Below are 57,280 nucleotides of genomic sequence, written 5' to 3' on the forward strand. Positions count from 1 at the left end.
AGCCGCTCCTGCCGATGACGCTGTTCCGGATTCCCGTCGTCAACGTCAGCGCCCTGACGGGGCTGTCGCTGAACTTCGGCTATTACGGCCTGATGTTCGCGATGAGCCTGTACTTCCAGAACGTGCGTCACGACACGCCGCTGCAGGCCGGGCTGGCCTTCCGGCCGATGACGGACCGGGTGGCGGCGGCTAACAGGGTTGTCGGCCCGCGGGCCGCGCGGGTGGGTCATCGGGCGCCCGTTCGTGACGGTGGAGCGGCGTCATCCGCAGCCGCTCCTGCCGATGACGCTGTTCCGGATTCCCGTCGTCAACGTCAGCGCCCTGACGGGGCTGTCGCTGAACTTCGGCTATTACGGCCTGATGTTCGCGATGAGCCTGTACTTCCAGAACGTGCGCCACGACACGCCGCTGCAGGCCGGGCTGGCCTTCCTGCCGATGACGGCCCTGGTGGCGGCGGCCAACATCGTGTCCGGCTCGCTGACCGCGCGATTCGGCTATCGCCTGCCGATGCTCGCCGGCCAGCTGCTGGCCGCGGCCGGTTACCTGGCGCTGATGCTGCTGCATCGCGACAGCAGCACGCTCGCGGTGTCGCTGCCGTTGCTGGCGGTCGGCGTCGGCGTCGCGCTGGCGGTGCCGTCGATCAATACCGCCTTGCTGGCCCACGTCGAGCCGGCCACGATCGGCATCGCCTCGGGCTTGCTGAATACCGCGCGCCAGGTTGGCGGCGTGTTGGGCGTGGGGCTGTTCGGGGCGCTGGCGGGAACCGCCTCGCGCGACATGGTCGGCGGGCTGCACGCGGCCGTCGCGATGGCCGCCGCGGCGAGCCTGGCGAGCGTCGCGCTCGGCCTGTTCGGGCTGAAGGCAGCGGCACGGCCGGCGGTCTGCACCGAATCGGCCTGAGGCCGGAGCCGCGCTCGCAGTAAACTGGCGGTTTTCCTCCCTTCGGAATCCTGTCATGCAGATGCTCGTCGACGCCGACGCCTGCCCGGTCGTCGTCAAGGAGATGCTGTTTCGTGCCGCGCAGCGCCTCGAAATCAGCCTCACCCTGGTCGCCAACCAGTTCCTGCGCACGCCGCCCTCGCGCTTCATCAAGGCCCTGCAGGTGCCGGCCGGCTTCGACGTGGCCGACCAGCGCATCGTCGAGCTGGCCGCGGCCGGCGACCTGATCATCACGGCCGACATCCCGCTGGCCGCCGCCGCGCTCGACAAGGGCGCGCAGGTGCTCGACCCGCGCGGCAACTGGTTCAGCCGCGAGAACATCCAGGAGCGCCTGACCATGCGCGACGTGATGGATCAGTTGCGCAGCTCGGGCGTCGAGACGGGCGGGCCGCCGCCCTATTCCGCGCAGGACAGCAAGGCTTTCGCGCGGCAATTGGATCGCTTCCTGGCCAAGCATGGGCCGGCGCCCGGCGCGAAGGGCTGACGGCCAGCGTCTCAGGCCTTCATGATTCGTTTCACCGTCTTCGGGTGGACGTCGAACAGGGACGCCACCTCCGCCACCGATTTTTCCTGCAGCAACTCCAGCGCCAGGCGCCGCTGGGCGGAGTCGAGCGCGGGCTTCCTGCCCAGCAGGCTGCCGCGCGCACGCGCCGCCGCCATCCCGGCGCGAGTCCGCTCGCTGATCAGGTTCCTCTCGAACTGCGCCAGCGCCGCCATCATGTGAAAGACCAGCAAACCGCTGGACGACTTGGTATTGATCGATTCCGTCAGCGATTCGAACTGGATGCCGCGCTGCTCGAGATCGGCGACCAGATCGATCAGCTTGCCCAGGGATCGGCCAAGACGATCCAGGCGCCAGACCATCAGGCAATCGCCGGGCGCCAGGTTGCCCAGGGCGGTCTCGAGTCCGGGCCGCGAGAATTTGGCGCCGGATATCCCTTGGTCCATGAATATCTCGTGACAGCCGGCCTTCCGGAGCGCATCGACCTGCAACCCCAGATGCTGTTCCTCGGTTGAAACCCGGGCGTATCCGATCAGCATTCCGTGGCTCCCATAACAAGCGTCCGATGCCGGGCTTCCGGAGAAGTGGCGCGAGCAGCCTTGATTCCGGTGGAATCCCGGCGAGCAAAGGCCGGGAGATGCTTCGTATTTTCCAAAATATCCTCGTGGAAAGGATGCCAGTGATCGATGCTGAAACGGTGACTCGTCTTATATCGCTAGACGCGATTTGATCGCGACAAAGCTTCAGGCATTGTCAACTGTGTCAAGTTGTGCAAATTCTACTGGACAAAATGGTTCCTTTTTGTCCGCCCGCTTTCACGTCCCGCCCACCTTTGCCCAGCCTGCCCTCGCTCGTCCTTACAGAAGCTTTCCTCCAATTTGGAACAAAGGAACGTTTTTGTCCGCCCGCTTGCGATCGCTCCCGCCCCGCCCCTTCGCCCGTAAAGGCGTCGCGGTGTCAGGTCGAGCCGTTTCTGGCGGGAATGAACACGCTTCATCCCTGCATCGAATAACGATACGCGAAGTCGAATTGATGTCGGATCAATTTCGATAAAAATTCGCCGAGAAATACACGCATTTCATTTGCTTTATTTCGATAAATTCATCGAAAAATTTACATAAATCGAATCATTTTCTGTTGGATTTTCAATCCTGCTGCGTGATATCGGGTGAGGTGACTACGTGAATAAATCCTATCGAACCATCTGGAACGACGCGCTCGGCGCCTGGGTGGCGGCTTCCGAGCTCGATGCCGCCCGCGGCAAGCCGAGCCGGCCGGGCACGAAAAAACGCGGTGCCCTGGCCGCCCTGGCGCTGGCGAGTACCGCGGTCCTGGTGCCTTGGTCCGCCCACGCGTCGGTGTTCTATACCGACGGCGGCGTGGTCTGCAATGCGTCGACAGGCGCCCAGACCTTCACCGGGGCCGACGGTACCTCCTTGACCGCCACCCTGACCGACGGCAGCGGCTTCTTCAGCTCGGTGGCCGGCTGCGGCGCGAACGCCAACAACGTTCTCGCCGCCACCTTGTTCGGCGCGGGTACCCGCGTGAGCGGCGACTACGGCACGGCACTGGGCTTCATGAGCCAGGCGGCCGGCCTGGCCACGGCCGTCGGCGTGCAGGCGAACGCGACCGGTTCGACCTCGGTCGCGATCGGCTACAACACGGTGGCCAGCGCGCAGAACGCCGTGGCGGTGGGCGGCGTGGCGAACGGCGGCAAGACGACTGCTTCGGGGCAGTTCGCGACCGCTGTCGGCGCGGCGGCCGCGGCCACCGGGCTCGAATCCATCGCAGTCGGCACCAACTCGAGCGCCGCGAGCAACCAGGACCAGGCGGTAGGCACGGCCGCCAGCGCCCAGGGCACGGGCACCGGGCTGATCTTCCAGAAAAGCAATCCCTCCAATACCACCAGCTTCGTCGGCCTCGATCCGCTGGATCTCGCGGTCGCGCCGGGCGCCGCCACCGCCATGGGTTCCGCGGCACATGCGAAAGGCGCCTCGACATCGGCCTTCGGCGACAACGCCAATGCCCTGGTGGCAGGCGCCACGGCGCTGGGCGGCCTGACCACGGCCTCCGCCACCAATGCCACGGCAGTCGGCATGCGCAGCACCGCCAGCGCCGCGAACGCGGTGGCGATCGGCCAGAACGCGAACGCCTCGGGGGCCAACGCGCTGGTGGCCGGCAATAACGCCGCGGCATCGGGCGCGAGCGCGGTGGCGATGGGCGACGGCGCGAATGCCAATGCGGCCGGCGCGGTCGCGATCGGTCAGAGCGCGGTGGCCACCGGCGGCAAGGCCGTGTCGGTCGGCGTGGGCAATACGGCCAATGGCAACGGGGCAGTCGCGATCGGCGATCCCAATACGGCTACCGGCACCGGCGCGGTGGCGATGGGCGCGAACAACACGGCAACCGGCCAGGGAGCGGTATCGCTTGGCAATGCCAATGTCGCGACGGGCAACGGTTCGCTGGCCTTGGGCAACACCTCGACCGCGAGTGCCGCGGGTTCGGTCGCGTTCGGCTCCGGCGCGGTGGCGAACAATGCCGGCGACGTGGCGCTGGGCTCGGGCTCGGCGAGCGCGGCGCCCAATCCGACCGCGACCGGCACGGTGGGCGGCGTGACCTACAACTACGCGGGCACCACGCCCACCAGCGTGGTCAGCGTCGGGGTACAGGGCGCCGAGCGCCAGGTCACCAACGTCGCGGCGGGACGTGTCACCGGCACGAGCACCGATGCGATCAACGGCTCGCAACTGTTCGCGACCAACACCGCCATCAACAGCCTGTCGACCTCGACCTCCACCGGCCTGTCCACCGCGTCCAGTTCGCTCGTCTCGCTGTCCACCTCCACCTCGACGGGGATCGGCTCCCTGTCCACCGGTTTGTCGTCGACCAACAGCAGCGTCGTCTCCCTGTCGAGCGGCTTGTCGAGTGGCCTGTCGACCGCCACCAGTTCGATCGCCTCGCTGTCGACGTCCACCTCCACCGCGGTCAACGCGGCGAAGACGCACTACTACAGCGTCAACGACAACGGCACGCAGCAGGCGAACTTCAACAACGACGGCGCGACCGGCATCAACGCGCTGGCCGCCGGCACCAACGCCGCCGCGGCAGGGGCGAGCGCGGTGGCGGTGGGCAATGGCGCGCAAGGCGCAGGCGCGAACACCGTTGCGATTGGCCAGGGTGCGAGCGCGGGCAATGCCGGGGCCGTCGCGCTCGGCGCCGGATCGACCACCGCCGCGCCCAATCCGACGGCCAGCGGCACGGTAGGCGGCACGAGCTACAACTACGCAGGCGGGGCACCCGCCAGCGTGGTCAGCGTGGGAGCCGCAGGCGCGGAGCGCCAGATCACCAACGTCGCGGCGGGGCGCGTCACGGCAGCCAGTACCGACGCGATCAACGGCTCGCAACTGTTCGCCACCAACACCGCGATCGACAGCCTCTCGACTTCGACGGCCACCGGCATCGGCTCCTTGTCGACGGGCTTGTCGAGCACCAACAGCAATGTGGTCTCGCTGTCGACCGGGCTTTCCGGCGCCACGAGTTCGATCGCCTCCCTGTCGAGTTCGACCAGCACGAGCGTGGGATCGCTGTCCACCGGCTTGTCGACGACGAACAGCAGCGTGGCGTCGCTCTCGAGCTCCACCTCGACGGCCGTCAATGCCGCCAAGACGCATTACTACAGCGTCAACGACAACGGCACGCAGCAGGCGAACTTCAACAACGACGGCGCGACCGGCATCAACGCGCTGGCTGCCGGCACCAACGCCACCGCGGCGGGGGCAAGCGCGGTGGCGGTGGGCGATGGCGCGCAAGGCGCCGGCGCGAACGCCGTTGCGATTGGCCAAGGTGCGATCGCGAGCAATGCCGGGGCGGTTGCGCTCGGCGCCGGATCGACAACCGCCGCCTCCAATCCGACGGCCAGCGGCACGGTGGGCGGCACGAGCTACAACTATGCGGGCACCACGCCCGCCAGCGTGGTGAGCGTCGGCGCGCAGGGTACCGAGCGCCAGATCACCAACGTGGCGGCGGGACGTGTCACGGCAGCGAGCACCGACGCCATCAACGGCTCGCAACTGTTCGCCACCAACACCGCGATCGACAGCCTGTCGACTTCGACCGCGACCGGCATCGGCTCCTTGTCGACGGGCTTGTCGAGCACCAACAGCAACGTGACATCACTGTCGACCGGGCTTTCCGGGGCCACGAGTTCGATCGCCTCCCTGTCGAGTTCGACCAGCACGAGCGTGGCATCCCTGTCCACCGGCTTGACGACGACCAACAGCAATGTGGCGTCGCTGTCGACCTCCACCTCCACCGCCGTCAATGCAGCGAAGACGCACTACTACAGCGTCAACGACAACGGCACACAGCAGGCGAACTACAACAACGACGGCGCGACCGGCATCAACGCACTGGCCGCCGGCGTGAACGCGACGGCGGCGGGGGCGAGCGCGGTGGCCGTGGGCAATGGCGCGCAAGGCACCGGCGCGAACGCTGTGGCCATCGGTCAGGGGGCCATCGCGAGCAACGCGGGCGACGTGGCGCTGGGCGCCGGCGCGACCACCGCCGCCCCCAATCCGACGGCCAGCGACACGGTGGGCGGCACGAGCTACAACTACGCGGGCACGACACCGGCGAGCGTGGTGAGCGTCGGCGCGCCGGGCGCCGAACGCCAGATCACGAACGTGGCGGCGGGGCGCGTCACGGCGGCCAGCACCGATGCCATCAACGGCTCGCAACTGTTCGCCACCAACACGGCCGTGAATACCTTGTCGACGTCGACGTCCACCGGCATCGGCTCCTTGTCGACGGGCCTGTCGACCACCAACAGCAACGTCGCATCCTTGTCGACCTCGCTTTCGACCTCGGTGAACGGCGCGAAGACGCACTATTTCAGCGTCAACGACAACGGCACGCAGCAAGCGAACTTCAACAACGACGGCGCGAGCGGCATCAATGCGCTGGCCGTCGGCGTCAATGCAACGGCGGCCGGAGCCAGCGCGGTAGCCATGGGCAATGGTGCCAATGCCGGCCCGGCGAACTCGCTCGCGCTCGGCGCGAACGCGGTGGCCAGCAACGCCGGCGCCGTCGCGCTGGGCTCGGGCTCGGTGACCGCGGCCCCGCACACGGGTGCCTTCGACCTGAGCGGCGGCACCGCCGCCGCAACGGCGCCGGCCTCGGTCGTGTCGGTCGGCGCCGCGGGCGCGGAGCGGCAGATCCAGAACGTTGCCGCCGGCGTGGTGTCCGCTTCGTCCACGGATGCCGTGAACGGCTCGCAGTTGTTCTCGGTCGCCTCGGCCGGCAACGCAACCGGCTCGACCCTCGCCTCGGCGCTGGGCGGCGGCGCGACCTATACGCCGGGCGCCGGCGTATCGGCACCGAGCTACACCGTGCAGGGCAACACCTACCACAACGTCGGCGATGCGCTCGGCGGCCTCGACACCAGCCTGACCAATGTCGAGAACACCATCGGCGGCGCCGTCAACGGCGGCGGCATCAAGTACTTCCACGCGAATTCGACCCTGGCCGACAGCCTGGCGGCCGGCACCGACAGCGTGGCCATCGGGCCTCAGGCAACCTCGACCGGCACCTCGTCGCTCGCCATCGGCGCGGGCGCCCAGGCGAGCCGCGCAGGCGACGTCGCGCTGGGCGCCGGCTCGACGACCGCCGCGCCGCATACCGGCAGCTTCGACCTGACCGGCGGCACCGCCGCCGCGACGGCGCCGGTTTCAGTCGTGTCGGTCGGCGCAGCCGGGGCGGAGCGGCAGGTCCAGAACGTCGCCGCCGGCGTGGTGTCGGCTTCGTCCACGGATGCCGTGAACGGCTCGCAGTTGTTCTCGGTCGCCTCGGCCGGCAACGCCACCGGCTCGACCCTCGCCTCGGCACTCGGCGGCGGCGCGACCTATACGCCGGGCGCCGGCATCTCGGCACCGACATACACCGTGCAGGGCAACACCTACAACAACGTCGGCGACGCGCTCGGCGGGCTCGACAGCAACCTGACCAATGTCGAGAACACCGTCGGCGGAGTGATCAACGGCGGCGGCATCAAGTACTTCCACGCCAACTCCACGCTCGCCGACAGCCAGGCCACCGGCACCAACAGCATCGCGGTCGGCCCGCTGGCCGTCGCGACGGGCGCCAGCAGCCTCGCCGCCGGCAACGGTGCCCAGTCGCAAGCCGACAACTCGACGAGCCTGGGCGCGCAATCGAGCGTGACGATCGCCAACGGCGTCGCGCTCGGCGCCGGCTCCGTGTCGGATCGCACGGTGGCCTCGTCCTCGGGCTCGATCACCGCCGGCAGCGCGGCGATCCCGTTCAACACCTCCGACCGGACGCTGCTCGGCGCGGTCTCGGTGGGCAACGCGACCACCAGCACCTATCGCCAGATCATCAACGTCGCGGACGGTACGCAGGCGCAGGACGCCGTCACGCTGCGCCAGTTGAGCGGCGCGATTCAGTCGGTCGCCGTCACCTCGACGGCCTACTTCCACGCGAACTCGACCGCGCCGGATTCGCTGGCGGTGGGCAACCAGTCGATCGCGGTGGGCCCGACCACGGTGGTCAACGGCGACAACGGCGTGGGGATCGGCAACGGGGCGGTGGTCGACGCGACGGCGCCGGGCGGCGTCGCGATCGGCGAGAAGGCCGAATCGGCCCAGGCGGACGCGCTGGCGCTGGGCAGCGGCGCGACCGCCGGCGGCGCGCAGTCGATCGCGCAGGGCGCGAACGCGCTGGCCACCAGCGCCGCCGCCGTCGCGCTCGGCTCCGGCGCGCAGAGCACCGCGCTCAATGCCGTGGCGCTGGGCGCCGGCGCGCAGTCCACCTTCGCCAACAGCGTGGCCCTGGGCGCGGGATCGGTCACCACGGTGGGCGCGCTCAGCAACTACATCGGCTACGGCCTCGCCTCGCCGCAATCCTCGGTGGGCGAAGTCAACATCGGCAATCGCCAGATCACCGGCCTGGCAGCCGGCGTGGCCGGCACCGACGCCGTCAACGTCAGCCAGTTGCAGGCGGTGAACCAGCAGTTGCTCACCCTGATCAACAACAACGGCGGCTTCCCGTCCACACCGGGATCGACCACGCCGCCTTCGTCGTCGGGTTCGAACTCCTCGGCGGGCGGCAATGGCGCGGTCGCCTCCGGTGCCAGCAGCACCGCCGTGGGCAACGGCTCGACGGCTTCGGCCGCCAACTCGACGGCGATCGGCGCCGGCGCGGTATCGACCGGCACCAACTCGGCGGCGATCGGCTCGGGCAGCACCGACGAAGGGCGCTCGAACGTCGTGTCGGTGGGCGCGCCGGATTCGCCGCGGCAGGTCAGCAACGTGGCGGCAGGCACGGCGCCTACCGATGCGGTCAACGTCCAGCAGTTGAATTCGGCGGTGTCCCAGGCCAACAGCTACACGGACAGCCAGATCCAGGGCTTGCGCCGCGACGCCGACGCCGGCACGGCGGCCGCGATGGCCGTGGCCGGGCTGCCGCAACCGTCGGGACCGGGCAAGAGCATGGTGGCGATCGCGGGCAGCCTCTATCGAGGCCAGTCGGGGCAGGCGATCGGGGTCTCGACGATCTCCGAGAACAACCACTGGATCTACAAGGCCGCCGTCACGACCAACACCCGCAGCTTCTACGGCGCCGTGGTGGGCGCGGGGTATCAATGGTGATCGACAGCCGGTGATTCGACCGACATGGCGGGGCCGGCGCACACGGCCCCGCCAACCTCTCACATGAAAAGCGATCCTCATCATGAACATTCGATCGACCGCGGTTTTCCTCCTGGGCCTCGCGGCAGCCATGACCCTGGCCGGCTGCGCGGCGCCGCATCAACCGCCGCGCTTTCCCGACAGCCAATCCGCTTCGCCGGCGGGAGGCACCTTCGTCAATCTCGAGAACCTGCGCAATGTCGGCGCCGGTTTGAACAAGGACCAGGTCGTCGACCTGATCGGGCCGCCGCATTTCAATGAATGGTTCGTGGGCAACCGCGTCTGGAACTACCTGTTCGCGTTCCGGCGCGACGGCAAGACCCGCGCCTGCCAGTTCCAGGTGCAGTTCGACGAGCACATGAAGGTCGCCGGCACCTATTGGCGCGAGGCTTCGTGCGCGGATTTCCTGCGGACGTCCCCGGCCGCGACGGTCCAGCCCGACGACCAAGCCGTGACGATCGAGACCTTCTCGCTCGAAACGGATGCGCTGTTCGCGTTCGGGAAATCGGATCTCGCCTCGCTGCTGCCGGCCGGCAAGGTGGAGCTGGATCGCGTCATCGATCGCATCAGGCAACACGATGCCGTGTCGGAAATCGACGTGGTCGGGCATACCGACCGAATCGGCTCCGCCGCGTACAACCAGCAACTGTCGCGGGATCGCGCGGATACGATTCGCGGCTACATGGCGTCTCGCGGGATCGACGCGGCTCTGATACGCGCCACGGGCGTCGGCCCGGACCAGCCCGTCACCCACTGCCCCGATGGAGAGAGTGCGGCCGTGATCGCCTGCCTGCAACCCGACCGGCGCGTCTCGGTTACGGTGAAAGGCCGGCATTGAAGCATGCTGCCCGCTCGCACCGCTTCACCTCGGGCGGGTCATTGCCAAGCGGCGGCGCCGATCCGGGCCGTCTTCCGCGGAACGCTCAGGGCTCGACCGCCACCTCGCGGTCGTCGCCCATGCCGTGATAACCGCCCTCGAAGATAATGGTCACGTGGCGCGGATTGTCCGCGGCATAGACGTTGGAATAGATCGACGTCGCCACCGTGCCCGCGCCGCATTCCAGCTTCAATTCCTTGTCGGTCTGCCCGCTTCGGATATTGACGAGGCGCAGGCGCGCCATCGACAGCGGGCACGCGCTGGACGATTCGTAGATACCCAGCAGCAGGTGCTTGCCGGTGTGATGCCACATCGGGATCTCGACCGTGCCCGATACACTGGGTGTCTTGTCGGAATGGGTATCGTCGAGCGTGCCGACCTGCTGCAACGCGATCGGCAGGACGTGCTTGCCGTCGCGCCACTCGCCGGTAGCGCCGTTGTCGTTCGGCGTCAGTGAAATCGGGCAAGGGACGGGATGCGCCGGCGAGGCCGCGGGAACCTTGGGCGAATCGCCGAAGGATGCCGGTGCCACGGCTTCGCATAACAGCATGCTGCCGTCGGCCTGGCGCTTGCCCTGCAAGGGGATGGCGAGGCGATGGGCGTCGTAGTAGTAGCTGCCGTCGACCTGCGATCGACGAGGCTCGTCGTGATTCAGTTCGGTGTAGGTCTGCAGCGATAGATGGATCGGCAGGCTGCCGATCGTGCCGGTGTAGTTCCGGACTTCGTACCAACCGCCGGCATGGGCGGTGGACGCGGCCAGCGAGGCTGCGCAGAGGATGGCGTGGAGGAGATGGCGGAAGGGTTTCATCGGCTATCCGTGATTACGCACGATCGGGCGTCGTGTGGATTGTCGGTGATTTGAGCGGCAGAGTGAAACGATTCTTCATGATCGACCGGCGCCCGTTTCCGAAATAAGAGATGCACCGAGCATGATCGCCGACAGATTCTCTCCGGGGTGATGGAGGTACATTCCGTACCCGGGCACCGAGCAAAGGGAGGATCAATTGGCTAGACGAGCGATCATTTGTGCTGGCGACACGACAACGCATGGCGGCTGCGTCCTCGAGGGCGAGCCGTCCGCGACCATCCAGGGAAAACCTGTCGCCGGCGTCGGACACAAGGTAAGTTGTCCGCAATGCCAAGGTGTTTTCCCGATACGTCCTATACAACGCCGATATCCCCACAGAATCCACGGGCGAGATACCGCCGTCGAGGGAATGCGAACGGCATGCGGCGCCGTCCTGATTGCCTCGCAGTCGACCAACACGATCGACGATGACGGCGAGGCCGATGCGTACATCGATAGGCACGACAACATCGTTGCCGCTGCGGCAGCCTTCCCGTCTTCGCCTCCGACGCTGTGCAAGGCATGCATGACGACAGCGGCAAGGAACGCGATGACGATGATCGTTCGGGGATGATCATGTCACCGTGCATCGAAGCCTATTTCGCCAGACGCCGGCAACACACGGTGCCGGTGCGGCTGTATGCGCTGTTCGACGGCGTGCTCTATCAAGACCGGAACGGCACTGTCCCTGACAGAACGGCGGCGTGCCTCGCCTTGCTCGACGATACGCCCGACGAATCGGTGGCCAATGCCGGCCCCTGGCTGGTCGATTGCGAAGCGACATCCATGTCGGTGAGCACAGCGCTTTCGTCCTTGGCGGCCAGTTCGCTTGGCGTGTCCTGGCTGATCAGCGCGTATCCGATGACGGCATTGGCGGATCATCTTCGGGCGAATCTGGATGTCGAGTTGCCCGATGGTCAGCTTGCGCTGCTTCGTTTCCATGACGCTCGGCTCATGCCATCGATTGCCTCGGTGATGACTCCCGTGCAGCGACTTGCATTCTTCGTGACGGTATTCGACTGGCTCGTTGAATACGATGGCCATCTGATCGAGATAACACGCAATGCTCACCCTATCTAGCGAGCAATTCGCGGCAATGGCACGTATCGATGCGAAAAATTACATCGAACGCATCCGGCATGCACTCGTCACGGAAAACGCTCCGTTGGCTGCGGATCACACGCTGTCAGACCGGCTATGGCGCGCGTATATCGCGGCTCAGGAAATCGGCATCTCGACGGATGAAAACGTCGCGGCATTCCTTCGCCTCGAGGCGTTTTCACCTGGCTTCTATCAAAGACCGGCGACGCGACGCTGGCTAAAGCGGCCGGGCCGCCATCCAGACGAGCGTTTTCATGACTACCTGCGCGTGATCAGGTGGCATATCAATCATCCCGACTACCTCCGAGGAAATCACAATGGCCGGCATGGCAGTACCGCTCATCGAAGGCGCCGCAATGGAATTTGGGCCGCTCTTGATGCGTATTGGCGCGGCGCTGTTGGGCGGAGCAGGAACCGCTAGCCTGTCCGGCGACGCAGCGGACGACGATATCGAGGCAAGGGCATCGGCACATGCTGTCCCGCGCACGGCAGAGCGTTGCGAACGCTGTCCACCCGAGTCCGGCTTGGCTGTCAAACGCTTCCACTCGATGAACGCGGCACCGCGCGAATACCAGGGACGCGTTACCGGGCGGCCTTATAGCGTTGCCGAAGGCTGGAGCGAGGAGTGGGCGTGGCTGAATATCGACTTCGACGGCTTCGTGCCGGGTCAATGCTTGTTGCAGGAAGCGAAGGGCAACTACGATCAGTTTCTCGATGGCTCTATCCCTACGGCCTATAAATTCTTCAAGGGATTCGAATCGATGGAGGCCGCAGCGGAGAAACAGGCCAGCCTTGTTCGTGCCAAGCCGCCAACCCGCCTGATGTGGTATTTCCAGACACCTCTCACACAGAGTCGCATGATGCTCACCTTGCGGCACCTTGGCATACCGTCAATCGTCCACCCTTGAGGCAGCCCATGAACATCATCGCCAGCTTTCGCGATCCGTCACTCCTGGCAGACGACTTCGCGGGCATGCTTGCGCGAATTTCACCTATCGCCGCAAAACTTGCCAGCTACGACTCATCCCTTCGCGCAGAGAACTGGCGCCTGAAAGGAGACACGCTGGAAGAAGCGATGCTCTACCAGGTTTACGACGCCAATGGCGAGGCGACCCCCGCTGCCCTGGCGGTGCTTCGCGAGGCATTTCGCGGCGAGCACGCCTTCACCTATGCCGCCTTATGGGATGGAAACAGGGATACCAGCAAGGGCGCCTCGATTTCCTGCCACATCGCCGACAAAACCATTCCCGATAGGCTGTCGATCAATATTCGCGGGCCAGCATGGCAAGACTATCGGGCGGTTGCGGATCTCGTCGCGAAAATCGTCGAGGTTTTCGGGCCGCTGCTCGTCGACGTGTCCGATGAGAAATACGTGCTCAAGCAAGTTTTCGACGACAAACCCGGCGTCGGCTGGATGCTCTACTTGCCGCACCGAATCACCACGCAACAGGTCCCCGAAGCAAGGGCGCTCATTCCCATCCCCTCCGCCGGCCGCAAGCAAACCGGCACGATCATCGTCAGCGTCGTGGATGAAGTGTTCTCAGCCGACAATCCCGAGCATGTCGAGATCGCGAACCGCATCGAGATTCGACTCGTCGACCACGACCTGCTGCCGACCTATCTCAGCTTATAAGCGCTCTCACCGCACCCCGATCGACGACGCAAATTCTCACGCCGACACAGCCAACGCGCGAATCTCATCCCCCTCGAGCCGATATCGAACCCACTCGCTTTGCGGTTTGGCGCCAAGCGCCTTGTAGAAAACGATAGCCGGCTCGTTCCAATCCAGCACGCTCCATTCGAAGCGCCCGCAGCCCTTCTCGATCGCAATCCCCGCAAGATGCTGCAGCATCCGCTTGCCGGCGCCATGGCCTCGCGCGTCGGGCGAAATATACAGATCCTCCAGGTACAGCCCCGCTTTCGCCTGCCACGTCGAATACGAGAAGAAATACACGGCGAAGCCGATCGCCTTGCCATCGAGCTCGCAGATCAACGCCTTCGCGGGCGATTGCGGACCGAACAGCGATGTCTCGATGCTCTCGACAGTCGCCTCGACCTTGTCTTCCGCCTTTTCATAAATGGCGAGTTCGGTGATGAAGCGCAGGATGAGTGCCGCGTCGTCGACGCCGGCGGTTCGGATATTCAGCGACATGAGATCGGGTTCCAGGCAGGCAATGAAGTCACAAGCCAAGGATGGTAGTCGATACCGCCGCGTCGACTCAATGCGACGACACATAAACCGCGCCCTCGAACGGCTCGGGAATCGCGAAGCTCTCGCGCATCCGCCGCGTTTCGGCGGCCGGCGTGGCACCGAACAGCCGTTTGAATTCGCGACTGAACTGGGAGGCGCTCGTGTAGCCCACCGCGTGCCCCGCCGCTTCCGCGGTCAGGTCCTGGCGAAGCATCAGCAGGCGAGCCTGGTGCAGGCGCGTGGACTTCAGGTACTGCATCGGCGAAACCTGCGTGATCGCCTTGAAGTGGCTGTGAAAACTCGGCGTGCTCATGCCGGCCTCGCCGGCCAGTTGCGCGACGTCCAGCGGCTGCGCATAAGCGGCGTGGATCAGGCGCAGCGAACGCCCGATCCGGCCGAACTGCCCGCGCATCGCCAGCGCCTCGCGCATCGACGCGCCTTGCGCCCCGGTCAGCACCCGGAAATACAGCTCGCGCAACAGGCCCGGCCCCAGCACCGCCGCTTCGAGCGGACGATGCATCGCCTCCAGGAAACGCAGCACGGAAGCCTGCATGGCGTCGTCCATCGGCGTCGACATCATGCTTTGCGGAGCGCGCACCGGCTCGGCCGTGCCTTCGCGATCGATCTGCGCCGCCAGTTCGGCGGCCACCGTGAAATCGAGGTGCAGGTAGAGCGCGAGCAAGGGACGCTCCGGCGTCGCCTCGGTTTCCATGCTGAACGGCACCGGCACGGACACGGCCAGGTAATGCTGCTCGTCATACAGATACAACTGCTCGCCGAAGTAGCCGCGCTTGCGCCCCTGGCAGACGATCACGATGCCCGGGTCGTACAGCACCGGCGTGCGTGACAGCGCCCGGTTCGAACGCAGGATGCGCACGCTCGGCAAGGCGGTGAGGTTGTAGCCCTCGTCGGGAGCCAGGTCCCGCAGCAAGGCAACCATGCGTTTGCGGTCGCGGGCGGAAAGCTCCGTGGGTTCTGCAGGGTTGCGCGTCATGCTCATAGTTTTAGGCAATAAAAATAGCGGAATCCGGCTTATCCGGCGCCGCTTTCCAGACTAGTATGCATGCTCCTATCGACATTCGGGAGTCCCTTCGATGGCATCCAGCAAAATTCTGCTCATCACCGGCGTCAGCAGCGGATTCGGCCGCGCGCTCGCGCGGGAAGCCCTGGCGGCGGGCCACATGGTGGTCGGCACGGTCAGGAGCGACGAGGCCAGGCGCGATTTCGAGTCGCTGTCGCCGGGCGCCGCCGTCGCGCGCGTGCTCGACGTGACCGACTTCGACGCCATCGACGGCGTCGTCGCCGAGATCGAGGCGAAGGTCGGCCCGATCGACGTGCTGGTCAACAACGCCGGCTATGGACACGAAGGCGTGATGGAGGAGTCGCCGCTGTCGGACCTGCGCCGACAGTTCGACGTGAACGTGTTCGGCGCGGTGGCGATGATGAAGGCGGTGCTGCCCTTCATGCGCGAACGTCGCCATGGCCACATCGTGAACATCACCTCGATGGGCGGCTATATCACCATGCCGGGCATCACCTACTACTGCGGCAGCAAGTTCGCGCTGGAGGGCATTTCGGAGGCGCTCGGCAAGGAAGTGCACGCCTTGGGCATCGCCGTGACCGCCGTTGCGCCGGGCTCGTTCCGCACCGACTGGGCCGGCCGCTCGATGGCGCGCACGCCGCGCTCGATCGCCGACTACGACGCGATCTTCGATCCGATCCGCCAGGCGCGCGAGGAAAAGAGCGGCAAGCAGCTGGGCGACCCGGTCAAGGCCGCGCGCGCGATGCTGGTGGCGATCGACGCCGAGCAGCCGCCGGCGCATCTGCTGCTGGGCAGCGATGCACTCGGCTTGGTGCGTAGCAAGTTGTCGGCGATGGAAGATGAGATCGGTGCCTGGGAAGGCGTGACGGTCTCGACCGATGGTTGAAGACAGACGAAGCGCGCGATCCATCGCGCGCTTCGCCTTCAATCCGGCGCTGGGAGATTGAAGGGCTTGCCCGGCGTATGCACCCAGGCCGCGACGACCTTCGCTCCTGCCGGGCCGGCCGTCGTCACGTGCACGACATCGGCCGGCAGTTGGAAGGTTTCGCCGGCGCGGAATCGCCTGGGCGGCTGCCCATCGACACGCACCGTCACCTCGCCCTCGAGCACGTAGCAGAGCTCCGGCCCGCTCGCCTTGTGACGCGGCTTGCTCGCGTTGGGCGGAAACACGGCCACGCCCATTCCCATCTCGCGATCGGTGTCCGGCACGGGAACGCGTTGCAGCACGACCGTTTCTCGGGCCTCGGGAGGCGCCGCGTCGGCCGCCTGCAACATCACCAGTGCCGCGAGCATCGACACGCCGTGGCGGATATGCCTCGTCGTTGCGCTTCGCATGATTACTGCCCGGCTCTATCGAGCGCGGTCAGGATCCGGTACGCGGCGGCGACGCGGTCCTCGATCGGATAGCTGCGATTCGCGAGGATCACGATGCCCATCCGCTTGGCGGGCACGAACGCGACATAGCTCGAGAAGCCGTTGGTGGAGCCCGTCTTGTTGATCCAGACATCATCCCGCGGCGCCTCGGGCGGACGGATTTCCGTCACCTTCATGCCCTTGAAGATCATCGCCGGGCCGTTGCCGGTCAGCAGCGTCTTCAGCGCGACCGGATAGGGATACTGCTCCCAGATCAGGTCCTGCGTCATGGGCCCGGCCTGGAAGTAGCCGGTATGCGTCTGCGTCACCGCGCGTTGCAGCGACGCTTCGAGCGGGATCAGCTTCATGTTGCCCTGCATGAAGTGCAGCAGGTCGCCGGCCGTCGACTTGACGCCATAGGCCTCCCGTCCCACCACCTCCATCTTCATGCGGATCGGCTTGCCCGCGGCCGTATAACCTTGCGCGTAATCGGCCTCGCGCGCGGCCGGCACGTCGATGAAGGTGTTCTTCAGGCCCAGGCCCGGAAACAGCCGCCCTTCCATCAGGCTGGTGGAATCCTGCTGCAGGCGGTTCGCGGTCAGGATGCCCAGCGTCCCGATGCTGATGTTCGAGTAGGTGCGAAAGGTGCCCGGTGCATGAGCGGCATGCCAGTGCTTCAGGTAGCTGATCAGCTCGGCTTCGTCGTGGACGTCGTCAGGCACCTGGATGGGCAGGCCGCCGGCCGTATGCGTGCCGAGATCGAGCAGGCGCACCTTGCCGAAATCGCTGCCGCTCAGCGGCGGCAGATAGGTTTCCACCTTGTCGCTGAGCGACAGTTGCTTGTCGACCTCGGCCAGCGATGCCAGCGTGGCCGTGAAGGTCTTGGATACCGAGCCGAGCTCGAACAGCGTCGCGTTCGTGACGGGCCGGCCGCTTTCCTTCGACGCCACGCCGTAGTTGAAGACGTGCGCCTTGCCGTCCACCACCACGCCCACCGCCATGCCCGGGATCTGCTTCTCCGTCATAAGCGGACGTATGGTCTCGTCCACCACGGCCTGGACGCGATCGGCGGCCGCGAAGGCCGTGTCGGCGATACCGAGCATCGCGCCCGCGGCGCAGAACAGAACCGCCTGGGTCATGGCGGGCATCATCTTGCTGAACTTCATCGTGTGGCGTCCTTATCGAAAGCTGGGCTGAAGAGCCGCCACTATCGCGGTTTCGGGGCCAGGCGACAAACGATGATAAATTGTCCATTGCCCTAGAAAAACTTATGACATCCTCATGCGCCCCAATTTGCCCCTGAACGCGCTGCGCGCCTTCGAATCCTCGTCGCGGCACCTGAGCTTCACGCGCGCCGCGCAGGAACTGAACGTCACCCAGGCCGCCGTCAGCCAGCAGGTTCGCGCGCTGGAGGAACGGCTCGGCGTCAGCTTGTTCAAGCGCCTGCCGCGCGGCCTGGCGGTGACCGACGAAGGACTCGCACTGCGCCCCGTGCTCAGCGATGCCTTCGACCGCATCGAATCCGTGCTGCGGCAGTTCGAGGGCGGACACTTCCACGAGGTGCTGACAGTGGGTGCCGTGGGTACTTTCGCGGTGGGATGGCTGATGCCGCGATTGCGGTCCTTCCATGCGCTGCATCCCTTCGTCGAGCTGCGCCTGATGACGAACAACAACCTGGTCGACCTGGCCGCCGAAGGCCTCGATTGCGCGATCCGCTTCGGCGACGGCAACTGGCCCGGCACGCGCGCGCAGAAGCTGTTCGACGCGCCGCTCTCGCTGCTGTGCGCGCCGGACATCGCGCAGCGCCTGCGGGTGCCCGCCGATCTCGTCGGGGAAACGCTGCTGCGCTCCTATCGCGCCGACGACTGGATGAACTGGTTCGCGAAGGCGGGGCTCGCGCCGATGCCGGCGCGAGGTGCCGTGTTCGACTCGTCGCGATTGATGGTCGAGGCGGCGACGCAAGGCGCCGGCGTGGCGCTCGCGCCCGCCTCGATGTTCGCGCGAGACCTCGCCACGGGGCGCCTGGTGCGGCCGTTCGATATCGAAGTGCAGGCGGGCAGCTACTGGCTCATCCGGCAGAAGGGGAAGCCGGCCACGCCCGCCATGCAGTTGTTCAACCAGTGGATCGTGAAGCAGGCCGAGGAGGAAGGCGCGGCCGCATGAGGCCAAGCCGAGGTGCTAGCGTCATCGCCCATTGGCCGAAGCCACCATCGCGGCGATCGCCGTGTCCAGCGACGTGGTGCCGAACGCGCGCTCGCCGGCATCCGCCTCGACGTCGATGCGTCCCGCGTTGTGCGTATCGAACAGGTCGATGATCAGTTGCGCGTGCTGCTCGCTCGCACCGCCCTGGGCGAGGACCGACGCCCATTGATCCCGAGGCAGCGCCAGCGCCTTGACGGGGCGGCCGCTGGCCTTCTCGATCGATTGCGCGACATCGTTCGCGGTGACGCGTGCCGGCCCCTCGATGCTCACGATGCGCGTTGCCGCGGCGCTCGGCCCATCGCTCAGGAGACGCGCCGAAACCACGCCGACATCGCCCGCCGAGATGGTCGGGAAGCGCTTGTCGACGGGATCGTGGAAACTCGGCAGCACGCCGCTCGACAAGGCCACCGGCAACACGCGCGCCCAGTTCTGCATATGCTCCGCCGAGCGCAACAGCGTGAGCCTGGGCGACACATCCCGCAAGGCTGCCTCGAGATGATGGAACAGCTTCGTGATGCCGGTATCGGCGTCGAGCTCGGCGCCGTAATCGGACAAGGCCAGCACGTGCAGATGGCGATGCGCGGCCAGCACACGCGCGGTGACGTCGATAGTCTTGCGCATCGTGTCGGCTGGGCGCGCATCGTCCCGTGGCAGCGGAACCAGCACCTGAACGGCCTGCGCGCCGTCCAGCGCACGATCGAGCGCTGACTGATCGTGCAGATCGGCGAGCACCACCTCGCAGCCGACGCTCGCCAGCGCGGCGCCTTGCGCCGCATCGCGCACCACGGCCCGCACCGGCAGCGATGCCTGCCGCAATGCCGTCGCCGTGGTTTGTCCGACTTTTCCCGCCGCGCCAAGGATCACGTACATCGTTCGACTCCTGTTTCATTGGGGAGGAATCGAGCGTATCGCAGCATCACGGGCGATTCGCGCAGGAACGGATGCTGATCAGCAGGAATGGATGACGGCCGCGCGGCGCGGCGCGGCGGCAGGCCAGCCGCCGGGGATCGATGCATAATGCGCGAAACCGTGGCTGCCGAGGTGCCAACCGTGAATGCGATCAACCCTGCCGAGAGATTCCAGGCCGGTGCGCGCGAGCGCCTGCTGTCGAGCGACCGGCTCGGTTGGTCTGGCTTCGGCGCCGAGCTGGTCGGCATCGGCGCGGGCGTGCATCGCGTGCCGGCGGCGGCCGAGCATCGCGTCGGCATGCATATCGGCGCGCCGGTGAGCGCGCATTGCCGCTGCGACGGCCGCCGGTCCTCGCGCATCCAGAGCCAGGGCGACGTCGACGTGATTCCGGCCGGCCTCGACGGCCAATGGGCCGACGATGCAAGCTGCACGATCCTGCGGATCGCCTTCACCGAGGAATTCGCGCAACGCACGCTGTCACGGCTAGATCGACGCGGCGCCGTCGCGCGGATCACGCCGCGTCTTCAGTGGCGCGATCCGCGTTTCCAGCATCTCGCCTGGGCCCTGCGCGCAGAACTCGAAGCGCCGTTTGCGTCCGACGCGCTTTATGCGGAAAGCCTGGGCGTGGCGATGATCATCCGGCTCGCGGATGGAGATGAGGACTCAGCTTCGCGATCGACCAAGCCAGCCTTGAACCGAAGCGCTGCGATGCGCGTGATCGACTATATCGATGCGCATCTCGACCGGAGCCTGACGCTCGCCGAGCTGGCCGAGGTTGCCGGGCTCAGCGTGCCGCATTTCAAGTTGCTGTTCCGGCGAACGTTCGGGACGCCCGTGCATCGATTCGTGGTGGAGAAGCGCGTCGAGCGCGCGAAGCGGCTGCTTCTACAAGGCAAGCTTCCGGTCAGCCAGATCGCGCTCGATTGCGGCTTCGCGCATGCGAGCCATATGGCGCACTGGATGAAGCGCATGCTGGGGGTGACGCCCAGGGAGATCCTCAAGGATATCCAGCAAGCGTGAGCCGGCAGCGGCACGAGCCGCTTGCGCCGTCATGTTCCTGAATGCTTGAGGCAGTAGACTCACGCGATCCGACCGACACGGTCACACGGAGACTCCATGCAACGCATTCGACATGCCTTGTGCGCATTCGCCCTTGCCCTGCCCTTCTGCGGCGCGGCGCAAGCCGACATCATCGATTCGTGGAAGTCGGTTCCGACGCCCCCGCCGCCGGTGCTGAAGTCGGTTTCCGTCACCGATCCCGCTCACACCGCGCTCCTGCTGCTCGATTTCGATGTCAGCACCTGCAACGAGAAGGAGCGCCCCGATTGCGCCGCCTCGCTGCCGGCCGTCGCCGGCCTGCTGGAGAAAGCGCGCCACGCGAACCTGATGACCGTCTATACGCTGACCAGCACCGGCACGCTCGCCGCGGTACCGCCAGCCATTGCCGCCAAGGGCGACGAGAAGGTCGTGCAATCCGGCGTGGACAAATTCCTCAACACCGATCTCGAGGCCGCCTTGAAAGCGAAGGGGATTCAGACCGTGATCATCGCCGGCACGGTGGCGCACGGCGCCGTGCTGTTTACCGCGAGCGAGGCGGCATTGCGCGGCTTCAAGGTCGTGGTGGCAGTGGACGGCATGTCGAGCAAGGAATCGTTCGGAGAACTCTCGACGGCCTGGGTCCTGGCCAATGCGCCGGCCAATGTGAGCAAGAACATCACGCTGTCGCGCTCGGGCATGATCGGGTTTCCTCAATGAGCGGCATAAGGCGGAACCCCGAAGCCTGACTCATTCGGCCGGCTGATTGTCGGTAAAGAAATCCACCAGGCTCCAGGGCGCCTCGGCGCCGAGGCAGATCTCGGCGAGCATCGGTTCCGCCTGCTCCGCCTCGGCCGCGCTGCGCGGGAACAACTCCCGTTCATACGCCGCCAGCGCCGCCTCGATATCGTCCGGGCTCGCGGCAATCGCCTGCGCCAGCAGCGCGCCATCGAACATCGCCAGGTTCGCGCCCTCGCCCGAAGGGATCATCAGATGCGCCGCGTCGCCCAGCAAGGTCACGCCCGGCACGCGATCCCAGCGATGCGCGCTCGGCAGTGAATACAGCGGCCGAGCCACCGGCGCCGAATCACCTGCCGTGATCAGGGCCGTCAACGCCGGCGCCCAGCCCTCGAATTCACCGGCAACGGCAGCCCGCGCCGCCGCCGAATCGGAGAAATCGATCGCATCGATCCACTCGCGAGGTTTGTTCAAGGCCACATAGGCATGCAACACCCCCGCCGGTTCGCGATGCGCGAAGATGCCCCGGCCCGGCGCCAGCGCGAACAGCGCGCCGCCGCCCACGGCTTCCGCGCTCGCCGGATGGCGCGCATCGCTATCGAGCAGGTAGGTTTCGACGAAGCTCGTGCCCGTGTACTCCGGCTTCGCGTCCGACAGCAGCGCACGCACCCTGGACCACGCGCCGTCGGCACCCACCAGCAGGTCACAGCTCGCCTCCGTGCCGTTGACGAAGCGCATCCGATGCCGGCCACCATCAATCGGCACCACCTCGTTCAGCTTGTGCCCCCATCTCACCGCGCCTTCCGGCAACGATTCCAGCAGGATCCGTCGCAACTCGCCGCGCAGCACTTCCGGGCGCCCGCCCGTGCCGTCATCGGCTTGCTCGTACAGCAGCACGCCATCCTTGTCAAACACGCGCGAGGCCTGCCCGCCGGGATGGATCAGCGCCACAAAGGCCTCATATAGCCCCGCCGCACGAAGCGCGACCTGCCCGTTGTGCTCGTGGATATCGAGCATGCCGCCCTGCTTGCGCGCCTCGGCCGATACATCGGCCTCGTAAACCGTCGCGGCGATGCCGTGGACATGCAGCACCCGCGCCAGTACCAAGCCACCCAGCCCTGCTCCGATGATTGCAATGGAAGTCGTCATCCTGACCCTCGTTGATTCGCGACAACAGGTTCATCATGAACCGTCGCATGGAACGTCATTCCATGGCAATCTTGGAACAACATTCCATAGAGGTCAAGATCCGGCATGGCCACCCAGTCACGCAGCCCGCAGCGACGCGAATCCTCGTTGTCGCGAGAACAGATCATCGAGGCGTCGATCGAGATCCTCGACAATGCCGGGGAAAGCGGCCTGACCTTCCGCGCGCTGTCGCAGCGCCTGGCCACCGGGCCGGGCGCGATCTACTGGCACGTCGACAACAAGCACGACCTGCTGAGCGCCGCCTGCGATGCCATCCTGGCCGGCGCGATGGCGCCGCCCTCGCGCCGCGTCTCGCCGAAAACGGCGATCCGCACGCTCGCGCTGAGCCTGTTCGACACGATCGACGCGCATCCCTGGATCGGCTCCGCGCTCAACCGCGTGCCGGGCCAGTTGCCGATGGTTCGCATGCTGGAGCGCATCGGCCAGCAGGTTCGCGCGCTGGAGGTGCCCGAACGCGCGCTGTGGAGCACCGTCCAGGCGCTGCTGAGCTACATCCTCGGCGTGAGCGCGCAGAACGCGGCGAACGCGCGGATCGCGCAGGAGCTGGACGTCGAGCGCGCCAGCTTCCTCGACGAGATCGCCACCGCCTGGTCCGAGCTGGATCTCGAAACCTTCCCCTTCACCCGCAGCCTGGCCAAGCAAATGCGCACGCACGACGATCGCGAGGATTTCCTGGCCGGCATCGACCTGATCCTCGCCGGCATCGAGACGAAACGGGCACGCTGAGCCTTTCTCCGAAGCCATGCAAAAAGGCCTGCTCATCGAGCAGGCCTTCGTTCTTTCACGTGCAAGCAGGCATCAGTGCCCGAGCGATTCGATCTTCTCGCCGCCCGGCGCCGCCTGTTGCGGCCGCACGCTCTGCTTGACCAGCAACGCGACGCAGGACACCAGCCCCGCCACCGCGATGGTCGCGAACACGTTCGCGAACGAGACGTGCCGCGCGGCCAGTTCCGCCACCAGGAACGAGCCGGCGATGCCGCCGAAGCGCCCGATCCCGAGCATCCAGGCCACCCCGGTGCCGCGCCCGGCGGTCGGGTAGAAGGCCGCGGCCAGCGCCGGCAACGAGGACTGCGCGGTGTTCATCAGCACGCCGGCCAGGAACACGATCAGCACCAGCGCGCCGACATTGCCGGCCGCCTGCCCGATGAAGTAGACGCTCACGGCCGTCAGCGCGTAGCAGACGGCCACCACGCGATTCGCATTGAAGCGGTCCATCAGCACGCCGCTCAGCACGGCGCCCACGCCGCCGAGGGGGAACAGCGCCGAGATCAGCGTGGCCGTCTTCGGCGCGAGCCCGGCATCCTTGAGCAGGATCGGCATCCAGTTGATCGAGGCGTAGAAGATCACCAGGCCCATGAAGTAGGCGATCCACAGCATCACCGAGCCGACGATGTACTGGCGCGACAGCACCACCGCCGCGCCCTTGCCGCCGGTTTGCGGCGCCGTCTCCGTCATCACGAAGGAGCCGGCCTGCATCGCCGTGGCCGAGACGCGCGCCAGCGTCTCGCGAATCCGCTCGAGCGGCTTGCCGGTCGCCACCATGAAACGCACCGATTCCGGCATCTGCGCCAGCAGCGCGACCACCAGCACCAGCGGCGCGATCCCGCCCAGCATCAGCACGCTGCGCCAGCCGAACTGCGGGATCATCCAGGCCGCCAGGAAACCGCCGAACGCGGCGCCGAGCGGGAAGCCGCAGAACATCAGATTGATCACGGTGGCGCGGCGCTTGTCGGGGCAGAACTCGCCCATCATGGTGACCGCGTTCGGCATCGCCGCGCCCAGGCCGACGCCCGTCACGAAGCGCAGCGTGGTCAGCTCGCCGATGCTCGACGAGAACGCCGAGCCCAGGCAGGCCACACCGAACAGCAGCACCGAGCCGATCAGCAGCGCGCGCCGCCCGAGCCGGTCCGACAAGGGCCCCGAGGCCAGTGCCCCGCAGGCCAGGCCGAACAGCGCCGCGCTCAGCACCGGCGCCAGATCGGGCTTGCTCAGGTGCCACTCCGACAGCAGCGAGGGCGCGATGAAGCCGATCGCCGCGGTATCGAAACCATCCAGCAGCACGATCACGAAGCACATCAGGAAGATGAGCCATTGGAACGCGCCGAACGGCTGTTCGTTGATGAACGTCTGCACGTTCACGACGGGGCTACGACTCATCGCAAGTCTCCTGCGGCGGTGGGCGGACTGCGCCGCCTCGGTCACGTTGATCGGCTCGACATGGCGATAAATTCGCCTGACGAACAATGGTTCCAAAGTTGAACACTGTAGTGTTGCAACGCAAGATCGGTCAACGCGGGGTACTACCAATGCCAATCGTCATCATGCAGAAAGCCCCTTGTCGGCTTCGGCCGGCAAGGGGCTAGCGATGGCTTTGCGAGGGTCGAGGCGCCCGCCGGCGCCGGGCTTTACCGACCCGCGATCGCTCAGTTGTCGATCAACCCCAGCCGGATCAGGCTTTCGGCGCTGGCGACGATCGCGTCCTCCTGCGAGCGCGGCGCCCAGCCCAGCAGGCGGATGGCCTTCTCGCTGGTGACGTTCATGTCCACGCCGAGCAGCGGGAGCAGCCCCTTCATGGCCGGATTGCCGAGCACCACCTCGTCGGGCAGCAGCGCCGTCGGCACCTTGCTGGCGGCCTCGCCCAGCCGTTCGCGCAGCACCTTGGCGACATCCGCCATCCACAGGCTCGCGCCGCCGGTGGCCAGGAAGCGCTCGCCCTTGGCGGCCGGCTCGGTCATCGCCAGCAGGTGCAGGCTGGCGACGTCGCGCGCGTCGACGAAACCCGAGTTGATCCGCAGATAACCCGGCTGCCCGTTCAGCAGGTTCCTGATCAGGTGGATCGAGTGCGAATAGTCCGCGCCCAGCACCGGGCCCACCACGGCCACCGGATTGACGGCCGACAGTTCGAGGCCGCCGCCTTCGCGCGCGATGAAATCCCAAGCGGCGCGTTCGGCCAGCGTCTTCGACTTCTGGTACGGCGCGATATGGCCGTCCACGTCGCTCCAGTCGGTTTCGTCGAAGGGGCGGCGGTGATCGGCACCGTGCCCGGCGCCGATCGCGCCGAATGCCGAGGTCAGCACCACGCGGCGCACGCCGTTGTCGCGAGCGGCGCGCAGCACGCGCAGGTTGCCCTCGACGGCGGGGCGGATCCAGGCCTGCTCGTCCTCGTTGGCGTATTCGCCCGAGGGCGTCGGCGAGGCGCCGTGCATCACGTAGGCGCAGCCGCTGGCGGCTTCGTCCCAGCCCGCGTCGTCCGCCAGGTCGGCCACCACGAAGGAGAGCCGATCGCCGGCCTCGACGCCGCCCGCCGCGAGCTGCCGGCGCACTTCCGCCTCGCGCGACAGCGAGCGGACCGTGGTGCGCACGCGATAACCCTGTTCCAGCAAGGCCAGCATGCAATGCTGGGCGATGAAGCCGGTCCCGCCGGTGACCAATACCAGATCCTTGCTCGTGTCCGGCTGCGGAATTTCCTGATTCGACGACATGACAGCGCCTTCCCTTGATAACGATGAACCGCCAGCTTAAGGCGCCGCCTCCGGACGGAGAATACTTGAAAGTGCGTTTTACTTGCGCGATAGTGCGGACATGACTTCAGATCCCCTCTCCGACATCCTCAAGCTGGCCAAGGCGGAATCGCTCGTCACGGGCGGTTTCTCGGCCGGCGCCCCGTGGGCGATCCGGTTTCCGGCGCCTGCCTCGATCAAGTTCTTCGCCGTGATGCGCGGGCATTGCTGGGCCTGCTTCGAGGGTGAGAGCGAAGCCCTTTACTTCGAATCGGGCGATGTGGGGCTGTTGTCGGCGCGGCGCTCCTTCGTGCTGTCCAGCGATCCGTCGTTGGAGCCGGTCGATGCGATGAGCCTGTTTTCCGGCGCCGGCAAATCGACGGCGGTGATCGGCGACGGCCAGGATTTCACGCATATCGGCGGGCATGTGCTGCTCGATCCCGAGGGCGGGCGGCTGCTGACCAGTGTGTTGCCGCCGTGGATCCGTATCCAGGCGGCGGCGCCGCAGGCTGCTGCGTTCAGGCAGTTGCTCGCGCAGCTTGTCGAGGAACGTTCGGATCCGCTGCCGGGTACGCAGCTGGCATCGGCGCATCTGGCTCAGTTGCTGTTTATTCAGATCCTGCGTGCCCATATGGCGAATGAGGAAGCGCTGCCGGCTAGCTGGTTTCGGGTGATGTGCGATCGGCGGATTGCGCCTGCGCTGACGTTGATGCATGGCGAGCCGGCGCGTAATTGGCGGCTCGATGAATTGGCCGAGGCCTGCGCGATGTCTCGTACCACGTTTGCGCTGCGCTTTCGGACGGCGGCGGGGGTGGCGCCGTTGAGTTATCTGGCCGATTGGCGCATTCGTTTGGCGGAGCGGGCGTTGCGGGAAAGTAGCAGCTCGGTGGCGCAGATCGCGGAATCGGTTGGGTATACCTCCGAGAGCGCGTTTAGTAACGCGTTCAAGAAGGCGACGGGGCAGTCGCCTAGGGGGTATCGGAGTATTGCGCGGCCGGCTGGTGCGACTGATACGACGGAAGGGGTGAGTGCCGAGCTCGAAGCGGTAAAAACCGAGTGAGAGACACGGCAGGCGTAGGGCGTCGGAATATCTGCAACCGGGTAGGCAGACAATCAACGACTTACGGCCGGTCCCATCACAGGTGTCCAGGCGAGACCGTCAGAGTTCATGCGAATGGCCTGCTGCCGCGCGGAAGTAGCGGCATAGCGTTGGATGCGATTGGCTGTAGCCGACCCGAATCTGACATTGCAGCCTATCCAGAGCAGACGTTCACTGCAGCGGATCGAGACGGTCACTGGTCGGAACCGCTGGCAGTTGATCACGAATCGAGGGCACGCCGTGCTAACCAATGGCCCAATATCGCAGCCAAGAACGCAAATATCGCGATTCGCACGCCCAGTCGCATCGCGCTTAAACGATTATGCTCTGCGCTTTTCTGTGTAAGATCGAAGATTTCACGCTCCCCCGACTTCATGTGCACGATTTGATTACGGCAATACGCCACCTGTGCTCGAGATCCAGATGACAGCCCATCGAACATCAGCAGTGGAAAAGTTCCCCGATGATGTCCAGTCCCTCCCGCCAGCAGCAGAGAATTTCCACCACTTAGAAAGTTTATCCTCTCACCACCAAAACCATACTCTATATCGAGTATCCCGTCATAGCTCGATTCTTGACAAGGCAAGCCAATGGGGGTGGCTATCCAGCCCAAGTACGAAAATGATAATGCAGCAACCCCGCACAATATGCCGCACAAGCAAATAAATATTCCCAATATTTTCATTGCATTAAATCCAGAACAAGACCTCACTACAAACTCAATGGACTTGCCCGGAGCCTCGCACCGGGGGCCTTCGATAGGCAGGCAGCATCCAAGCATGGTGAGATTGTCAGCGATTCGCGTCCTGTTGTCGAAGGTCGCCTTGTGGTCGGAAAATGCCCGGCGGGCAATCATCACGAGAAGTCAGGCATCTCCAGACGGGGTCGGCGACGAGGTGGCCTGGTCCATTGCAGCAACGCCGTAGCGACGAGTCCCACCGCTCCCGTGTACGCAATCATCACGGACCACGGAAACGGTGTGAACCTGAAAGGAGCAGGCATGTATTTGACTAGTGGCGTGCTCGTTGTTACGTAGAGGAGCAATTGGCCAGTCATCGAAACAGAGAAGATCATCAAGGTCATGCCGCAGTTCCACGCCCGCTGGCTCTTGGGCGAAAGCGCAACTCCAATCAGAAGCGCAATCGCCGCGGTGATAAGAAGACTCATAGGGCGTCCGTGCGGCATTAGGAGCGGTAGCCAGCCTGTGCGGCTTGCCGCGAAAGACATTGCAAAAAAATGAAGCAGGCAGGACGCACCGAGAATGCCAATTCGAATCAGATCCCGTATCGTGCGTGTCGGCGGCATATGGCGACCACCCTCCAGAAATTCTCGACTCCGCTTGCTGTACAGAAGCGCAACAAACAAGCCGGTGAAGGGCAGCGAAATCAAAACGACGAGGCGAACCGGAAGCAATATCGTCAGCGCGATACTCGTGAATGTCATCCATACATAGAGTGCTCGGCCCCAAGCACGTCGACGACATAAGGCGACACTCGCGACCAGACTTCCGACGGCAGAAACAATCCAGATGGCGTCGCACATCAACATCTGCCACGACATCGCCAATTTTAATGTCGACCATGAGCGTGACCACAGCAACCCCACGTAAGCGAACACCTGCAGCGCGTACACGCTTTGCAACATCAGTGCACAGGCGATCACTCTAATCGTTGTGTATCGTTTGGGAAAAATCGAAGTCATGCCGATGTGGTAGTAATTTTTTAGCAAAGCCGGGTAGCATAGCTTGGATCACGCGCGAATTGTGCCCTATGCATGACCTAGCCGAAGACCGATACAACAAGATTGTCGACGGCAAAGGCTCCGCTGTCGAAGGCCCGGTTGAATCCGCAGCGACCTTGGAAATTCGGCGCTGCGTACCGGCCATACGCTGCAGTATCAACTGCCAACCCGGCGTGGTCGGTCAGACTGCTTGCGGATTCAACCCGTCGATGGAACATACTTGGAGGCAGCGGGCGATCTCCTTCATGTCGCGATGTGCCCCCTCCCCCCGCCTTACCAGGGTGATTTCCTCTCCCTCTTCAAGTCGCCGCAATCTCTACAGTAATTTCCGGTTCGGACGGAGATGCAACATCAACGACGTGATTCAGACAATACGCAGCCCAATGCCTGTAAGGGCCTGGATGGTCATCGCAGGCCCATGACGCCTTGCGCATGTAGCTGAGATATTCCGAGCGAACGTATTCCCTGAAGAGTTTCCCTGACCCGTCGGAGGTCTCGGGTTCCCCCGACGCGTAGCTCTCTCGTTGACAACAGAGTACGCAATGTAGCTAGACCAGCGGATATCAAATATGCGACATCCAGGCAGATGCTCGATCGCGCGCGCTCCCTTAAGTATGTCGGTCAATTCAGGGGGTGAATCAAAGCCGAGCTTTGCCGAGTCGACGGCACCACCTTCGGTTGCCTCCAGAAGGACAAGTCGTAATGTCCCGTCGTCCAACTGGCCGATACCTCTGAGATAGAGATATCGGCAGTCCAAAAAAATATCTGTCAGTTTTGACATAGTGTTCGGAGCTCCCGGCGAGAATCGGGTCGATTGTTAACGTGGTGTCGACTGTGGGGCTGTTCGTTCCTGGCCGGAAGCCAACAAATGCCGCAGGCTGCTCCCAACCCGTTTCCGCCCTTCCACCAACGACCAATCAAAAGCCCCTCGCCACCCGATTTCCACCAACGCCACCCCACTAAATCGCTACAATCGCGACCTCCCCCCATCGACAGCATCGAATTCGAAACATGCTGACTTCCTATTTCTGGAGCGGCGACGCCATCCGCAGTCGACGCGTCAGTGACATCGTTCTATCAGGCACGGTCGACGTGCCTGTTCCCTCCGCACGCGTACTCGCGGATTGGGAAAGGGAAACATCGTCGCGGCTCGTACTGGAACCTGGGGATGTCGAGGCAATGCCTTTGGCGCGAACGCAAGCGCGCTGGCCGGACTACAAGCGCTGCGTGCAGGCGATGTCCGACTGGACATGCGCAATGGGACTACCCACCGTGCTTGCTTCCAGCGACGTAGCCCTCATGGCGTGTCGTGGCGCGAGGTACCACCATGACGGTGCGCAATATGGCGGCGCGGCCTTCTGCAATCTCTTCCTGAGCGAGGACCGCGGGCTGGACTTGCATTTTCCCTCTACGGGCCATCGCATTCCTCTGACCCGGGGAACAGCCGTGATATTCGACACGGGCCAGCCTCATGGCGTCATCCAGCGCCACAGTAGCGGCTTTAACGCGGTCGATTTCGCGCCGGACCAGGATTGCATCCAGATATTCCTGACTTGGGAGCTTCCCATCGAAGACGCCCAGGTAGGGCAAGCGCTCGAGGTCGTCTTCGACGTTGCCCCAGCGACCGCGCTGCACCTGGATGAGGAGCAGGTCTGGTCGAACGGCGCACCGGCCGCAGTGTGCCCGGAATCTGGTCGCTGGCACCGGCTTGACTAATTGTTCGGGTCACATCTCGGCGTTACCGTCGCATGCTCAACAGACCTCTGTTCAGCACGATAGCTGGCCAAGCGAAAAAGTCGTCACTTGACCGAACAGAACACTGGCACGACGATTTCTTCACCCCGTTGCGCAGGCAGGACCGGAACGTGCCGACGCTACGCGTGCTGATGCAGCACTTGATCGATTCTTTCAAGGAAAGCGAAGCGCTTTTCGATGCCTGAGGGTTCGGTGCGCCGAGCCCGCGGATCGCTGATCGGTCCGGTGCAGCCGCGTCGCATGCGCCGCTTCGCCCTGCTGCTCGTCCCGCCTCGCGCCACGGCGGTGCGCACGCACCATGCCGAAGCATCCACGCACCGCCAGGGCGATTCCACCCTCGCGCGCTAAAGCCCCACGCGACGCTGCCGTTAGTCAGGGAGCGAGCGCGCGCGGACTTCGCGATGACGCTTCCAGACACGCCGCCTTCCCGCATGGAGCTCGGCGGCAACCCTCGGTGTCATCCTGGCGCATGCGATGCAACACAACCTGTTCTTTCGGCTGCTCGGGCGCTTGCGGGTCGGCCGCAAGCTGCTGCTGATCTACCTGCTCGATCTGAGCGCGGTCGTCTATATCAGCGGCATCCTGATCCACGAGAAATACATGTCGATCGATTTCTCGCAAAAGGAGATCGTCGGCAACGCCTATCTGGCCAGCGTGCGCGAGGCGCTGGTGGACGTCGCCACGCTCGGCGCCGATGGGCGCCTCGGCATGCGCGAGATCTCGCGCACCGAAGCCGCGCTGTCCGCCGCCGAACAGCAATACGGCGCGGGGCTGCAAAGCGGCGAGCTGAACGCACGCGTGCGCGCCGCGCTCGACGCGCTTGCCCACACATCGCCGGTGAATCGCGCCGGGGCCCTGCGCGATGCGTTCACGGCCTGCCGCGATCTGATCACGCGGGTAGGCAACCAGTCGAACCTGATCCTCGACCCCGATCTCGACAGCTATTACTCGATGTCGCTGTCCGTGCTGCGCTACCCCGCGCTGCTCGATGCGGTGAACGGCATCGGCCAGCGCCTGCGCGAAGGCACCGACGATCCCCGGAGCCGGCGCGAGTTGAGCACCCGTTATCTCGTGCTCGAAGGCCAGCTCGACGCCGTCGCGCAGGGGCTGCGCTCCGACTTCGCCGAGGCGGGCGCCGCCAACGCCGGCGTACAGCGAATGCTCTCCGCGCCGACCGGGCAGCTGCTCGCGGCGATCGAGGCCTATCGCGACGCCGCGCGCCTGGTAGTGGCGGCGGGCGGCGCCGACGCCGCCTCGCGCGCGACCGCCGACGCGGCCCAGCAGGCGCTGGTGGCTCGCGCGGGCGACGCCTGGCGCGCCACCGGCGCCGAGCTCGACACACTGCTGCACTCACGCGTGAGCGCGCTGTTCTCACGCATGTGGCTGCACCTCGGCACCGCGCTGTTCCTGCTCTGCGGCATCCTCTCGATGGTCTACCTGGTGGCCCAGCAGATCTCGCGGCCGCTGCGCCAGCTCGCGCGCGTGATGGACACCGTGCGCCGCACGGGCGACCACGGCCTGCGTGCCACGTGGCACAGCCAGGACGAAATCGGCCAGCTCGTCAGCGGGTTCAACGACATGCTCGCGCAGCTCGATCACGAACGCGACGTGCAGAAGGAGCTCGCCGCCAGCGCGCGCGCCGCGCAGGCACAGCACGCGCTGGTGGAGGCCACGCCGGTACCGATGATGGTCACCGCGGTACCCGGCCACGAGGTGCTGCACGCCAATCATCCGGCGCTCTACTGGCTCAACGGCTGCACCTCGGACCCGTGGGCCTTGGGGCTCGATTCGGCGGTGCGCGCGCGCTTCTTCCAGCAGCTCTCCGATCGCGATGCCGTCGACCAGTTCGAGGTGCGCTGGAGGGCGAGCGAGGAACCCACCTGGGCCATGCTCTCGGCGCGCCGCCTCGAATTCCAGGGACGCGACGCGGTACTCACCGCGTTCACGCCGATCAACCAGATCAAGCTGATGGAGCAACGCCTCGAACTGTGGGCGAAGGTGTTCGAGGCTTCGTCGGAGGCGATCCTGATCCTCGACAGCGAGCGCCGCCTGCTGACCGCGAACGCCTCGTTCTATCGCGCCACCGGCTATCGCGCCGAGAAGATCAGCGGCACGCTGCCCAACTTCGTCCTGGCAAGCGGAAGCGACCAGCCGCTGATGTCCCGGCTCGCGGCGCTGGTGGACATCTCGAGCGTCTGGAACGGCGAGGCCGTGGTGCGCCGGCGCGCGGGCGGCGACTATCCGGCCTGGCTCATGATCAGCGCCGTGCGCGACAAGCACGGCGCCGTTTCCCATTACATCTGCACGCTGATCGATATCACCGACCGCAAGAAGAGCGAGGCGCGCATCCGGTTCCTCGCCGAGCACGACGTGCTCACCGAGCTGCCCAACCGCGCGCTGTTCACCAGGCGGCTCGGTGCCGCGATCGAGCAGGCGCGGCACAACGACAGCCGCGTGGCCGTGCTGTTCATCGATCTCGACCGCTTCAAGGACATCAACGACACGTTCGGCCATCACGCCGGCGACGGGCTGCTACGCTCGGTCTCGCAACGCTTGCTGCAGTCGGTGCGCGCGGGAGACACCGTGAGCCGGCTCGGCGGCGACGAGTTCACGGTCCTGCTCGGCGGCGCGGGCAGCGCGGCCGACGTGGCGCACCTGCTCGACGAACGGCTGCTGCCGCTCATGCAGGAGCCGCACCAGATCGGCGGCATGACGTTGCAGGTGGCGTGCAGCATCGGCATCGCGCTGTATCCGGATCACGGCGAGGACATCGAGACGCTGATGCAGAACGCCGATGCCGCGATGTACCGCGCGAAATCGGGCGGCCGCAATCTCGTCAAGTTCTTCTCGCCCGAGATGGCCGAAAGCGTGCGCCACCGTCTCGAACTCGAAACCCATCTGCGCACCTCGGTGGAGCGCCGCGAGCTGTGGCTCGAATACCAGCCCTGCGTGCAGGCCGCGACGGACGAGTTGCTGAGCGTGGAGGCGCTGCTGCGCTGGAAGCACCCGCATCTGGGCATGGTGCCGCCCTCGCAGTTCATCCCGATCGCGGAGGAAACGCGCCTCATCGTGCCGATCGGAGCCTGGGTGATCGACGAGGCGTGCCGCCAGATCGCGCGCTGGCGCGCCGCGGGCCTGCCCGAGATCCGCGTGTCGATCAACCTCTCGGTGGTGCAGTTGCGCGACGACGCGCAACTGGTCGACAAGCTGCGCGACGGTCTGAGGGCCCACGACGTCAAGCCGGACAGCCTCGAACTCGAAATCACCGAAACCGTGCTGATGGAGAGCGTCGATCACTATCTCGACACCGTCAACGAGATCCGCGCGCTGGGCGTGAAGCTCTCGCTCGATGATTTTGGCACCGGCTATTCGAGCCTCAGCTATCTGCATCGCTTCCCGCTCGACCGGCTCAAGATCGACCGCGCGTTCGTGAACGGCAGGCTCGATGCGCTCGCCGATCTCGCCGTGATCCGCGCCATCGTCGAGCTCGGCCACGAGCTGGGATTGCGCGTGGTGGCCGAGGGTGTCGAGCAGGCGCACGAGGCGAACGCGCTCAAGCGCATCGGCTGCGACGAACTGCAGGGCTTCTACTATGCCAGGCCGATGCCGAACGAAGCACTCGAGCAATGGCTCAGGACTCGCACCGCATCGCACGTCAGCGAAGCGGTCTGAGCGGGTGGCGCGATGGGCCGATGGAACGGAAAACGCCGGGGCACTCGGCAAGGAGGACATGATGCGAGGGGTATCGCCGTGCACATGACATTCGTGGTGTCCGCGATCTTGCTCGCCGGGATGGACTGGATCACCGCGAAAACCCGGGCAATCAAGTAAGCGAGTACCGCAACGAACTGCCCGTGGCGCCTGCCATCGGCAAGCGGCTGGCGCTCTCCGGTATTGACAGACTATTTTCGCCCATCTAGTTTACTGGACGCAATATCCAACAAACTGGAATGGCTACGATGAACGTCCACGACCGAATCGCCGAACGCCTGCGTGCCCTGCGCGATGCCCGCGGCTGGTCGCTCGAGACACTGGCCGAGCACAGCGGCGTGAGCCGCTCGAACATTTCCCTGATCGAACGCGGCCAGAGCAGCCCGACCGCCGTCGTGCTCGACAAGCTCGCCACCGCGCTGGCCGTGCCCCTCTCCTCGCTATTCGGCGAAAGCGGCGAGAGCGAAGCCCCCTCACCGCTAGCCCGCGCCGCCGATCAACCGCTATGGACCGACCCCGCCTCGGGCTACCAACGCCGCCAACTCTCGCCGGCACTGCGCTCGCCGATCCAGCTCGTCGAAGTTCACTTCCCACCCGGCGCGCGCGTCCACTTCGACACCAGCGCGCGCGACGCCGACATCCACCAGCAGATCTGGCTGCTCGAAGGTGTAATGGAGATCACCGCCGGCACCACCGTCTGGCGGCTCGAGGCCGGCGACTGCGTGGCGATGCGCCTCGACAGCCCGATGCAATTCCACAACCCCACGCGCCGGCCCGCCCGCTACCTGGTGGCACTGAGCACGCGCTGATCCGAGCCATCATGACCTCGCAAACCACGCCCGCCCAAGCCCCCCGCATCCGTCGCCTAGACGCCGACGAGGCCCGCGCGAAGATCCCCGAACTCGCCGAGGTATTGATCGACTGCGTCGAGGGCGGCGCCTCGGTCAGCTTCATGCTGCCGATCGCGCGCGACACCGCACTGCGCTTCTGGCAAGACGTGGCCGACGAGGTCGCGCTCGCGCGGCGCGTGCTGCTGGTGGCCGAGGATGCAGCCGGCATCGCGATCGGCACCGTGCAGATGATCACCGCGCAACCGGAAAACCAGCCGCATCGCGCCGATATCGCGAAGATGCTGGTGCACCGGCGCGCGCGCCGGCAAGGCGTGGGCGAGGCCTTGATGAAGGCCGTCGAGGCGATCGCGTCAGAGGAAGGAAAGACCGTGCTGGTACTCGATACCGTCACGGGAGGCGCCGCGGAGCGGCTCTATCGCCGCGCGGGCTGGCAGCGCGTGGGCGACGTGCCCGGCTTCGCGCTGATGCCGGATGGCGCCTTGTGCGGCACCACCTTCTACTACCGGCACGTCGCCGCGAGCTAAGCGCGCCTTGGGCTGAACGACCCAGCGCTCACAGCGTGGCCTCGCCCACCTGCACGCGGCCGCGCAACCGCTTGCGCAGCCAGAAGGTCCAGACCATCAAGCCGCCGAAGGTCACATAGCTGAGGATCGGCGTAACCACCAAGGTGCGCTCGATCGGCCAGTTCCAGGCGCACCAGCTACGCACGCTGCACTCGATCACCAGCCCGAGCCCCCACATCAGCGTGATGAGACGCAGGGCCGAACGCACCGACGCGCTGTCCTCCCACAAGCGCTCGAAGCGCTCCACGCCGCCCTCGCCTTCGCGCGCCACGGTGGCGCGCGTCAGGTAGTAGGTGATCGGCCGCTTGAACACCAGCGACACCAGGAACACCACGCCGATCGTGCCCGACACGAAGGACTCGCGCACCAGCAGCAGGCGCGGGCTGCCGCCGCCGGCCATCAAGGCGATCGACAGCGCGATGCCGAGCAGCGCGATGGCGGAGAGCGCATCCACGCGCCGCGTCCTGGCGAATTCGACGATGCCCCACAGCAGCGGCGGCACGGCCGAGGCATACAGCGCGCCCGATTCTCCCCAGCTCGGCAGGGCGAGCCGGTACACCACCCACGGCAGCACGAAATTGACGGCCAGCTCGGCGACGAAGGCAACGCGGATCTTCACGGGAGGGGAACCTCGCGGATAAAACAGGGCGGGGTCAGTATAAAGGCGAACGGCCACCGAGGTGGCCGTCGCATCGCCGGTGCCGCGCAGGGGCGACGAGGGGGATATGGTGCGCGGCGCCTACAGCGCGACCGGCGCGTTGCCGCGACGCGGCACGGCAACCAGCCCGCTGCGTTCGACCAGCGCGCCGAACAGCAGGCCGATGGTGGTCCACAGAATCGCCTGCATGCCGATCGCGGCGACGCGGAACTTCCACAGCACCACGGCCGGGAACGCGGCCGGCACCTCGTTGATGGTGGGCAGCGCGAACTGCACGGCGGCGATGATCGCGATATAGAGCAGCCCCGCCACGATCGAGGCATTCCACTGCCCCATGCGCGCGGCCAGCGAGCGCCGGAAGTTCAGCGAGAACACGCCGACCGCGATCGAGATCGCGATCATCAGGAAGAACAGCCCGGTGCGATAGCCGATGGTGTCCGGATCGCCCACCGAGGGCGGGTTCGCCGGGTACTTGAGGTTCGGCACGACCACCAGCGAGACGAAGGCGGCCGCCGCGAGACAGGCCGACAGCGTGCGCGGCTGGCGGCTGCCGATGCGGCCGTGCACGAAGGCGAAGGTCAGCGCGAACAGGCCGCCGAGCGCGGCGCCATAGACGATCACGCCGGTGCCGAGGCCGAGCCCGGCCTGCGTCGGCCGGCTGACGAGCTCGGGCTCGGGCGCCTCGCCCTTGGCCGCATCGATCTTCTCCTCGAAGGCGATGGCTCGATCGACCTGTGGCTCGCCGGCGAAACGGGCGAAGCCGAACACGAGGATCCCCGCGGCGATGCCGGCCAGCATCCCGCGTACCAACAGTTTTCCGACCATGGAGCCCCCGTCAGTGGCAGGGGAAGCCGAGCAGGTGGCGCGCGTCGTGCACGAACTCATGCACGTACATGCCGGGCACGATCGAGGTCGCGCCTTCCTCGGCGCCGACGAAGTACAGCGCCAGCAGCATCAGCAGGCCGCCGAACACGATCCACGGCATCAGCTCGCGGACGGGGATGGGCGCCGGCATGGCAACCGGCTTGAGGGTGGCTTCGGACATATTCGACTCTCCAGGGGATGACGCGCCCCGCTCGACAATGACTGTCAACGGAATGAAAGGATGCTCCATGTGCAGGTCTGGCTTCCGGGAAGGCCGGCTCCCCGGTTACAGTGGCGCGACCGCGCCGGCTTCGCACCGGCTTCCGCACATCGCAACGGCTGGATTCTACGCAAGATGGGCGGCGAACGGAAATCGCGCGCCGCCATGCCGGAGCGCCTCGCCGAACACAATGAAACGATGACGCTCACCGTCCGACTGATCTCTCACGCCGCGAATGCCGAACTGCGCGCCGGCAGCTTCCCCGACGACGCGCCGCTCGACGCACGCGGCCTGGCTGAAGCGGCACGCGCCGCCTCGCATTGGCGCTGGCCGCGCGAAGCCCGCGCGCTCAGTTCGCCGGCGCTGCGCGCGCGGCAGACCGCCGAGGCGCTCGGCCTGGATGCCGAGCCCGAACCCGCCCTCGCAGACCTCGATGCGGGCCGCTGGCGCGGCAGAAAATTGATGGCGATAGCGAACGACGCGCCGGAACAGCTTGAAGCCTGGATCACCGATCCGGCCGCCGCGCCGCCCGGCGGCGAATCGCATCTCGAGGTGCTGCGCCGCGTCAGCGCCTGGCTCGATGCGCTGCCGGCGAGCGGCAGTTTCGTCGCCGTCACGCACGCGGCCGTGCTGCGCGCCGCGCTCGCGCATGCGCTCGGCATCTCGCCCGAAGCGATGCTGCGTATCGATATCGCGCCGCTCGGCGGGATCGAATTGAAGCGCTCGCCGCGCGGCTGGATCGTGCGTCTCGACGACAAGCTGCCTTCGATCGCAGCGCAACACGATTGACGCCGCGCGCGCCGCTACCAGAACACAATGCGCGTCAGCGCCATGGTCAACGCAAGGGCAGCTTCACCGAGGATTTCAGCTCGCGCATCGACACGGTGCTGAGCATTTCCTTCACGCCGGGCAGCGTGCGCAGGCGGTCGAGCACGAATTCGGAATAGGTATCGAAATCCTCGGCGAGGATCTGCAGCAGGTAGTCGTGCGCGCCGGTGGTGTTGTGGCAGGCGATCACCTCGGGCATCGCCATCACGCCGGCCTCGAAGGCGCGGCAGACCTTCTGCGTGTGGTTGTCGAGCGAGATATTGACGAAGGCCACCACGCCGAAGCCGAGCATGCGGCGGTCCAGCATGGCCTGGTAGCCGCGGATCATGCCGCTCGATTCCAAGCGCTTCAGGCGCTTCCAGCAAGGCGAGGGCGACAGCGAAACCTGCTCCGCGATTTCGGCATTACTGAGTCGCCCGTTCTCCTGAACAATCTGAAGTATTTTCATGTCGGTCGCATCAATCTCGACGCTGCGACTGCCTTTATTCATCGATTGGCCTTTCGGGAAAGATCGTTCCAAATTATAGGATTTGCGGGAACGAAAAGGAACGAATATTCTGGCCGGGCAACTCTACACTGAGCGCAACTCCGCCGTCGCCCGACGCGGTTTGCGCGGTGACGCACGCGTTCGGGCGACGGCGTTCTCTCATTCAAAAGACGAGGGCTCTCACCATGACGTATTCGAACTATCACAAGAAGGATCTCAACGGACGCCCCCTGCATCCCGAGACCCAGATGATGTCGTATGGCTACGATCCCTTCCTCTCCGAGGGTGCCGTCAAGCCGCCGGTGTTCCTGACCTCCACCTTCGCCTTCAAGTCCGCCGAGGACGGCGCCGAATTCTTCGACATCGTCTCGGGCCGCAAGCCGCTGCCCGAAGGCGAGGCGGCCGGCCTCGTCTACAGCCGCTTCAACCACCCGAACCTCGAGATCGTCGAGGATCGCCTGGCCCTGCTCGACGGCTCGGAAGCCGCGGCCGTCACCTCCAGCGGCATGTCGGCGATCTCCACCGTGTTCCTCGCCTTCCTGCGCCCGGGCGACCAGATCGTGCAATCGGTGCCGCTCTATGGCGGCACGGAAACGCTGATCTCGAAGATCTTCCCCGAATGGGGCATCGGCACCGAGGCGATCGAGAACGGCCTGTCCCCGCAGTCGATCCGCGACGCGCTCGAGACCGCCGCCAAGAAGGGCTCGGTGCGCCTGGTCTACATCGAGACGCCGGCCAACCCGACCAACTCGATCATCGACCTCGACGGCATGGTGGCGGAGATCGACGCCTTCGAGCAGCGTCACGGCTATCGCCCGATCTCGGTCTGCGACAACACCCTGCTCGGCCCGATCTTCCAGAAGCCGGCCGCGCATCGCGTCGATCTCTCGGTCTACTCGCTGACCAAGTACGTGGGCGGCCACAGCGACCTGGTGGCCGGCGGCGTGACGGGCAGCAAGGCGATGATCACCAAGGTGCGCTCGATTCGCGGCGCGTTCGGCTCGCAGCTCGATCCGCATTCCTCGTGGATGCTGCTGCGCTCGATGGAAACCGTGGTGCTGCGCATGACCCAGGCCACCCAGACGGCCAGCCGCGTGGCGCGCTGGCTGGTGGACAATCCGCACCAGAAGGTCGAGGTGTTCCACCCGGAAACCATCCTCGACGACGCCTACCAGGCGGTCTACAAGCGCCATTGCACGGGCGCCGGCTCGACCTTCGCCTTCGTGCTGAACGGCGGCCGCGCGCAGGCCTTCCGCTTCATCAACGCGCTGCGCCTGTTCAAGTCGGCGGTCAGCCTGGGCGGCTCGGAATCGCTGGTCTGCCATCCCGCCTCGACCACCCATTCGGGCGTGTCGGCCGCGGCACGCGAGAAGGCCGGCGTCAGCGAAGGCCTGATCCGCATCTCGATCGGCCTCGAACACGGCGACGACCTGATCGCCGATCTCGAGAACGCCTTCATCGCCTGCGCGAAGGCCTGAGCGCACGAAGTCATTTCACGCGGCGCGATAGCAGCGCCGCGCGAAACGAAAACGGCGCGACACGCTCACCGTGTCGCGCCGTGACGCGAACCGCATCGGGCGGGGTGAGCCGGAACCGGCCGCCCCGCCCTTTTCATTGCGGCATGCTCATTGCGCGGTCGCCGCGCGCGGGGTCCAGCCGGCCTGGTGGGCCGTGCCGTTGTCGGCGCTGCCTTCCTCGAGCGAGACGTTGCGCGTCTCGCGGCCGTTCACGAACCAGAGCAGCGCGGCCAGCGGGCCGGGCAAGGCCAGCAGCAGCAGCCCGATCAGCGCGGCCGAGGGCGTGCCGGTCGCCGCGTAGACGTTGGTCAGCATCAGCGGCGCCACCATCGCGCCGACCCGGCCCACCGCCACCGAGACACCGAGGCCGGTGGCGCGGATTCGCGTCGGCAGCACTTCCGAGGACACCACGTAGCCCGAGATGTAGGCCCAGGTCACGCCGAACTGGATCAGGCAGTAGCCGGCCACCATGCCCGGCAGCGTGTGCATCATGTAGATCAGCACGATCGCCGCCACCGTGAAGCTGTAGCTGACCAGCAGCGAAGTGCGCCGCCCCCAGGCCTCCACCAGCACCGAGGCGGTCAGCCCGCCGACCAGCGCGGCCGCGTTGCCGTAGACGTAGTAGAGCGGCATGTCGCCGGCCGGCACCTTCATGTACGGCAGGATCACCAGCGCCATCAGCGAGAGCACGCCATACACCACGGCGGCCTGCGAGAAGTTCAGCGCGCTGGCCAGGCCGCAGCGCAGCCGGTAGGCGCCGAACAGTTCGCGCACGTTGCGCCAGAAGGCCGGCTGCGAGGGCGTGAACAGCGCCGGCTCGTAGCGCTTGCGAGCCAGTTCGCGATTGGCCTCGCTCACGCCCGGGCGCTCGGCGCTGCCGGCGATCGCGGCGACGATCGCCTCGGCCTCGGCGATGCGGCCTTGCTGCAGCAGCCAGCGCGGCGATTCGGGAATCACGCGGCGGATCCAGAAGAACAGCAGCGCCATGGTGGTGCCGAGCCCGAAGCCCACGCGCCAGGCCACGTCGGCCGGCAGGTTGTTCAGCACGAAGTAGGAGATCGCGGCCGACAGCAGCGCGCCCACCGGGAAGCCCGACAGGATCAGCGAATCGGTCTTGCCGCGATGGCGGCGCGGGATGAACTCGCCCATCGTCGCGGTCACCGCCGAGTACTCGCCGCCCACCGCCAGCGCCGTCATGGCGCGGAAGAACAGGAAGGACTCGTAGTTCCAGGAGAAGATCGTCAGCACGCTGAAGCAGGCGTACCAGAGCAGGGTGGCGAGGAACAGGCGCTTGCGGCCGAAGCGGTCGGCCAGGTAGCCGAACGCGATCGCGCCCACCAGCATGCCGAACACCCAGATCGTCACGGCCAGCGAGCCTTGCGCCGAGCTCAGGTGCCACTGGCTCTTCAGCACGCCGAACACGCTGCCGATGATGTTGGTCTCGAACGAGTCGAGCGCCCAGCCGACGCCGAGCGCGGCGACCAGCAGCGTGTGGAACCAGGTCCACGGCATATTGTCCAGACGCGACAGCGCATCGGTCCGCACGGGTTGAGACGAGGTCATGAAGTTCTCCTGACGATCACGGCGAGGGCACGCTCAGTGCCACGTCCGGGAAATCGAATTGGGGAAAGCGCGCGGGCGCGCCGATGAAATTGCGGCCGCGCGCGCCCTCGAAGGCGCTTGCGACGATGTCCTGCCATTCGTCCTGCTCGATGCCGTAGGCGGCGGGTTCGCAGCGCACGCCGAGCGATTCCAGGAACTGCTCCAGCACGCGCGGGGCGGCCTCGAGGCTGCCGAACACCTCGGCCAGCGCGCGATCGCAATCGGCATCGGCGCCGATCGCCGAGCGCATCACCGCCGGCAGGCAGAACGAGCAGGCCATGCCGTGCGCCACGCCGTGATGCAGCGTGATCGCATACGAGATGTTGTGGGCCAGCGCGGTGCGCGTGTTCGAGAAGGCCAGGCCCGCGCGCAGCGCGCCGAGCGCCATCGCCGAGCGCGCTTCGAGGTCGCCGGGCGCGGCCATCACGCGCGGCAGCGCCTGCAGGATCTCGCGCGCGGCATCCACGGCCAGGCCGCGCGTGACCGGGTTCGCGTTGCGGTTCCAGATGCTCTCCAGCGCGTGCGACAGCGCATCGAGCCCGCTGGCCAGCGTCGGCGCGGGCGGCAGCCCGACCACCAGGCGCGGATCGACCAGCACCGTCTCGGGATAGAGATCGTCGCGCGCCAGCGAGAGCTTGCGGTCGTGCTCGGGGTCCCACACGGTCGCCCAGGAGGTCACCTCGCTGCCGGTGCCCGAGGTGGTCGGGATCGCGACGATCGGCAGGGCCTGCGCGGCGTGGCGCGTCCTGCCATCGGCGATCCAGGCCAGCACCGGCTCCAGCCGGCCGTGCTCGGCCGCCAGCACCTTGGCGGTATCCATCACCGAGCCGCCGCCGAGCGCCACCAGCACCTCGGGCATGGCCGGCAGCGCGGCCAGCGCCGCGCAGGCCTCGCGCAGCATCGTCACCGAGGGGTTGGCCTCGACCGAATCGATGCGCAGCAGCGCCGGGCCGGCGATCGCCTCGATGCGCGCGCAGGGCGCGAGAAAGGCCGTGTCGGGGTAGGTGACGATCGCGTAGGAGCGGCCCGCCAGCACCTCGCCGATGGCGTCCAGCGCATCGATGCCGAAGCGCACGCGCACCGGGTTGTGGAATTGCCAGTCGCTCACGCCGTTTCTCCGGCAGCCAGGCGTTCGCCGATCGAGTCGATCACGGCCGGCAGGTCGGCGATGCTGTCGATCACGTAGTGCGCGCCGGTGCGGGCGATGCGCTCGCGCGCCGGCGCCACGCGCGCATCGCGCGCGGCCGCGTCGAGCGCCTGCCACTCGGCCAGCGAGAGGCCCACCTCGTTGCCGCTGGCGACGATGCCCACCGTCCACATGCCCGCGGCCAGGCCCGATTCGAGGCCGGTGGGGCTGTCGTCGACCACCACGCAGCTGCGCACGTCGGGCGCGCCGAGCGCCAGCGCATTGGCCAGGCACATGTCGGGATAGGGACGGCCGCGCGCCACGTCGCTGACCGTGCAGCAGTGATCGGGCCGATAGCCATGGCGCTCGGCCAGCGGCCGCAGGTGCTGCATGACCTCGCGCGGATAACCGGTGGTACTGCCGATGCGGATGCCGCGCGCGCGCAGCGTGGCGATGGTGTCGAGCGCGCCGGGGATCAGGTCGCTATAGCGCTCGACGTTGCGTTCGTCGGCGATCAGGAAGTGCGCGTAGAGCGCGTCGATATCGGCATCGGTCGAGGCGGCGCCGCGCGCGGCGCGCCAGCGCGCCTGCACCTCAACGTCCTCGAGGATCAGCTCGATGTGCTCGCGCTTGGCGGCACCCATCGGCGCGCGCGCCTCGGCTTCGCTGATCGGCACGCCAGCCGCTTCGAACACCTCACGAAATGCATAAACGGGCGCGAGACAGCCGAAATCGAGCACCGTGCCGGCCCAGTCGAAGATCGCGGTGGTAACGGGGCCGCGGTAGGCGCGCTGGGCGCGGTGGGCGGCATCGAGGGGGGCGGATCGCTGCAGCATGGCTGGGCTCCGGGAAAAGTGGATCACGGACGCCAGCATAGTTTTGCAACATGACCGGTCTATGATCGAACTACCCGGTCAAATCGAATCGATCCATCGAAAAAATCGTTGAATCATCGTTCGACCCTTGAACACCCAGGCGGGACGGGGCTTGCGGGCCGATCGACCAATCTTCACAGGAAAAGCCGCTTTTTAAGGGCCGATTCGACAGGATCGATCGGCCCGCGCCCGTCCCTTGCCGGCTCATCTCATGCGCAACCGATGACCCTGACCCAGATTCGTGCCTTCCTCGCCGTGGTCCAGCACGGCGGCTTCACGGCGGCGGCCCGCGCGCTCGCCACCAGCCAGACCACCATCACCTCGCAAGTCCAGGCGCTCGAACAGGAACATGGCGTGCAGTTGTTCCATCGCCGCGGACGGCGTGTCGAGCTGTCGACGGTCGGCCTCGACTTCCTGCCGCTCGCGCGCCAGATCAACGGCCTGGAGAACGACGCGCGCTCGCTGCTGCACGACAGCGGGGAGCTCACGCGCGGCGTGCTGCGGATCGGCGCGGTCAGCCCGTTCCACGTGACCGAGATCATCGAGGCCTTCCATACCGCGCATCCGCGCATGCAGCTGGCCGTCACGCTCGGCAACTCGGAAAGCGTGCTCAACGACCTGGACGACTACGCCTGCGACGTCGGCGTGATCGCGCGCTCGTTCAGCGACGAGCGCTACGAGATGGCGCCTTATGCGAGCTACCCGGTGATCGCCTTCGTCGGCGCGGCGCATCCGTTCGCGGCACGCGAATCGATCACGCTGGCCGAACTGGCCACCGTGCCCTTGCTGATGCGCGAAGCCGGCTCGACCACGCGGCGCGCACTGGAGGACGCGCTCGGCGCGATCGGCGCCACGCCTCGCATCGCCATGGAGATCGGCAGCCGCGAGGCGTTGCGCGAGGCCGTCGCGCGCGGGCTCGGCGTGGGCACGGTCTCGCTGTCCGAATACGTGCCCGACGAGGCCCGGCTGCGGCCGGTGAGAATCGAGGGCGACCCGGTCAGCACGCATATCCATGTGTGCTGCCTGCGCGAGCGGCGCGAGAGCCGGCTGGTGGCGGCGTTCTTCGAGGCGATGAAACAATGCCGGCCCGGCTCCAGCGGCAAGCTGCCGATCGCGGCACATGCCGAATGAATCGCAACGGAAAACAGTTAAATCAATTACATCAAAAACAGAATTCAATCGATAAAATGTTTAGATAAACATAATAAAAATTCGGAATACTCCGAGTAGTTCACCGCTTGTCTCTCTGGCACGCTGTCGATAGATGTCCTCGCCTCTGGTTGACATCCGCGATCGATAAATCAGGCCGGAAAAATTCGATAAACAGCCAATCCGTGCGGCAATTCTTTCCTGAAGGGAATCCGCACGGCTGGGGGAGCCTTTGCTCCGGCCAAACCCATGCGGCATCCTCGTCATGCGAACCAATACTACGGATTCCTACTATTCATCCACACTCGCTCGCCTGACGACATGCAATAAGAATCCGGGCCATGCGCCCTCGACAAGCAGTTGATACAGAGACGGAGCAGACGATGAAACTACGAAACATGCTTGGCATCGGCGTCGCGGTGGTATTGGCCGGCTGCGGCGGCGACAACGGCGACGCGGGCGGCATCGGCGTGGCGCGTTCGGGCGCGGGAGCGGCCGATGCGAACAGCAGCAACAGCACGCAGACAAGCGGCAGCAACACGCCGGCCGACACGGTGGACACCGCCCAGTTGCTGCGCAGCGTCGATCCCATCATCGGCACGGCCAATCTCGACATCAAGGCGAACTGGAGCAGCGGCATTCGCGGGCACGGCCACACCTATCCCGGCGCGACCGTGCCGTTCGGCATGGTCCAGCTCGGCCCCGACACGACGGGCGGCCCGAGCGCCCTGCCCTGGGACTGGGACCGCACCTCGGGCTACCAATACGACGATCCCAACATCACCGGCTTCACGCATACGCACCTGTCGGGCGCCGGCATCGGCTCGGGCGGTGAGGTACGCTTCCTGCCGACGCTCGCGCCGGTCGACGCGGCCACGCTGGCCAGCATCAAGGGCAGCTCGGTCACCTACAACGCGCGCTTCAGCCACGCCGACGAAAGCGCCAGCCCCGGCTACTACCGCGTGCGCATGGCGCCCGAAGGCACCGGCAAGACACCCTGGAACGTGAAGGGCGCGGCCATCCTCGCCGAGCTGACGGCTACCGCCCATGCCGGCGTGCATCGCTACAGCTACTTCCCGAGCGCATCGACGCAGAAACGCGCCATGATCGTCAGCATCGCCAGCCCGATCGGCGGGACGCTCGCGAGCGGCAAGATCCAGGTGATCGACGAGCGCACCATCGCCGGCTGGCAGATCACCAACAACTGGGCCAACAACAAGCCGACCTATTTCATCGCGCGCTTTTCGCAGCCCTTCGACAAGCAGGTGAATTTCAGCGCCGACGGCAACACCGCCTACCTGAGCTTCGGCGCGGCCAATGCGGGCGACGCGCCGCTGACCGTGAACGTCGGCATCTCGCCGTCGAGCGTGGCCGACGCCACCGCCAACCTCGCCGCCGAAGTGGGCGCCAAGCCCTTCGACGAGGTGAAGGCCGGCGCCGAACAGACCTGGGCCGCCGCGCTCGGCCGAATCCGCATCAAGGGCGGCACCGACGACCAGCGCACCATGTTCTACACCTCGCTCTATCACGCGATGCTCGGGCCGACGCTGTACAACAATGCCGACGGCAGCTATGTCGGCATGGATTCGAGCAACAACGGCAGCAGCTCGCCGCCCACCACCAGCAAGCATGCGGCACCGGGCTTCGATTACTCCTCCTCGTTCTCGCTGTGGGATACGTTCCGCGCGCAATCGCCGTTGATGACCCTGGTGCAGCCGGAGCGCGTCGACGGCTGGGTCAAGTCGCTGCTCACGCAGTTCAAGCAGAACGGCAAGGGCGAGTTGCCGGTCTGGCCGCTCGCGCAGACCGAAACCTTCACGATGGCCGGCCACCCGGCGATTCCGCTGATCGCCGATGCCTACCTGAAGCACCTCACCAGCGCGAGCACCGACGACATCTGGACCGCGCTCACCACCACCCAGGGCGCCAGCGCCCATGGCTTCGACCAGTACCGCAGCAAGGGCTATGTCTACTCGGGCGACAACGCCTCGGTCTCCACCACCCAGGACTATGCCTTCGACGACTGGGCCACGGCCCGCGTCGGCCAGGCCGCCGGCAAGGGCGATTCGGCCTGGCAGCCCTACCTGGCGCGCAGCGGCAACTATCGCAACGTCTACAACCCGACGAAGTACAACGGCTGGATCTTCGCGGTGCCCAAGAGCGGCTCGGGCAACTGGTCGAGCAACTTCGACCCGGCCGCGGCCGAGAAGACCGATTACTCGGAAGCGAACTCGTGGATCGACACCTGGAACGTCTTCCACGACTTCCCCGGGCTGATCTCGGTGCTCGGCGGCAAGACCAGCTTCAGCGCGCAGCTCGACCAGGCCTTCAATCCGAAGAACCCGCTCGGCTACCTCAACGGCCAGGGCTTTCCGGACCTGACCGGCCGCATCGGCCAGTACGTCGCCGGCAACGAGCCGGCCAACCAGATGCCCTATCTCTACGACGTGGCCGGCACGCCGTCGAAGACGCAGGATCTCGTGCGCACGGTGATGGACGAGCTGTACTCGCTCACGCTCACCGCGCGCGATCGCGGCGAACTGAGCAGCAGCAGCCTGAAGACCGCGCAGGACGATCCGCGCCGCGTGCGCGCCTCGGGCATCCCCGGCAACGACGACTTCGGCCAGCTCTCGGCCTGGTACGTGCTGTCGGCGATGGGAATCTATTCGCTCAACCCGGTGGGCGGCGTCTATTACTTCGGCACGCCTCTGTTCGAGGAAGCCAGCATCGACATCCCGAGCGCGAGCGGCGGCGCGAACGGCAGCGCGCTAAGCTTCCAGGGATCGCGCAAGTTCAGCATCACGGCGCACACGGCGAGCGGCGCGCCGCCGTCCTCGACCAATCGCTACGTGCAGTCGGTCACGCTGAACGGCACGCCGCTGCATCGGCCCTACATCACGCATGAGGAGATGGCGGCCGGCGGCAAGCTCGACTTCGTGATGGGCTCGACGCCGAACGATGCCTGGATCGCGCAATGGGATGGCCGCGATCCGAACACGGCATTCGCGCCGCCGCCGGCCTCGCGGCACTGAGTCGGTGAAACGCATAGGCGGGCCCGGGACAACCGGGCCCGCCTGTTTTTTATCGCCTCAGCACTTGCCGAACGTGGCCACGGCCGGCGCGACGTCGAGCGCCGCGTCGTTGAAGATCACCGGCACGCCGCCCAGGCTCAGCCTCGACCTGGCACGGTCGAGCTTCCAGCCGTCGACGCGCAGCGCCGCCGACGATATCGGCTTTCCCTTCGCATGCGGGACGTCGATCACGACGCGCCGCCTCGCGCCCGGCAGCAGGTTCAGGTAGTTGTCGCTGTAGAAGGCCGGCAGGATGCGCTCGCCGCTGGCGCGGTCGAACAGTTGCAGATGCGTCATCAGCGCGACGCTGCCGCCGATGTTCGCCACCTCGACCGTGATGCGCGTGCTCGTTTCGTCCGGCTCGTCGGACGAGGCCTGGATCGAGACCGCAGCCGGCGTGATCGTGTCGAGCGTCACGTAGCTGCTGTCCGCGCCGCTCTTCTCGTACCAGTAGAGATTCTCGGCAAGCGTCGTGCCGCCGGCATCGCGCAGGATCAGCGCGACCAGGCACACGGACGAGGCAGCGCCCGCGATCAGGGTACGCAGGTTCGCCACCACCTGATACGAAGTCGGCGCCACGCCCGCGATGCTCGGCGTGGCGACGCCGACCAGCGAGCTGTCGAGGTTGTAGACGCGCGCCTCGAGGCTGCCGGCCACCGGCTTCGCCGTGTGGTTGGCGATCGTCAGGTCGAAGCTATTCGCGTCGAGGATCGCGTTCACGCGGCGGCAGCCGTGCTGGACCGCGAAGAAGGACGAATGCTGCTCGAGATCGTGGCTGTACATCTGCCAGACGAAGCTGGGCTGGGCCGGATTCGTCATCCACATGATCACGCCGGTGGCGGGCGAGGTGATCGCGCCCGCCACCGGGCCGATCATCACGGCCGCATTCGCCTCGTAGATCGAGCGAATGCATTCGTAGTTCATCATCTGCGCCTTGCGCACGAAGTCGGCGAGATTGCGGATCTCGCCGTAGCGGAATGCGGTCGCCGCGATATAGCCCGCGCCGCCCTGCTTGTAGCCGACCTGCGGGTAGGTGGCGCCGTTGCCGTTCATGTCGCGATCGGCCCAGTAATCGTCGGGGCATTCCCACGATGAAGGCGGCAGCATCGACTTCACGAACTCGAGCGTCGGGATCGAATGCGAGCCCACCTCGTTGTGGAAGGCCGTGGCGGTCCTGCCGTAGCTGCGCGTGAAGGCCGATTTGGGCGTGGTCCAGTTGTAGGGCCCGCCCGAGGAATAGCCGTTGACGGCGCCCGCGCCGGTATCGCCCGCCGAGCTCGTCAGGCACAGCCGCTTCGGGTCGAGCTCCTTCACCAGCGCATCGAGCCCGCTGACCAGCGCGGTGGGCGGCGAACCCTCGTTGCCGCCGCACCAGAGCAGGATCGACGGATGGTTGCGGAAATGCACGATCACGTCGCGGATATTGTCGAGATCGCGCGGCAGGTTGGCCGGGCCCGCGCCGTTCGCCTCGGTCGAATAGAAGAAGTCCTGCCAGACGAGGATGCCGTAGGCGTCGCAGGCATCGAAGAAATCGCGGCTCGTGCTCTGGCCGTTCCAGTTGCGGATCAGGTTCAGGTTGGCGTCGCGATGCAGGCGCACCTGATTGAACAGACGCTCGCGCGGAATCCGCTTGAGCGCCTCGTCGAGGCCCCAGTTGCCGCCCATCACCAGGATCGGCAGCTTGTTGACGCTGATGCTCAACTGCTTGCCCTGGCCGATGTCGCGCGAGTAGTCGATGCGGCGCAAGCCGATGTTCACGCTGCGCGTGTCCGATACCTGGCCCAGCAGCTCGATCGACGCCGAGACGGCGTACAGGTTCGGCTCGCCATAACCGTTCGGCCACCAGAGCTTCGGGTTCGACAAGGCCAGCTCGGGAACCTCGGCGGGCGTGAGCGTGATCGTGCTCGGCTGGTCCGCGGCGGGGATCGAGATGGCGCGGCGGAACGCGATGTGTTCGCCGATGCGCCCCGTCACCGTGGCCGCGACCGTGGCGCCCGAGCGATTGTCGAGCGAGAGGTCGAGTTGCAGTTGCGCGCTGCCCAGGTCGTCGGAGAGCGTGCTGTCCACGCGCAGGTCCGCGATGCGGATCGCGCCGGTGCTGAACCAGGACACCGGCTGCCAGATGCCGAGGTTGCGATCGGGAATCGTCGGCAGCCAGTCCCAGCCGGCCGAGCAAAAGAAGCTCGGGCCGTTCTTCAGCGTGATGCCGGTCGGCCCGCCGTTGCGGCCGCCGCGCGTCACGCCGCTGCCATAGCTCGGCTCGAGCGGGCCTTCCGAGAAGTCGAGCTTGATCGCGCGCACCGCCAGCCATGCCTCGCCGCCGGCCGGCGCGACCAGGCGCGTGACGTCGAAATAGCCGTGCTTGAAAGCACCCGCCAGCGTGCCGACCTGGCTGCCGTTGAGCCAGATCTCGGCGCGGTAGTTGACGCCATCCAGGCGCAGCCACAAGTGCTGCCCCGCGCGCAGCGGCGGTGTCGCGAAGCGCGTGCGATACCAGTAATCGGTGTCCTTCAGCGTGTCGGGAATCGTGTCGGTCACGATCCGGCCGTGGAACGGATCGGGATACTTGCCGTTGGCGAGCATGCTGTCGAGCGCGGTGCCGGGCACCGTTGCCACGGACATGCCGGCCGGCCCTTGCGGGCTCGAGAGCTGCGCGCCGCCGAGCGCGGGCTGCTCGGATGCGGCGACGAAGGTCCATTGACCGCTGATCTCGCGCGAGGCGGCGAGATTGTCGAGCGGCGTGGCGGGTGGTGTGCCGGGCAGCGTGTCGGGGACGCCGCGATGATCGTCGGCGACGGGAGCGACGGGGTCGGTGCCGTCACCATTGCAGCCGGGCAGGCAGGCGCTCGCCACCAGGGCCGAGCTGTAACCGAGGAATTTTCGACGCGGTGCCGATGGCATGTCGTTCTCCAGTCTGGGGTTGGAACTCACGAATTGCTGGCGCAAGACGGCCCGCTTCCCTCGCTGAATCGCGATTGACGAGTTGTTTAGGTGTTTTGATGAAACAGCATGGTAAACGCGGCCAGGATCAGTATTGTTTTGCGAAGCAGTCGCGCACACCTGCGTTAACCCTTGGCGCATGCAGTTTAGTTTTCGGGGCTTCGCTGTTTTGTGTCGAATCGGCGGGATTGGATTGAATTCGATTCTCGGAAATTGGCAATCGATCGAGGATTCTTGGCTTCGCCTTTGTATTCGCATGTATCCGCGAAGGCTCCCGATACTTGCAGATACAAAAGTGCCCTCTCGCGACACAAACGCCATACGTTCCGGTACTCCAATGACGATGCCTGATCGGTAGTTGCCGCGGCTTCCGCCAAGGTGGCCCTGGCTGAGTTTCGGTCAATTGGTTGTATCTACAACACCGTGGGACGCATCCCTCAAAGGTCCTTGCCTCATGAACACACGACGCAGTCAGTCTTCCCCCCGCCTGCAAGCGGCACATGCCTCCACCGCACAGACGGATTCCAGCGGCGGCGATGCCGTCCGGCTCTCCCGGCGCGGCCTGCTCGTGGCGGGTGTCGCCGCCGCCTTGACGCCGAGCGCATCGGTCCTGGCCCAGTCGATGCCGGCCGCCGGCATGCCTGTCAGCAGCGCGCCCGCCGGACGGAACGGCATCAAGGCGCTGGTGTTCGACGTCTATGGCACCTGCACCGACTATTGGAGCAGCATCGTCGAGGAGGGCCGCGCGCTGAGCAAGGCGCGAGGGCTGGAAATCGACTGGCCCGCCATCGCCACCGAATGGTCGGGGCTGATGCTGGCCGGATTCAAGGCGATTTTCGATGGCCAGCGCCCGTGGCAAAACCTGGCGGCATTACGGCTCGACGCGCTGGAAAGCACGCTTCGACGGCATGGCCTGGACAGCGCGTTGCAGGCGGATCTCGAGAACCTGAACGACATCTGGCAGCGATTGCGCACCTGGCCGGATGTCATTCCCGGTTTGCGGCGCCTGCATCAGCCCTATCTGCTCGCCACCCTGTCGAACGCGGACATGGCCGACATGGCGGTGCTGGCGCGCGTGCGCGATTTCCGCTGGGATCTGGTCATGACGGCCGAACTGGCCAGGGCCGTCAAGCCGGCGCCCAAGGTGTACCAGATTGCGCCGACCTATCTCGGCCTGAAACCCGAGGAAATCATGATGGTGGCCTGCCACAAACCCGATCTCCTCGGCGCGCGCGGGCAAGGTTTGCGCACCGCCTTCATCCGCCGGCCGCTGGAGGCGGGCCCCGGCGGCAAGGTCGATACGCAGCCCGACCCTCGCTTCGACCTGGTGGCCGACAGCTTCACCGAATTGGCGGACTTGCTCGGGGCCTAGCTGCTTGAATGGTGCGCGCGGCAGGGACGGCGAGCGGTTGGCCGAGCCCTGGGCCGGAACAACAAGGCGGAGGCGTTCAGCGAGAAAAACACGGCCATGCTCGCCCCCGCCCCGCATCAAACCATTCCCGCCAGCTCGCGCAGCGTCGGCAGCAGCTCGCTCGGATCCGGCCGCCGCGTGTAGTCGGGGCTCACCTCCGCATAGGCGATCCGGCCGTCCCGCGCGATCACGTAGCGCGCCGGCATCGGCAGCGTCCAGCTCGGCTCGCCGTTGATGACGGGCAGGTCCACGCCGAAGCCGCGGTAGGCCTCGATCAACTCGTCCTGCAGGCGGAAACGGATGCCGAACGCATCCGCCGTCTTGCCGCCCTCGTCGGCGAGGATCGGGTAGCTGAGCTTGTTCTCGCGCTGCGATTTAAGGCTGTTCGGCGCGGTCTGCATCGAGATCGATACGAGGTTCGCACCCAGTGCGCGAATCTCGGCCGCCGCCGCCTCGATCGCCTGCAAGTCGATGTTGCAGTAAGGGCACCAGACGCCGCGGTAGAACGTGACCACCAGCGGCCCGCGTTCGAGCAGCGAGGCCGACGAGACCGGCTCGCCCTCGGCGCTCGCGAGCGTGAAGACGGGCGCCACGTCGCCGACCTTCAGCGAGCGCCCGGCCTGCCCCGACGCGATCAGTTCCTCGGTGGTTCGATGGAACAGCTCGACGACCTGGGCCGGCGCGACCTTGGTCTCGAAGTGCGATTTGAATGCATCCAGCTTGTCCTGCAGTTTCATGACTGACTCCCGGTTGATGCGCCGTGGATGGCGCGTGAAGTCATGGTGATTCATTCACTGGACAACCGGTAGAATGGCCAATCGACTTTCAGTTATTCGCCGAACAAATGAATGACAAGCTATCAGTGCTGCGGCTCTTCACCCGCGTCGCGCGCATGGGGAGCTTCACGAAGGCCGGCCGCGATCTCGGCATCAGCCAGCCTTCGGTGTCGCGGCAGATCTCGGAACTCGAGGCGGAAGTGGGCGCCGCACTGTTCGTCAGGAGCACGCGCGCGGTGAAGCTGACCGATACCGGCGCGGATTACCTGTCCCGTGTCGATGCCATCCTGGAAGCGCTCGACGAGGCGGACCGGGTCGCGCGCGGCACGAGCGAATTGCGGGGCCACCTGCGCATCGCGCTGTCCACCAGCTTCGGGGTGAGGGAAGTCATTCCGCGGCTCGATCGCTTCATGGCCGACCATCCTGCGCTGCGGATCGACCTGCGCATGGCCGACGATCGGCAGGACCTGATCGTCGAAGGCGTCGACCTGGCATTTCGCTTCGGAACCCTGAGCGATTCAAACGCGACCTCGCGCCTGATCGGCTGTTCGCCACGCATGCTGGTGGCGGCACCGGCCTATCTCGCGCGAGCGGGAACGCCACGCGATCCGGCGGAACTCGAGCGGCATGCCTTCGTGCTCGGCCCGTCGAGCGCGGAATCTCTGGGCGCGACCTTCCGCAAGGATGGGCAGGCCATGACGTTTCGCGCCGACGGGCGCCTCTCGACCAGCGTCAACGAAGCCGCCACCGCCGCGGCCGTGGCCGGCCTCGGCCTGCTGACGATCGGCTCGTGGGGTTGCCGCGCCGAACTCGCCGACGGGCGGCTGGTGCCGCTGCTCACCGACTGGCAGCTCGATCCCGTCGAGGTTCACGCGGTCTTTCCGGCGGGGCGGGCGGCGCGGCCCGCCGCGCGGCTGCTGGTCGATTACCTCGTCGCCGAACTCGCGCCGATTTCGACCGCGCCGCGCCGCGCGGGTTGAGGCGCGAGCCGGCGGGAACCGGCCGCGGCGCGATCATCGCCACCCGGCCGCGCCCCCCTCAGGCCAGCCCGCGCCGCCGCAGGAACAGCTTGCGCCCCAGATCGAAGGCCACCAGGTTCCCGGCCACCACCAGCACCAGCCCGATCACCGCCAGCGTCGACCAGCGATAGCCCTCGAACAGCGTCGACGCGCTCAGCGCCACGAACGGGAACAGCACCGTGCAGTAAGCCGCGCGCTCCGGCCCGATCCGGCCGACCAGCATCAGGTAGGAGGTGAAGCCGATCACCGAGCCGGGCAGCGCCAGGTAGGCCAGCGCGCCGAGATAGCGCGGCGTCATCTCGGGCACGAAGGACAGCCCCGCCACGGCCGAGCCGAGCGTGAGCACCGCGGCACCGATCAGCATCGCCCAGCTATTGGTGGTGAGCGGGTGCAGCCCCATCGCCTGCATCCGGCTCGACAGCAGGCTGCCGGTGGAGAAGCACATGGTGCCCGCGAAGGCGATCACCAGGCCGCGCCAGGTGGCCGCGTCGCCGAGATGCCCCGCCATCTGCTGATAGAACAGGCAGCCGATGCCGACCAGGCCCAGCAGCGCGCCGGCGATCGCGGTGGGCTGCAGCGGCCGGCCCAGGAAGATCCGGCCGTTGATCGCGTTCAGCAGCGGCGCGATCGAGAACACCACGGCCACCAGCCCGCTCGGCACCACGCGCTCGGCGTAGTAGAAGCACAGAAAGTTCAGACAAAAGAGCGCCACGCCCTGCGCGACCAGGAAGCGCCAGGCCTCGCGCGGCGGCCGGATCGGCCGGCGCAGCACGCGCAGCAGCAGGAACAGCACGGCCGCGGCGATCCAGAAGCGCAAGGCGATCGAGATGGGCGGCGGCACGCTGTCGAGCTGCCATTTGATGGCGATCCAGGTGGTGCCCCAGATCAGCACGGTGACGGCATAAAGCAGAAGATTCATGAGACGCGGCGGCAGGAAAAAGGTGAGGAAGCGGGAATCGGTCGATCCCCGGCAGCTACTGTGCCGCCGCCCATGCCCGGCCACTTGTCCGGAATTGCGGTCTTTCTGTGACAGCCCGGCGCGGCCGCGCGCGCGCCCCTATACTGCGCACATGAGTTCCGTCCGCCCATCCGCCCCGATCCTCGTCGAACCGCCCGCGTCCGCCTCCGAGCTGGCCGGCGCGGCGGAGCTGCCGTTCGGCCTGCAGTCGGTCTGCCGCACGCTGGCCGAGGCGGATGCCCGGCTCGAACGCTTCGCCTGGCTGGGCGACCACCTCGCGATCGCCGAATGGACGCGCGAGACCGAGATCGCCGAAACCGTCTACGAGCAGCCCGGCCATCACACGCTGTCGTGCTACCTGGCGGGCGGCTATCGCACCGAGCGGCAGCGGGTGCCCGGCTACGGCGCGCCGAGCCGGCTCTGCGCGCTGCCCGGCGACCACGAATCGCGCTGGTGGGTGCGCGGCCAGATGCATTTCATGCACCTGTACTTCCTGCCCGAGCACTTCGCGCGCCGCGCCGTGCGCGAGCTGGACCGCGAGCCGCGCGAGCTGGAACTGGCCGATCGCACCTACTTCGAGGATCAGCGCATCGTCGAGCTGTGCCACTCGCTGCTGCTGGAAAGCTGGGACGACGTCGACGGCCGCCTGCGCGCCAACGAAACCGCCCACGAGGTGCTGAGCCGGCTGCTGCGCGAGCAGAGCGTGGTGCGCAGCGGCGTGCCGCGTACCGGCGGGCTGTCGCCGACGGTGCGCCGGCGCGTGCGCGATTATGTGGACGCGAGCCTCGGGCAGTCGATCACGCTCGGCGAGCTGGCCGATCTCGCCGCGCTGTCGGAATACCATTTCGCGCGCATGTTCCGGGTCTCGTTCGGCGCGCCGCCGCATGCCTGGATCGCTGAGCAGCGGCTGGCCCGCGCCCGCGAACTGCTGCGCGGCACCGCGCTGCCGCTCGCGCAGGTCGCCGAGCAGTGCGGCTACGCGAATGCCGCGCATTTCAGCCATCGCTTCCGCGACGCGCACGGCGTGGCGCCCACCGTGTTCCGCAAGGCCCTGCTGGGCGGCGCCTGAGCCCCTGCACGGCTGGGCCGGCGCCCGCGCCGGGCGTCGACGGTTGCAGTTTTCGAGCATCTGCCTATCATCGTTACCTCGCTCAAGCTCCGATCGACGATGATTTCCCCGTTCTCCCTCCCGACCAGCGCCATGGCGCTGCCCTCGCCGCGCCCGCGCGGCCGCTCCGCCGGCCTGCCTGCGGCTTGCCGAACCAGCCGCCGCGCGCCCTCGGAGCCGCGCGCATGAACGGCCATGTCGCCTACACGCTGCTGGACCTGACCGGCACCTTCGCGTTCGCGATCAGCGGCGCCGTGGCGGCCCGCCAGCGGCGCCTCGACCTGTTCGGCGTGGCCTTCGTCACCTTCATCGTCGCCTGCGGCGGCGGCATCGTGCGCGACGTCTGCATCGGCGCCGTGCCGCCGGCCGGCCTCTCGAACTGGAGCTACCTGGCGGTGTCGCTGGTCGCCGCGGCGCTGACCATCGCCGCCTACCAGAAGGTCCGGCGGCTGCGTTATCCGGTGCTGCTGTTCGATGCGATCGGGCTCGGCATGTTTGCCGTGGCCGGCGCGCAGAAGGCGCTGGCCTACAGCGAGAGCGCCGAGGTCGCGATCCTGCTGGGCATGTTCAGCGCGGTGGGCGGCGGCGTGATCCGCGACGTGCTGCTGTCGCGCGTGCCGGCCATCCTGCAGCGCGAGATCTACGCGCTGGCCGCCCTGTTCGGCGCGACCGTCGAGGTCGTCTCGCTGCGCACCAACTGGCTGCCGACGCTCGCGCCCTGGCTTGCGATCGGCTCCTGCGTGGCGATCCGGCTGTCCTCGCTGTACTTCGGCTGGCGGCTGCCGGTGTTCGGCTCGCGGCAGACCG

General features: G+C 66.5%; 49 protein-coding genes, 2 pseudogenes and 1 riboswitch (1 of these 52 cut by a window edge). Of the genes and pseudogenes, 28 read left to right on the plus strand and 23 right to left on the minus strand.

Annotated elements, in window-relative coordinates:
- Positions 1-230, minus strand: a 230-nt coding sequence (locus tag F3J18_RS37805) for a hypothetical protein (protein WP_205195357.1), incomplete at its 3' end; no start/stop codon positions are given.
- A gap of 10 nt (positions 231-240) precedes the next feature.
- On the opposite strand from F3J18_RS37805, the pseudogene F3J18_RS08455 reads away from it, so the two are divergent.
- A pseudogene (locus F3J18_RS08455) lies at positions 241-900 on the plus strand (MFS transporter); the annotation flags it as partial.
- Positions 901-955: 55 nt separating this feature from the next.
- Positions 956-1,423: a YaiI/YqxD family protein gene (locus F3J18_RS08460; RefSeq protein WP_166912498.1), complete on the plus strand. Its 468-nt coding sequence runs from the start codon at positions 956-958 to the stop codon at positions 1,421-1,423.
- Positions 1,424-1,434: 11 nt separating this feature from the next.
- Here the strand turns inward: F3J18_RS08460 and F3J18_RS08465 are convergent, their stop codons facing one another.
- Complete coding sequence (locus F3J18_RS08465; RefSeq protein WP_046575115.1) at positions 1,435-1,980, minus strand: recombinase family protein; 546 nt, start codon at positions 1,978-1,980, stop codon at positions 1,435-1,437.
- Positions 1,981-2,622: 642 nt separating this feature from the next.
- Between F3J18_RS08465 and F3J18_RS08470 the strand changes: the two genes are divergently transcribed.
- Both F3J18_RS08470 and F3J18_RS08475 read left to right on the plus strand, forming a co-directional pair.
- Entirely contained in the window at positions 2,623-9,102 is a 6,480-nt protein-coding gene (locus F3J18_RS08470; RefSeq protein ID WP_166912500.1) for a YadA-like family protein, read from the plus strand.
- A gap of 82 nt (positions 9,103-9,184) precedes the next feature.
- Positions 9,185-9,979 carry an OmpA family protein gene (locus tag F3J18_RS08475; protein ID WP_166912502.1) on the plus strand — a complete coding sequence of 265 codons (795 nt, stop codon included), beginning with the start codon at positions 9,185-9,187 and terminating at the stop codon, positions 9,977-9,979.
- A gap of 85 nt (positions 9,980-10,064) precedes the next feature.
- On the opposite strand, the gene F3J18_RS08480 is transcribed toward F3J18_RS08475, so the two are convergent.
- The gene (locus F3J18_RS08480; protein ID WP_166912504.1) at positions 10,065-10,826 is read right to left on the minus strand and encodes a hypothetical protein; all 762 of its coding nucleotides are present in this window, start codon (positions 10,824-10,826) and stop codon (positions 10,065-10,067) included.
- 196 nt (positions 10,827-11,022) lie between these two features.
- On the opposite strand from F3J18_RS08480, the gene F3J18_RS08485 reads away from it, so the two are divergent.
- Genes F3J18_RS08485 through F3J18_RS08505 form a run of 5 tightly spaced genes read left to right on the plus strand, consistent with a single transcriptional unit; the run spans position 11,023 to position 13,599 of the window.
- Positions 11,023-11,439, plus strand: a complete 417-nt coding sequence (locus F3J18_RS08485; RefSeq protein ID WP_166912506.1) for a PAAR domain-containing protein — start codon at positions 11,023-11,025, stop codon at positions 11,437-11,439.
- Positions 11,388-11,945 (plus strand): DUF4123 domain-containing protein, encoded by a 558-nt coding sequence (locus F3J18_RS08490; protein ID WP_240154580.1) that lies wholly within the window; start codon positions 11,388-11,390, stop codon positions 11,943-11,945. The genes F3J18_RS08485 and F3J18_RS08490 overlap by 52 nt, the downstream gene beginning before the upstream one ends.
- Positions 11,929-12,387, plus strand: a complete 459-nt coding sequence (locus F3J18_RS08495; protein WP_166912508.1) for a hypothetical protein — start codon at positions 11,929-11,931, stop codon at positions 12,385-12,387. The genes F3J18_RS08490 and F3J18_RS08495 overlap by 17 nt, the downstream gene beginning before the upstream one ends.
- Entirely contained in the window at positions 12,293-12,874 is a 582-nt protein-coding gene (locus F3J18_RS08500) for a restriction endonuclease fold toxin 5 domain-containing protein (RefSeq protein ID WP_166912510.1), read from the plus strand. Before F3J18_RS08495 ends, F3J18_RS08500 begins: the two co-directional genes overlap by 95 nt.
- 8 nt (positions 12,875-12,882) lie before the next feature.
- Positions 12,883-13,599 carry an immunity 52 family protein gene (locus F3J18_RS08505; protein WP_166912512.1) on the plus strand — a complete coding sequence of 239 codons (717 nt, stop codon included), beginning with the start codon at positions 12,883-12,885 and terminating at the stop codon, positions 13,597-13,599.
- Between the two features lie 36 nt (positions 13,600-13,635).
- Here the strand turns inward: F3J18_RS08505 and F3J18_RS08510 are convergent, their stop codons facing one another.
- Together F3J18_RS08510 and F3J18_RS08515 are read right to left on the minus strand one after the other, a co-directional pair.
- A complete protein-coding gene (locus F3J18_RS08510; protein WP_025097389.1) occupies positions 13,636-14,118 on the minus strand; it encodes a GNAT family N-acetyltransferase in 483 nt (160 codons plus the stop codon).
- Positions 14,119-14,185: 67 nt separating this feature from the next.
- Positions 14,186-15,157: an AraC family transcriptional regulator gene (locus tag F3J18_RS08515; protein ID WP_166912514.1), complete on the minus strand. Its 972-nt coding sequence runs from the start codon at positions 15,155-15,157 to the stop codon at positions 14,186-14,188.
- A 94-nt stretch (positions 15,158-15,251) separates the two neighbouring features.
- On the opposite strand from F3J18_RS08515, the gene F3J18_RS08520 reads away from it, so the two are divergent.
- Positions 15,252-16,085, plus strand: coding sequence for an oxidoreductase (locus F3J18_RS08520; RefSeq protein WP_166912516.1), 834 nt, complete (start codon positions 15,252-15,254; stop codon positions 16,083-16,085).
- Positions 16,086-16,123: 38 nt separating this feature from the next.
- Here the strand turns inward: F3J18_RS08520 and F3J18_RS08525 are convergent, their stop codons facing one another.
- A complete protein-coding gene (locus F3J18_RS08525) occupies positions 16,124-16,492 on the minus strand; it encodes a cupin domain-containing protein (RefSeq protein WP_051598221.1) in 369 nt (122 codons plus the stop codon).
- A 44-nt stretch (positions 16,493-16,536) separates the two neighbouring features.
- Positions 16,537-17,622: pseudogene (gene ampC / locus F3J18_RS08530) on the minus strand (class C beta-lactamase); the annotation flags it as partial.
- 211 nt (positions 17,623-17,833) lie between these two features.
- On the opposite strand from ampC, the gene F3J18_RS08535 reads away from it, so the two are divergent.
- On the plus strand, positions 17,834-18,715 hold the full coding sequence (locus F3J18_RS08535) for a LysR family transcriptional regulator (protein WP_166912520.1): 882 nt from the start codon (positions 17,834-17,836) through the stop codon (positions 18,713-18,715).
- A gap of 21 nt (positions 18,716-18,736) precedes the next feature.
- Here F3J18_RS08535 and F3J18_RS08540 read toward each other — a convergent pair whose 3' ends face one another.
- Positions 18,737-19,624, minus strand: a complete 888-nt coding sequence (locus F3J18_RS08540) for an NmrA family NAD(P)-binding protein (protein WP_166912522.1) — start codon at positions 19,622-19,624, stop codon at positions 18,737-18,739.
- Between the two features lie 180 nt (positions 19,625-19,804).
- Here F3J18_RS08540 and F3J18_RS08545 point away from each other — a divergent pair, with 180 nt between their 5' ends.
- Entirely contained in the window at positions 19,805-20,683 is an 879-nt protein-coding gene (locus tag F3J18_RS08545) for an AraC family transcriptional regulator (RefSeq protein WP_166912572.1), read from the plus strand.
- A gap of 96 nt (positions 20,684-20,779) precedes the next feature.
- On the plus strand, positions 20,780-21,418 hold the full coding sequence (locus F3J18_RS08550; RefSeq protein WP_166912524.1) for an isochorismatase family protein: 639 nt from the start codon (positions 20,780-20,782) through the stop codon (positions 21,416-21,418).
- A gap of 30 nt (positions 21,419-21,448) precedes the next feature.
- Here F3J18_RS08550 and F3J18_RS08555 read toward each other — a convergent pair whose 3' ends face one another.
- On the minus strand, positions 21,449-22,585 hold the full coding sequence (locus F3J18_RS08555) for an NAD(P)/FAD-dependent oxidoreductase (RefSeq protein WP_166912526.1): 1,137 nt from the start codon (positions 22,583-22,585) through the stop codon (positions 21,449-21,451).
- 105 nt (positions 22,586-22,690) lie between these two features.
- On the opposite strand from F3J18_RS08555, the gene F3J18_RS08560 reads away from it, so the two are divergent.
- Positions 22,691-23,371 (plus strand): TetR family transcriptional regulator, encoded by a 681-nt coding sequence (locus F3J18_RS08560; protein WP_166912528.1) that lies wholly within the window; start codon positions 22,691-22,693, stop codon positions 23,369-23,371.
- A gap of 72 nt (positions 23,372-23,443) precedes the next feature.
- Here the strand turns inward: F3J18_RS08560 and F3J18_RS08565 are convergent, their stop codons facing one another.
- Together F3J18_RS08565 and F3J18_RS08570 are read right to left on the minus strand one after the other, a co-directional pair.
- Positions 23,444-24,802, minus strand: a complete 1,359-nt coding sequence (locus F3J18_RS08565) for an MFS transporter (protein ID WP_036032420.1) — start codon at positions 24,800-24,802, stop codon at positions 23,444-23,446.
- Between the two features lie 266 nt (positions 24,803-25,068).
- Positions 25,069-26,127, minus strand: coding sequence for an aldehyde reductase (locus F3J18_RS08570; RefSeq protein ID WP_166912530.1), 1,059 nt, complete (start codon positions 26,125-26,127; stop codon positions 25,069-25,071).
- 61 nt (positions 26,128-26,188) lie between these two features.
- On the opposite strand from F3J18_RS08570, the gene F3J18_RS08575 reads away from it, so the two are divergent.
- Positions 26,189-27,205, plus strand: coding sequence for an AraC family transcriptional regulator (locus tag F3J18_RS08575; protein ID WP_345891742.1), 1,017 nt, complete (start codon positions 26,189-26,191; stop codon positions 27,203-27,205).
- Between the two features lie 259 nt (positions 27,206-27,464).
- On the opposite strand, the gene F3J18_RS08580 is transcribed toward F3J18_RS08575, so the two are convergent.
- Both F3J18_RS08580 and F3J18_RS08585 read right to left on the minus strand, forming a co-directional pair.
- Positions 27,465-28,103 carry a hypothetical protein gene (locus F3J18_RS08580; protein ID WP_166912532.1) on the minus strand — a complete coding sequence of 213 codons (639 nt, stop codon included), beginning with the start codon at positions 28,101-28,103 and terminating at the stop codon, positions 27,465-27,467.
- Positions 28,100-28,945 (minus strand): hypothetical protein, encoded by an 846-nt coding sequence (locus tag F3J18_RS08585; RefSeq protein WP_084152418.1) that lies wholly within the window; start codon positions 28,943-28,945, stop codon positions 28,100-28,102. Before F3J18_RS08585 ends, F3J18_RS08580 begins: the two co-directional genes overlap by 4 nt.
- Before the next feature lie 1,050 nt (positions 28,946-29,995).
- Between F3J18_RS08585 and F3J18_RS08590 the strand changes: the two genes are divergently transcribed.
- From F3J18_RS08590 to F3J18_RS08615, 5 genes are all read left to right on the plus strand, one after another.
- Positions 29,996-30,700, plus strand: coding sequence for a hypothetical protein (locus F3J18_RS08590; protein WP_047839257.1), 705 nt, complete (start codon positions 29,996-29,998; stop codon positions 30,698-30,700).
- Positions 30,701-30,732: 32 nt separating this feature from the next.
- Complete coding sequence (locus F3J18_RS37810) at positions 30,733-30,924, plus strand: hypothetical protein (RefSeq protein ID WP_205195359.1); 192 nt, start codon at positions 30,733-30,735, stop codon at positions 30,922-30,924.
- A gap of 289 nt (positions 30,925-31,213) precedes the next feature.
- Entirely contained in the window at positions 31,214-34,411 is a 3,198-nt protein-coding gene (locus F3J18_RS08600; RefSeq protein ID WP_166912534.1) for an EAL domain-containing protein, read from the plus strand.
- 287 nt (positions 34,412-34,698) lie between these two features.
- Positions 34,699-35,259: an XRE family transcriptional regulator gene (locus tag F3J18_RS08610; protein ID WP_166912537.1), complete on the plus strand. Its 561-nt coding sequence runs from the start codon at positions 34,699-34,701 to the stop codon at positions 35,257-35,259.
- A gap of 11 nt (positions 35,260-35,270) precedes the next feature.
- Positions 35,271-35,825, plus strand: coding sequence for a GNAT family N-acetyltransferase (locus F3J18_RS08615; RefSeq protein ID WP_166912539.1), 555 nt, complete (start codon positions 35,271-35,273; stop codon positions 35,823-35,825).
- 28 nt (positions 35,826-35,853) lie between these two features.
- Here F3J18_RS08615 and F3J18_RS08620 read toward each other — a convergent pair whose 3' ends face one another.
- From F3J18_RS08620 to F3J18_RS08630, 3 genes are all read right to left on the minus strand, one after another.
- Positions 35,854-36,483 (minus strand): VC0807 family protein, encoded by a 630-nt coding sequence (locus F3J18_RS08620; protein WP_036032848.1) that lies wholly within the window; start codon positions 36,481-36,483, stop codon positions 35,854-35,856.
- Between the two features lie 120 nt (positions 36,484-36,603).
- Positions 36,604-37,347 (minus strand): CbtA family protein, encoded by a 744-nt coding sequence (locus tag F3J18_RS08625; RefSeq protein WP_166912541.1) that lies wholly within the window; start codon positions 37,345-37,347, stop codon positions 36,604-36,606.
- A 10-nt stretch (positions 37,348-37,357) separates the two neighbouring features.
- Positions 37,358-37,567: a CbtB domain-containing protein gene (locus tag F3J18_RS08630; protein ID WP_025097409.1), complete on the minus strand. Its 210-nt coding sequence runs from the start codon at positions 37,565-37,567 to the stop codon at positions 37,358-37,360.
- Between the two features lie 75 nt (positions 37,568-37,642).
- A riboswitch (cobalamin riboswitch) is annotated at positions 37,643-37,711 on the minus strand.
- A 93-nt stretch (positions 37,712-37,804) separates the two neighbouring features.
- On the opposite strand from F3J18_RS08630, the gene F3J18_RS08635 reads away from it, so the two are divergent.
- Positions 37,805-38,395: a histidine phosphatase family protein gene (locus tag F3J18_RS08635; protein WP_166912543.1), complete on the plus strand. Its 591-nt coding sequence runs from the start codon at positions 37,805-37,807 to the stop codon at positions 38,393-38,395.
- A 46-nt stretch (positions 38,396-38,441) separates the two neighbouring features.
- Here F3J18_RS08635 and F3J18_RS08640 read toward each other — a convergent pair whose 3' ends face one another.
- Positions 38,442-38,924: an Lrp/AsnC family transcriptional regulator gene (locus F3J18_RS08640; protein ID WP_013691463.1), complete on the minus strand. Its 483-nt coding sequence runs from the start codon at positions 38,922-38,924 to the stop codon at positions 38,442-38,444.
- Between the two features lie 182 nt (positions 38,925-39,106).
- On the opposite strand from F3J18_RS08640, the gene F3J18_RS08645 reads away from it, so the two are divergent.
- Positions 39,107-40,399, plus strand: coding sequence for a cystathionine gamma-synthase family protein (locus F3J18_RS08645; protein WP_166912545.1), 1,293 nt, complete (start codon positions 39,107-39,109; stop codon positions 40,397-40,399).
- A gap of 147 nt (positions 40,400-40,546) precedes the next feature.
- On the opposite strand, the gene F3J18_RS08650 is transcribed toward F3J18_RS08645, so the two are convergent.
- Genes F3J18_RS08650 through phnX form a run of 3 tightly spaced genes read right to left on the minus strand, consistent with a single transcriptional unit; the run spans position 40,547 to position 44,002 of the window.
- Complete coding sequence (locus tag F3J18_RS08650; RefSeq protein ID WP_025097411.1) at positions 40,547-42,001, minus strand: MFS transporter; 1,455 nt, start codon at positions 41,999-42,001, stop codon at positions 40,547-40,549.
- A gap of 16 nt (positions 42,002-42,017) precedes the next feature.
- A complete protein-coding gene (gene psrA, locus F3J18_RS08655; RefSeq protein ID WP_166912547.1) occupies positions 42,018-43,148 on the minus strand; it encodes an iron-containing alcohol dehydrogenase PsrA in 1,131 nt (376 codons plus the stop codon).
- The gene (gene phnX, locus F3J18_RS08660; protein ID WP_166912549.1) at positions 43,145-44,002 is read right to left on the minus strand and encodes a phosphonoacetaldehyde hydrolase; all 858 of its coding nucleotides are present in this window, start codon (positions 44,000-44,002) and stop codon (positions 43,145-43,147) included. Before phnX ends, psrA begins: the two co-directional genes overlap by 4 nt.
- Positions 44,003-44,263: 261 nt before the next feature.
- On the opposite strand from phnX, the gene F3J18_RS08665 reads away from it, so the two are divergent.
- Both F3J18_RS08665 and F3J18_RS08670 read left to right on the plus strand, forming a co-directional pair.
- The gene (locus F3J18_RS08665) at positions 44,264-45,172 is read left to right on the plus strand and encodes a LysR substrate-binding domain-containing protein (protein ID WP_166912551.1); all 909 of its coding nucleotides are present in this window, start codon (positions 44,264-44,266) and stop codon (positions 45,170-45,172) included.
- Between the two features lie 401 nt (positions 45,173-45,573).
- Complete coding sequence (locus F3J18_RS08670) at positions 45,574-48,222, plus strand: GH92 family glycosyl hydrolase (protein WP_166912553.1); 2,649 nt, start codon at positions 45,574-45,576, stop codon at positions 48,220-48,222.
- Between the two features lie 57 nt (positions 48,223-48,279).
- On the opposite strand, the gene F3J18_RS08675 is transcribed toward F3J18_RS08670, so the two are convergent.
- Entirely contained in the window at positions 48,280-51,162 is a 2,883-nt protein-coding gene (locus F3J18_RS08675) for a glycoside hydrolase family 2 TIM barrel-domain containing protein (protein ID WP_166912555.1), read from the minus strand.
- A 493-nt stretch (positions 51,163-51,655) separates the two neighbouring features.
- Here F3J18_RS08675 and F3J18_RS08680 point away from each other — a divergent pair, with 493 nt between their 5' ends.
- On the plus strand, positions 51,656-52,573 hold the full coding sequence (locus F3J18_RS08680; RefSeq protein ID WP_240154617.1) for a haloacid dehalogenase type II: 918 nt from the start codon (positions 51,656-51,658) through the stop codon (positions 52,571-52,573).
- A 116-nt stretch (positions 52,574-52,689) separates the two neighbouring features.
- Here F3J18_RS08680 and F3J18_RS08685 read toward each other — a convergent pair whose 3' ends face one another.
- Positions 52,690-53,349, minus strand: a complete 660-nt coding sequence (locus tag F3J18_RS08685; protein WP_166912557.1) for a peroxiredoxin-like family protein — start codon at positions 53,347-53,349, stop codon at positions 52,690-52,692.
- Positions 53,350-53,456: 107 nt separating this feature from the next.
- Between F3J18_RS08685 and F3J18_RS08690 the strand changes: the two genes are divergently transcribed.
- The gene (locus F3J18_RS08690; protein WP_166912559.1) at positions 53,457-54,368 is read left to right on the plus strand and encodes a LysR family transcriptional regulator; all 912 of its coding nucleotides are present in this window, start codon (positions 53,457-53,459) and stop codon (positions 54,366-54,368) included.
- A gap of 58 nt (positions 54,369-54,426) precedes the next feature.
- Here F3J18_RS08690 and F3J18_RS08695 read toward each other — a convergent pair whose 3' ends face one another.
- Complete coding sequence (locus F3J18_RS08695; RefSeq protein ID WP_046575017.1) at positions 54,427-55,326, minus strand: EamA family transporter; 900 nt, start codon at positions 55,324-55,326, stop codon at positions 54,427-54,429.
- Between the two features lie 151 nt (positions 55,327-55,477).
- Between F3J18_RS08695 and F3J18_RS08700 the strand changes: the two genes are divergently transcribed.
- Positions 55,478-56,434 carry an AraC family transcriptional regulator gene (locus F3J18_RS08700; RefSeq protein ID WP_025102216.1) on the plus strand — a complete coding sequence of 319 codons (957 nt, stop codon included), beginning with the start codon at positions 55,478-55,480 and terminating at the stop codon, positions 56,432-56,434.
- Positions 56,435-56,658: 224 nt separating this feature from the next.
- Positions 56,659-57,280, plus strand: the 5' portion of a protein-coding gene (locus F3J18_RS08705; protein ID WP_166912560.1) for a trimeric intracellular cation channel family protein. The gene runs 11 nt beyond the window's last position; the window shows 622 of its 633 coding nt (coding positions 1-622); it begins with the start codon at positions 56,659-56,661; its stop codon lies off the right edge, out of view.

Source organism: Burkholderia sp. Ax-1720, assembly GCF_011753035.1.
GTDB classification, from domain to species: Bacteria; Pseudomonadota; Gammaproteobacteria; order Burkholderiales; family Burkholderiaceae; genus Burkholderia; species Burkholderia gladioli.

Bases quoted from the DNA above. Each gene is read 5' to 3' on its own strand.
- F3J18_RS08460 (WP_166912498.1), top strand. From the start codon at position 956: ATGCAGATGCTCGTCGACGCCGACGCCTGCCCGGTCGTCGTCAAGGAG.
- F3J18_RS08465 (WP_046575115.1), bottom strand. From the start codon at position 1,980: ATGCTGATCGGATACGCCCGGGTTTCAACCGAGGAACAGCATCTGGGG.
- F3J18_RS08475 (WP_166912502.1), top strand. From the start codon at position 9,185: ATGAACATTCGATCGACCGCGGTTTTCCTCCTGGGCCTCGCGGCAGCC.
- F3J18_RS08480 (WP_166912504.1), bottom strand. From the start codon at position 10,826: ATGAAACCCTTCCGCCATCTCCTCCACGCCATCCTCTGCGCAGCCTCG.
- F3J18_RS08490 (WP_240154580.1), top strand. From the start codon at position 11,388: ATGCATGACGACAGCGGCAAGGAACGCGATGACGATGATCGTTCGGGG.
- F3J18_RS08495 (WP_166912508.1), top strand. From the start codon at position 11,929: ATGCTCACCCTATCTAGCGAGCAATTCGCGGCAATGGCACGTATCGAT.
- F3J18_RS08500 (WP_166912510.1), top strand. From the start codon at position 12,293: ATGGCAGTACCGCTCATCGAAGGCGCCGCAATGGAATTTGGGCCGCTC.
- F3J18_RS08505 (WP_166912512.1), top strand. From the start codon at position 12,883: ATGAACATCATCGCCAGCTTTCGCGATCCGTCACTCCTGGCAGACGAC.
- F3J18_RS08510 (WP_025097389.1), bottom strand. From the start codon at position 14,118: ATGTCGCTGAATATCCGAACCGCCGGCGTCGACGACGCGGCACTCATC.
- F3J18_RS08515 (WP_166912514.1), bottom strand. From the start codon at position 15,157: ATGAGCATGACGCGCAACCCTGCAGAACCCACGGAGCTTTCCGCCCGC.
- F3J18_RS08520 (WP_166912516.1), top strand. From the start codon at position 15,252: ATGGCATCCAGCAAAATTCTGCTCATCACCGGCGTCAGCAGCGGATTC.
- F3J18_RS08525 (WP_051598221.1), bottom strand. From the start codon at position 16,492: ATGCTCGCGGCACTGGTGATGTTGCAGGCGGCCGACGCGGCGCCTCCC.
- F3J18_RS08535 (WP_166912520.1), top strand. From the start codon at position 17,834: ATGCGCCCCAATTTGCCCCTGAACGCGCTGCGCGCCTTCGAATCCTCG.
- F3J18_RS08540 (WP_166912522.1), bottom strand. From the start codon at position 19,624: ATGTACGTGATCCTTGGCGCGGCGGGAAAAGTCGGACAAACCACGGCG.
- F3J18_RS08550 (WP_166912524.1), top strand. From the start codon at position 20,780: ATGCAACGCATTCGACATGCCTTGTGCGCATTCGCCCTTGCCCTGCCC.
- F3J18_RS08555 (WP_166912526.1), bottom strand. From the start codon at position 22,585: ATGACGACTTCCATTGCAATCATCGGAGCAGGGCTGGGTGGCTTGGTA.
- F3J18_RS08560 (WP_166912528.1), top strand. From the start codon at position 22,691: ATGGCCACCCAGTCACGCAGCCCGCAGCGACGCGAATCCTCGTTGTCG.
- F3J18_RS08565 (WP_036032420.1), bottom strand. From the start codon at position 24,802: ATGAGTCGTAGCCCCGTCGTGAACGTGCAGACGTTCATCAACGAACAG.
- F3J18_RS08570 (WP_166912530.1), bottom strand. From the start codon at position 26,127: ATGTCGTCGAATCAGGAAATTCCGCAGCCGGACACGAGCAAGGATCTG.
- F3J18_RS08585 (WP_084152418.1), bottom strand. From the start codon at position 28,945: ATGACTTCGATTTTTCCCAAACGATACACAACGATTAGAGTGATCGCC.
- F3J18_RS08590 (WP_047839257.1), top strand. From the start codon at position 29,996: ATGCTGACTTCCTATTTCTGGAGCGGCGACGCCATCCGCAGTCGACGC.
- F3J18_RS37810 (WP_205195359.1), top strand. From the start codon at position 30,733: ATGCTCAACAGACCTCTGTTCAGCACGATAGCTGGCCAAGCGAAAAAG.
- F3J18_RS08600 (WP_166912534.1), top strand. From the start codon at position 31,214: ATGCAACACAACCTGTTCTTTCGGCTGCTCGGGCGCTTGCGGGTCGGC.
- F3J18_RS08610 (WP_166912537.1), top strand. From the start codon at position 34,699: ATGAACGTCCACGACCGAATCGCCGAACGCCTGCGTGCCCTGCGCGAT.
- F3J18_RS08615 (WP_166912539.1), top strand. From the start codon at position 35,271: ATGACCTCGCAAACCACGCCCGCCCAAGCCCCCCGCATCCGTCGCCTA.
- F3J18_RS08625 (WP_166912541.1), bottom strand. From the start codon at position 37,347: ATGGTCGGAAAACTGTTGGTACGCGGGATGCTGGCCGGCATCGCCGCG.
- F3J18_RS08630 (WP_025097409.1), bottom strand. From the start codon at position 37,567: ATGTCCGAAGCCACCCTCAAGCCGGTTGCCATGCCGGCGCCCATCCCC.
- F3J18_RS08635 (WP_166912543.1), top strand. From the start codon at position 37,805: ATGACGCTCACCGTCCGACTGATCTCTCACGCCGCGAATGCCGAACTG.
- F3J18_RS08640 (WP_013691463.1), bottom strand. From the start codon at position 38,924: ATGAATAAAGGCAGTCGCAGCGTCGAGATTGATGCGACCGACATGAAA.
- F3J18_RS08645 (WP_166912545.1), top strand. From the start codon at position 39,107: ATGACGTATTCGAACTATCACAAGAAGGATCTCAACGGACGCCCCCTG.
- F3J18_RS08650 (WP_025097411.1), bottom strand. From the start codon at position 42,001: ATGACCTCGTCTCAACCCGTGCGGACCGATGCGCTGTCGCGTCTGGAC.
- phnX (WP_166912549.1), bottom strand. From the start codon at position 44,002: ATGCTGCAGCGATCCGCCCCCCTCGATGCCGCCCACCGCGCCCAGCGC.
- F3J18_RS08665 (WP_166912551.1), top strand. From the start codon at position 44,264: ATGACCCTGACCCAGATTCGTGCCTTCCTCGCCGTGGTCCAGCACGGC.
- F3J18_RS08670 (WP_166912553.1), top strand. From the start codon at position 45,574: ATGAAACTACGAAACATGCTTGGCATCGGCGTCGCGGTGGTATTGGCC.
- F3J18_RS08675 (WP_166912555.1), bottom strand. From the start codon at position 51,162: ATGCCATCGGCACCGCGTCGAAAATTCCTCGGTTACAGCTCGGCCCTG.
- F3J18_RS08680 (WP_240154617.1), top strand. From the start codon at position 51,656: ATGAACACACGACGCAGTCAGTCTTCCCCCCGCCTGCAAGCGGCACAT.
- F3J18_RS08685 (WP_166912557.1), bottom strand. From the start codon at position 53,349: ATGAAACTGCAGGACAAGCTGGATGCATTCAAATCGCACTTCGAGACC.
- F3J18_RS08690 (WP_166912559.1), top strand. From the start codon at position 53,457: ATGAATGACAAGCTATCAGTGCTGCGGCTCTTCACCCGCGTCGCGCGC.
- F3J18_RS08695 (WP_046575017.1), bottom strand. From the start codon at position 55,326: ATGAATCTTCTGCTTTATGCCGTCACCGTGCTGATCTGGGGCACCACC.
- F3J18_RS08700 (WP_025102216.1), top strand. From the start codon at position 55,478: ATGAGTTCCGTCCGCCCATCCGCCCCGATCCTCGTCGAACCGCCCGCG.